The following is a 44171-nucleotide window of genomic DNA, read 5'->3' on the forward strand; positions in this document are numbered from 1 at the left end:
GCAGTTCGCGGGCGACCCCTTCACGCCGCCGCCCGCCGACCGGATCACCCGGTTCACCGACTGGCTGCGCGCGCACACGCCGGTCTGGGCGGGGCCGCTGGCGGCGCTGGCCTGCATCGGCGGCGCGCTGAGCTACACCCAGCTGGCCGACCCTGCCAACGTCGGGGCGGACGCGACGCCGACCTGCCTGGTCAAGATGCTCACCGGCTTCGACTGTCCGGGCTGCGGCGGCACCCGCGCCGCGTGGTACCTGATGCAGGGCGACCTGCCCGCGGCGGCGCGCCACCACATCATGTTCGTCTTCGCGGTGCCGTTCCTGATCTACATGTACGTGGCCTGGGCGGGCAACACCACGTTCAAGTGGAAGCTGCCCCAGCTCAAGATCGGCCCGAAGCACATCGCGTTCTTCCTGGCCGCATGGGGCGTCTTCATGGTGCTGCGCAACCTGCCCTGGGCCCCGTTCACGTACTTCTTCGTCTGACCGCAAACGGCCGTCCTCAGCGCGAAGATCACTGTTTCAGGTCGAGAACTGGGGTCAGACCGCAGTTTCCGACCCGAAGCAGTGATCTTTCCCGGAGGGGTCAGGCCGGGACCACCCGGCGCAGGGTGATGTCGCCGGATGCGGTGCGGACCTTGAGGGTGAAGGTGGCGGCGGGGGCCGGTGGGGTGGGGGTGGCGGGGGCGGTCATGTTCAGGTCGCTGCTGGTACGGCCGGAGGCTGTGCTCAGGTCGAGCCAGACCCCGGTGCCGGCGGCCACGCCGACCTTGATGTCGCCGCTAGCCGAGTTGAGCTTGGCCTCGCCGCCACGGGCCACGCCGATGGCGATGTCACCGGAGGCGGTGGTCACCCGGGTGTCCGTCTCCGTGCCGCCGATCTCGATGTCGCCGCTGGCCGAGTGCGCGGTGGCGGTGCGGCCGACGTGCCCCGTGTACACGTGACCGGAGGCGCTGTTCACGCGCAGGTGCCCGCCGACCGTGCCGAGGCGTACGTTGCCGCTGGCGGTGTGGACGGAGACGTCGTCGCTGACCGGACCGAGGGAGACGTCGCCGCTGGCGGTGTGGATCACGGCGTCGTGGTACGCGCCCTCGCACACCGCGTCGGCGGAGGCGACCCGCACCGACAGCGCGCTGCCGGTGGGCAGCTCGACGCGTACGAGCAGCCTGGCCCGGCGGAACAGCCGCCAGCCGCCGTGCTCGGGGGCCTGGACCAGCAGGTGCCGCCCGTCCTTGAAGTCGATCTTCGTCTCGCGTACCGCCTCGGCGCTGCCCTCGGTGGAGTCCATGGCCACCACGCTGACGGTGACGGTGTCGCGCTCGGAGGCGACCACCTCCAGGCGGCCCGCGGAGACCCGCAGGTCGGCGCGGATGGTGCCGGTGCAGGGGAAGGTCTGGTTCATGTCACTGCTCCTGTCAGGCCTGGGCGTAGCCGGTGACCCGGCGGCCGAGGTGGGAGGTCGGGGGAGGGGCGACCGGGCGCAGCGCGTTCGCGGTGGCGCGCACCAGCCAGGCGTTGACCGAGATGCCCTCGGCCGAGGCGGCGCGCTCGGCCGCCTCCTTGAGCTGCTCGGGCAGGCGCAGGGTGAGCCGGGCCTGATCGCCGCCCTCGATGGGCGGCGGAGCGGGCGCGACGGGCGCGGCCTCGTACGCCGGGGCGACCGGTGTGCTGACGACGAGGTCGGCCTCGCGGCCGCGGATGCGGACCTCGACGGTCGGGCCGTCGAGCTTGGTGGTGATCTCGGCGCTCGCGTCGGCCAGCACCTCGATGAGGCAGAGCCGGGCCGACGCGTCGAGGGCGAGGGTCAGCAGTTCGGCGGTGCGGGCGACGTCGTCGCCGGCGGGCGCGGCCGCCGCGGCGAGATCCCGCCGCAGCGACTCGAGATACGGGGACAGGTCCATGACACCACTATGACGTCAGAGGTGACGTCACGCAAGTGTCAATCTGACGTCTTGATGACGGCGACCTGATGTCACTATCGCCTTCCGGACAATGGCGGCTATAACCCACCAGCAGTCGAGACGGGAGGGGCCGCTAAGCTGGCGCGTGTGACTGAGATGGTGAAGCCCGCTGTGCAGCTGATCGCCTGGACGAACTTCCAGGCCCCGGTCGACGTGCCGTGGGACACCGACGCCGAGGGCGGCCAGGCGCTGGCGGAGTTCGCCGGCCGGGCCTGCTACCAGTCCTGGTCCAAGCCGAACCCGGCCACCGCGACCAACGCCGGTTACCTGCGCCACATCCTCGAGGTGGGCCACTTGTCGGTGCTGGAGCACGGCACCGCGACGTTCTACTTCACGGGCGTTTCACGTTCTTTCACGCACGAACTGATCCGCCACCGGCACTTCTCGTACTCCCAGCTGTCCCAGCGCTACGTTCCCGAGCGCGACGCGGCCATGGTCGAGCCCGAGGTGATCGCGGCCAACCCGGAGCTGCACAAGAAGTTCGTCGAGGCCAGCGAGGCCGCGGTGCGGGCGTACAACGAGCTGCTGGAGGGGCTGGAGGCGACCTTCGCCGACGTGCCCAACGCCACGCTGCGCCGCAAGCAGGCCCGCCAGGCGGCCCGCGCGGTGCTCCCGAACGCCACCGAGACCCGGATCGTGGTCACCGGCAACTACCGCGCGTGGCGACACTTCATCGCGATGCGGGCGACCGAGCACGCCGACGTGGAGATCCGCGAGTTGGCCATCGCCACCCTTCGGGAGCTGCAGAAACTCGCACCGAGCGTGTTCAGTGACTTCACCATCAGCGCCCTTCCGGACGGCTCGGAGATCGCCTCCAGCGTCTACACCTGGGAGTCCTGAGGGCCGCGATGGCGTCCACCGTATTCGGCTAGGTTGTGTGCATGACGAACAACGCTCAACGGCCATTCGGCCGCCTGCTCACCGCGATGGTCACGCCATTCGGTGCGGACGGGGCCGTCGACGCCGACGGTGCCGCACGCCTCGCGGCGTACCTCGTGGACGAGCAGCGCAACGACGCGTTGGTCGTCAACGGCACCACCGGTGAGTCGCCCACCACGACCGACGCCGAGAAAGAGGCTGTGATCAGGGCCGTCGTCGAGGCCGTCGGAGACCGGGCGCAGGTGGTGGCCGGGGTGGGCACGTTCAGCACGCACCACACCGTCGAGCTGGCCCGCTCGGCCGAGAAGGCGGGCGCGCACGGCCTGCTCGTCGTCTCGCCCTACTACAACAAGCCGCCGCAGGCCGGGCTGGTCAAGCACTTCACGATGGTCGCCGACGCGGTCGACCTGCCGGTCCTGCTGTACGACATCCCGCACCGCACCGGCGTCGCGATCTCCACCGAGACCATGGTCAACCTGGCCGGGCACCCGCGCATCGTGGGCGTCAAGGACGCCAAGGGCGACCTGGCCGCCGCGTCCTGGGTCATGCGGCGAGCCGAGTTCGCGTACTACAGCGGCGACGACGCGGCCACCCTCCCGCTGCTGTCCATCGGGGGCGTCGGCGTCGTCGGCACCTCCACCCACTTCACCGGGGCGGCCACCAAGGACCTGATCGAGGCGTACGGGCGCGGTGACGTCACCGAGGCGCGGCGCCTGCACCTGGCCCTGCTGCCGCTGTACACCGGAATCTTCCGCACCCAGGGCACCATCCTGGTCAAGGCGGGCCTGGCCGCCCGCGGCCTGCCCGCCGGGTCGGTCCGCCCGCCACTGGTCGACGCGACCGAGGCCGAGCTGGCGCAACTGCGCATCGACTGCGCGGACGCCGGCCTGCCGCTCTAGACGCCAACGGGGCGCGAAGCCCCAGCACGACGGCGTGCCGTGTGCCGCAGCCCTGAAACGGCGGCACCCGCGCCGGAGAACATAAGGAGTGATGTTCATTGACCGGGCCACAATTGGAGACTGGGCGTAGCGCCAACCTGGGCGCGCCCCCGCCGCTGCCCGAGGGCGGCCTGCGGATCATCCCGCTGGGCGGGCTGGGAGCCATCGGCCGCAACATGACCGTGTTCGAGTTCGGCGGCAAGCTGCTGATCGTCGACTGCGGTGTGCTGTTTCCGGACACCGCCGACCAACCCGGCGTCGACCTGATCCTGCCGGACTTCGCACCGATCCTGGACCGCCTCGGCGACGTCCAGGCCATCGTGCTCACGCACGGCCACGAGGACCACATCGGCGCGGTGCCGTACCTGCTCGCCCACAAGAACGACATCCCGCTGGTCGGCTCCCAGTTCACGCTGGCGCTGATCGAGGCGAAGCTGGCCGAGCGGCGCATCACGCCGTACACGCTGACCGTCGCCGAGGGGCAGCGGGAGCGGCTGGGGCCGTTCGAGCTGGAGTTCTTCGCGGTCAACCACTCGATCCCGGACGCGCTGGCGGTCGCCATCCGCACCGACGCCGGGCTGGTGCTGCACACCGGCGACTTCAAGATGGACCAGCTGCCGCTGGACGGGCGCATCACCGACCTGGCCGGGTTCGCCCGGCTCGGCATGGAGGGCGTCGACCTGCTGCTGTCGGACTCCACCAACGCGGAGATCCCCGGCTTCGTCTCGCCGGAGAAGCAGATCGGCCCCGTGCTCGGCTCGATCTTCGGCAAGGCGACCGGGCGCATCATCGTGGCCTCGTTCGCCTCGCACGTGCACCGGGTGCAGCAGGTGTTCGACGCCGCCGAGGAGCACGGCCGCAAGGTCGCCCTGATCGGCCGGTCCATGGTCCGCAACATGGGCATCGCCCGCGACCTCGGCCTGCTGAAGGTCAAGGCCGGTCTGATCGTCAACATGGAGGAGGCGGCGAACCTGCCGCCGAACGAGATCGTGCTGATGTCGACCGGTTCGCAGGGCGAGCCGATGAGTGCGCTGGGCCGGATGGCCAACGGCGACCACCGCCACATCGTGGTCGGCCCGAACGACACGGTGGTGCTGGCGAGCTCCCTGGTCCCCGGCAACGAGACCAGCGTGTACCGGGTGATCAACCAGCTGGCCCGCCTCGGCGCGAACGTCATCCACAAGGACGTGGCCAAGGTGCACGTCAGCGGGCACGCCCCCGCGGGCGAGCTGCTGTACCTGCTCAACGTGGTCAAGCCCAGCAACCTGATGCCGGTGCACGGCGAGTGGCGGCACCTGCGTGCCCACGCCCAGCTCGGCGTCGACTCCGGCGTCGACCCGTCGCGGGTGGTGCTGTGCGAGGACGGCGACGTCGTCGACCTCGTCGAGGGCCACGCCAAACTGGTCGGCCACGTCAAGAGCCGGTACGTCTATGTGGACGGTCTGGCCATCGGCGACGTCGGCGAGAGCCTGCTGACCGAGCGCCGGGTGCTGGGTGACGGCGGCTTCATCGCGGTGACCGTGGTCGTCGACTCGGTCACCGGCAAGGTCGTCGGCGGCCCGCTGCTGTCGGCGAAGGGCTTCTCCGAGGACCCGACCGCCTTCGATCCGGCCCTGCCGCTGGTCACCGAGGCCCTGGACCGCGCCGCCCTGGACGGGGTGACCGACTCCCACCAGCTCCAGCAGATCGTCCGCCGGGTCGTCGGCCGCTGGGTCAACGAGGCCTACCGCCGCCGCCCGATGATCGTCCCGAACGTGCTGGAGGTCTGATCCCCACTGTCCGCCGTGGAACTCCACCACGTTGATCATGAGCTTAGGGATGTCGACACGCCGTCGAACACGTCCATAAGTTCATGATCAACGTGGAGGGGTTACGGTGTGGACATGGCGGGCCGTAGTTCCTCATCGGGCAGTCGTCGAGCTGCCACGCCGACGAAGGCCGCTACGGCGCGTACCCGACAGACCGGGCGTGCGCCGGCTCGCCGGGCGCCGGCGCGGCGGCCTGCCGCGCGCAGCCGGAGCCGGGTCACCGTCAATCCGGCGGCGCTGTTCGGGCGGCTGTTCGGCGGGCTGTGGATGGCCATCGCGCACGGTCTGGGCTGGATGGTGCGCGCCGTCGGCTCGCAGGCCGCCAAGGCGCGCGATCTCGATCCTGAACACCGCCGTGACGGGTTGGGGCTGCTGCTGATGGCGCTGGCCATCCTGTTCGGCGTCGCCGTGTGGGGGTCCGGGCAGGGCAGCGGGGGAAAGTTCGGCACGTGGCTGGCTGATACGACCCGGTTCTTCATCGGGGCGACCGCCGCCGCGCTGCCGCTCCTGCTGGCCGTCAGCGGCATCCGGGCCATGCGCGCCGAACCGGACCCCGCCCAGCGGGGGCGCGGCATCGTCGGCTGGACGGCGCTCACGCTCGCCTCGACCGCGCTGCTGCACATCACCCTCGCGCCGGTCGACGTGCAGCAGCTGGAGCAGGCCGGTGGGCTGCTCGGCAAGCTCGTCGGCGGCGGGCTGGGCAGTGTGGTGTCGAATTTCGTCGCGGGGCTGCTGTTCATCCTGCTGCTCACCTTCGGCGTGCTGGTGATCACCGCGACGCCGGTGAACAAGATCCCGGAGCGGCTGGCGAACCTGCGCGACAGCTTCCTCGGCGTCGCCACGCCGGAACGCACCGACGACGACGTCGACGAGGAGCAGGAGGTGCCCGCCCCGCGCCGCCGCAAGCGGCTCACCCCGCCCGCCGCGTTCCAGGGCCCCGACCCCGACGACGACTTCGACGACGCGGCGTACGAGCGCATCCTCGCCGAGCAGGAGACGGTCGCCATCGAGCGGCCCGCCAAGCGGCGCAAGCCCGACCCGCCGCAGCACACCCCGCCGCCCACCAAGACCGAGCAGCTGCTGCTGCCCAGCCTCGGCGGCGACTACACGCTGCCGCCCGTCAGCCTGCTCAAGCCCGGTGAGGCCGCCAAGACCCGGTCCAAGGCCAACGACGAGGTCATCGCCGCGCTGGCGCACGTGTTCGACCAGTTCGACGTGGACGCCGCCGTCACCGGGTTCACCCGCGGCCCGACGGTCACCCGCTACGAGGTGGAGCTCGGGCTCGGCGTCAAGGTGGAGCGCATCACCGCCCTGTCGCGCAACATCGCGTACGCGGTGAAGAGCCCCGATGTGCGTATCCTCAGCCCGATCCCGGGCAAGAGCGCGGTCGGCGTGGAGATCCCCAACACCGACCGCGAGGACGTGGCCCTGGGCGACGTGCTGCGCTCCCGGGTGGCCACCTCCGAGACGCACCCGATGGTGGTCGCGCTCGGCAAGGACATCGAGGGCGGCTACGTGGTGGCCAACCTCGCCAAGATGCCGCACATCCTCATCGCGGGCGCGACCGGCGCGGGCAAGTCGTCGTGCCTGAACTCGCTGCTGGTGTCGATCCTGGCGCGGGCCACCCCGGACCAGGTCCGGCTGCTGCTGATCGACCCCAAGCGCGTCGAGATGACCAACTACGAGGGCATCCCGCACCTGGTCACCCCGATCGTCACGAACCCGAAGAAGGCCGCCGACGCGCTGGAGTGGGTCGTCCGCGAGATGGACATGCGCTACGACGACCTCGCCGCCTCCGGGGTGCGCCACGTCGACGACTACAACCGCAAACTGCGGGCGGGGCAGATCAAGCCGCCGCCGGGCTCCGAGCGGGTGCTCAAGCCGTACCCGTACCTGCTGGTGGTCGTCGACGAGCTGGCCGACCTGATGATGGTCGCGCCACGCGACGTCGAGGACTCGATCGTGCGCATCACCCAGCTCGCCCGCGCCGCGGGCATCCACCTGGTGCTGGCCACCCAGCGCCCGTCGGTGGACGTGGTGACCGGTCTGATCAAGGCGAACGTGCCGTCCCGACTGGCGTTCGCGACCAGCTCGCTGGCCGACTCCCGGGTCATCCTGGACCAGCCCGGCGCGGAGAAGCTGATCGGCCGCGGCGACGCGCTGTTCCTGCCCATGGGTGCCAGCAAGCCGCAGCGTATCCAGGGTTCCTGGGTCTCCGAGAACGAGATGAACGAGATCGTCGCGTTCTGCAAGCGCCAGCGCGAGCCCGAGTTCCGCCCCGAGGTGCTGGCCCCGGTGCAGGACACGAAGAAGAAGGTCGACGAGGAGATCGGCGACGACCTGACGCTGCTCATCCAGGCCATCGAGCTCGTCGTGGTCTCCCAGCTCGGCTCGACCAGCATGCTCCAGCGCAAACTCCGCGTCGGCTTCGCCAAGGCGGGCCGCCTGATGGACCTCATGGAGACCCGCGGCATCGTCGGCCCCTCCGAAGGCTCCAAGGCCCGTGAGGTCCTCATCAAGCCCGACGAACTGGCCGAGGTCATGGCCTCCCTCGGCGTCGAGGACTGACCCGCCCCGATCTTGGAAGGGTGCACTTTCGGGGAAACCCACCCCCGCGCCGTGGAATGGGTGCGGTTTCCCCGAAAGCGCAGAGCCCTCGCGGGGTCAGGCGGGGTCGGGGGTGCTGGGTGTACGGAGGACGGCGATGAGGGAGGCTGCGCTGACGGCGGACCACACGCCTTCGAGCAGGAGGAAGCCCCAGTCGCGGCTGGTCCAGGCGAGCCAGGCGAGCACGCCCGCGCCGAGGGTGTTCGCGGTCAGATAGCCGATCGAGCGGGGCGTGGTCCAGCGGAGCTGGGTGGCCACGTACCCGGCCAGCACGGTGAGCGCGCCGATGATCTGCAGAACGTCGTGATTCATGATCGTGTGTTCTGCGCGCCGTCTTGTCGTGCCGGGTACGGCGAGCTCTCGTCCGGGGCGGGCACCGGAGGGCGCGGCCGGGGTCAAGGTTAGCCCAAAGGGGTTAGCAAGGGCACCTTTTGCGACGTATAGCGGTGGGAAGGTGCCCTTCCTTACATGGAAGGCAGTGCTCGGTCTGTCGTCGCGGGCCGGTAGCCTGGTCGGGTGCCAGTCAACTCTTTCCATGATCTTCCCGTGCCCGAGAACGGGCAGCGGCGGGTCGCGCTGCTGACCCTGGGCTGCGCCCGCAACGAGGTCGACTCCGAGGAGCTGGCCGCCCGCCTTGCGGCCGACGGCTGGCAGGTCAGCACCGACGGCGAGGGCGCGGACGTGGTCCTCGTCAACACCTGCGGCTTCGTCGAGAAGGCCAAGCAGGACTCGATCGACACCCTGCTGGCCGCCGCCGACACCGGCGCGAAGGTGGTCGCCGCGGGCTGCATGGCCGAGCGGTACGGCAACCAGCTCGCCGAGAGCCTGCCCGAGGCGGACGCGGTGCTGGGCTTCGACGACTACCCGTCGATCTCCGCCGCGCTAGGCTCGGTGCTGCGCGGCGACAAGCACGACGCGCACACCCCGCGCGACCGCCGCGAGCTGCTGCCGATCGCCCCGGCCAAGCGCCGCGAGACCGGCGTGATCGTGCCCGGCCACGCGGCCTTCACCAACGACGAGCACACCCCGGCGCACCTGCGGCCCGTGCTGCGGCACCGGCTCGACAGCAGCCCGGTGGCCTCGCTCAAGCTGGCCAGCGGCTGCGACCGCCGGTGCTCGTTCTGCGCCATCCCGGCGTTCCGCGGCTCGTTCGTCAGCCGCACCCCCGACGAGCTGCTGGCCGAGGCCGAGTGGCTGGCCGGCACGGGCGTGCGCGAGCTGGTGCTGGTCAGCGAGAACTCCACGTCGTACGGCAAGGACCTGGGTGACCCGCGGGCGCTGGAGAAGCTGCTGCCGCAGCTCGCCGCGATCCGGGGGCTGGTCCGGGTGCGGGTCAGCTACCTGCAGCCCGCCGAGACCCGGCCCGGCCTGGTCGAGGCGATCGCCACCACGCCGGGCGTCGCACCGTACTTCGACCTGTCCTTCCAGCACTCGTCCGAGCCGGTGCTGCGCCGGATGCGGCGCTTCGGTTCCACGGAGCGTTTCCTGGAGCTGCTGGACAGCGCCCGCAAGCTCGCGCCCGAGGCGGGCGCGCGCAGCAACTTCATCGTCGGCTTCCCGGGTGAGACCCGCGCCGACTACGAGGAGCTGGTGCGCTTCGTCAGCGAGGCGCGGCTCGACGCGATCGGCGTGTTCGACTACAGCGACGAGGACGGCACCGAGGCCGCGACCATGGACGGCAAGGTCGGCGCGAAGACGATCCGCGGCCGGTACGACCGGATGCTGGGCCTGGTCGAGGAGCTGTGCGGCCAGCGGGCCGAGGAGCGCCTGGGCAGCCTGGTGGACGTGCTCGTGGACACGGTGGACGGAAATGGGGTCGAGGGGCGCGCGGCGCACCAGGCACCGGAGGTCGACGGCTCGACGATGCTGGTCGCCGGGGCCGACGGGGTCGACCTGGGCGCGCTGCACCCGGGTGACCTGGTGCGGGCCCGGGTGACGGGCACCGAGGGCGTGGACCTGGTCGCCGTACCCGTCGAAATGATCGACGCGGCTCCCGCCGGTCGCCCCGCACTGGCCGTGGTGGCTGGTTAGCGTGTCTGCCGTGCAGGAACGTTCACGCCGGGTGCCGCCGCTGCTCAACGCCGCCAACGTCCTCACGGTCGTGCGCATCGTTCTCGTGCCGGTATTCGTGGCACTGGTGATCGTTTCTGGGATGACCGACAACCGCTGGCGGATCGCGGCCGCGATCACCTTCGGCGTCGCGTCGTTCACCGACTACGTCGACGGCTGGATCGCCCGGCGCTTCGAGCTGGTCACCTCCTTCGGCAAGGTCGCCGACCCGATCGCGGACAAGGCTCTGACCGGCACCGCGCTCGTCCTGCTGAGCTGGTACGACCTGCTCCCGTGGTGGGTCACCCTGGTGGTCCTGGTCCGGGAGTGGGGCATCACGCTGATGCGCTTCTGGGTCATCCGGTACGGCGTGATCGCGGCCAGCCGCGGCGGCAAGCTCAAGACGGTGCTGCAGATCGCCGCCATCGCCTGGTACCTGTGGCCGTTCCCGGCCCCGTGGTCGGCCGTCGGCCCGTGGCTGATGGGCGCGGCGCTGCTGGTGACCGTGGTGACCGGGGTCGACTACGTGATCGCGGCGGTCCGGCTGCGGCGCGGCGCACCGGCGTCGTGATCGAGGACTACCTGCGCCTGCTCGGGGTGCCGCGCCGGGCGCCCTCGGCGGCGTACCTGCGTGTACTGCACCGGGCACAGGTGACACGGGTGCCGTACACCAACGCGGAGATCCTGCTCGGGCGGCCGGGCACCGTCGCCGCCGACGCGTCACTGCGCCGGGTGGTCGGCGGCCGTGGCGGTTACTGCTTCCACCTCAACGGGGCGTTCAGCGAACTGCTGCGCGGGCTGGGCTTCACGGTCACCCTGCACCGCGCCTACGTGGTCCACGCCCACCACGTCGTCGACACCGAACTCAACCATCTGGCGCTGCTGGTGCACGACCTGCCGGACCCGGCGAACCCGGGCGGGCGCTGGCTGGCCGACGCCGGGCTCGGCGACGCGCTGTACGGCCCGCTGCCGCTGGTCGACGGGGAGCACGAGCAGGGCCCTTTCGCGTACGCCCTGACGGCATCGCCACGGCCGGAGACCGGCTGGCGGCTGCGGCACGACCCCGCGGGGTCCTTCGCGGCCTGCGACATCGTCGCCGCTCCGGCGGTGCTCGACGACTTCGCGGGCGCGCACGAGCGCCTGTCGACCTCGGCCGACTCGCCGTTCACCGGGTTCCTCACGGCGCAGCGGCGCACCGCCGCCGGAGTCGACATCCTGCGCGGCTGCACGCTGCTCGCGATCGACGCCACGGGGCGGCGCGAGGAGCACGTGGCCACCCGCGAACGATGGCGGGAGGTGCTCGCCGAACTCTTCGGCCTGACCGGCGACGACCTCGACGCGCTGTGGCCCGGCGCGCTGGCCGCGCACGAGGAGTGGCTGGCGCGCCGTCGTGGCAAGGCCGCGACCGTGACCGGGAACGCCGAGGACGCACCGAACGGGCGGGAGGCAGCCGCCGATGGTGCGGTGCGGGGGACCGGCATCGCGGCTGGCGACAATCTGGCGGCGGCGACCGGCGCATGATCGATGTTCGGGAACTGGTCGGCACCCTTGTCGAGCGGCGGCAGACCGTCGCCGCGGCGGAGTCGCTGACCGGTGGGCTGCTCACCGCGACCATGGTCACCGTGCCCGGGGTGAGCCGGGTGTTGCGCGGCGGGCTGGTGGTGTACGCCACCGATCTCAAGCACAGCCTGGCCGGAGTGGACGCGGCGCTGCTGGCAGAGCGCGGCCCCGTCGATCCGGATGTGGCGCTCGCACTGGCCCGGGGCGCCCGCGAACGCTGCGGAGCGGACTGGGGACTGTCCACGACCGGGGTCGCCGGACCCGGCCCGCAGGACGGCGTTCCCGCCGGGACCGTGTACGTCGCCCTGGCCGGTCCGGACGGGCACGCCGAGGTCCGTGAGCTGCACGTGGACGGTGAGCGCCAGCACGTACGCGAGGCCGCCGTGGCCGCCGCGCTGAGCCTGCTCCACGCCGCCGTGACCGATTCGTAAGGTGTGATCTCTTCGTGACCTGAGCGAGGTTTGGCCGGACTGTCGTACTGTGTATGAAAGTGGCGTCGGCCGCCGAGTGAGTTCGCCGATCCGCCCGGCGGGGCGGGATGTCGAACTGGCATGAAGAGAGTACGGTTCTTCTCAGCCGTCGGTGACAACCGGCGGCTGACGGCATATCGGCCGACAGCGTCGTGACGGGGAACAGTTCAGGGGGTGCGAACATGGTGCTTCTGCGTCGAGTGATCGGTGATGCCCTCCGTGCCCGCCGGCAGGGCCAGCACCGCACCCTGCGTGAGGTCTCCACAGCTGCCAACGTGAGTCTCGGCTACCTGTCCGAGATCGAACGGGGCCAGAAAGAGGCGTCCAGCGAGCTGCTGACCTCGATCTGCGACGCGCTGGGCGCGCGCCTGTCCGAGGTCCTGCGCGAGGTCAGCGACACCATGGCCGTCGCCGAGCAGGTCGAGGGCGTGCTCACGCCGCTGCCGCGCGGTGACCAGAAGGTCGAGGTCGGGCACCGGCCGCGTACCGAGGTGGCCACCGACGGCCAGGTCTCGGTCACGGTCCGCCGCGACAACCCGCTGCGCACCACCCTGCGGACCACCCGCAACATGCGTCCCGGCAACGCCGGCAACGCCCGCGGCCGCGAGGTAGTCGGCGTCTGAGGACGCCAGGCCACTCCCGGCAGCCCTAGCGCCTGCTACGGCCCCGCCACGCCCGCGCGTCTGCACGCCCCCGCCGTGCCCGCGCGGGCAGCGCCACGCCCCCGCTTTTCATAGACGTTGGCCTATCCGGATGAAGATGATCACAGAATTGTCATCCGGATAGGCCAACGTCTATTCGGGGCGCGGGGCGCGGGGCGCGGGGCGCGGGGCGCGGGGCGCGGGGCGGGGGCGCGGGTGGTCAGGAGATGCGGACTAGGTCGCCGGGGGTTACGGCGAGCATGACCACGGCGCGGCCGCCGTTGACGGCGATGGCGACGCGGTCGGCGGAGTCGGCGTAGACGACCAGGCCGCCGGAGGGGGCGTCGGCGAAGGTGGTGCCGCGGGTGGCGCGGCAGCCGCCGACGGTGAGCCGGTCGGGGAGCAGTTCTAGGGCGGAGCCGGGGGCGGCCAGCTGTACGTTGCCGAAGCGGTCGACGGTCAGCACCTCGGCCTCCAGCCAGCCGTCGCCCCAGGCCACCACCGGCTCAGGGAGCTGGACGAGGCTGTCGGGCACCACGGCGGGGCCCGCGTCGGCGGGGTTCGCGCCCCGGGCCAGCCGCGCCGCGACCGGGGCGAACACGTCGCGGCCGTGGAAGGTGCGGGACACGCTCGGGGCGAACCAGTCCTCGCTGGCCAGTTCGTACGCCGCGGACGGGCCGCCGAGTGCCTGGGCCGCCCAGACGAGCAGCCCGTTGTCGGGGCCGACGAGCAGCCCGCGCGGGGTCTGTACGACGACCGCGCGGCGCGGGGTGCCGACGCCAGGGTCGACGACCGCGAGGTGGACCGCGTCGGGCAGGTACGGCACGGTCTGGGCCAGCACGGCCGCGCCACGGGTGACGTCACCGGGCGCGATCAGGTGCGTGACGTCGATGACGCGGGCGGCCGGGGCGGTGCGGGCGATCGTGCCGTGGCAGGCGGCGACGAAGCCGTCCGACAGCCCGTAGTCGGTCGTGAACGAGATGTAGTCGTATCCGGGCATGCCTATGAAGGTAGACCGATCCGGCTCGTTGTCCACTATGGCCGCTGCGGCGAGCCGATCTCCTCCGCTACGTCCGCACCGCCCCGATCGGCGTCAGCGGTGCCCTCAGCCGTGCCACGCTCACCGAGGTCGGCCGCGGTCGCCGAGGCGTGCTCAGCGGGGCCGTCGGACGCCTGGCCCCGCTGGGCGGGGACGGCTACCGGCGTGGTGGCCGCCTTGCTCGCCGCGCCCCGTTGCTGGATCCTGCGGAACAGCAGCAGGACGGGAATCGTGCAGATCAGCGGGCCGATGATGGCCAGTGGCCGGGTCAGCCACCAGCCCAGGTCGACGTCGGCGGGCTTGTCCATGTCGTAGCGCAGCCACAGCCAGGTCAGGAACAGGAACAGCGCCATGCCGGTGGTGTGCACCAGGTACAGCGGCAATGAGAACTCGTTGATCAGTTCGTTGAGGCGCTTCCAGCGTGGTCGTTCCAGCAGTATCTGCATCCGTGGCCGGAGCAGTTCGGCGAACCCGATCTGGAACAGCAGCAGCGCCACGATGACGAACGTCGGCGGGGCCATGTTCGAGAAGCGCTCACCCGGCACGCCGACCATGGAGCCTGGATACAGCCCCGAGCCGACGAGCCCGACCAGGCCGAACAGGCCCGCCCAGAGCAGCGCCCAGTCGTTGCGCCGGGGCGAGTCGACGACGTTCTGGTAAAAGAAGCCCGCCTGGTGGGCCAGGCCCCACACCAGCACCATGTTGAGCCAGCCGATGTCCTCCATGCCCTTGCCGAAGCGGGCCACGTCGACCACCATCGCCGCGCCGGCCAGCCATACCAGCGCCAGCAGCCCGGCCTTGCGGTGCAGCCACAGGCCGATCGGCAGCAGGGCGATGAGCATCAGGTACACCGCGAGGAACCACAGCGGGCTGACCACCAGCTTCACCGCCCGGCCGACGCCGGTGAGGTTGAAGTAGCTGCCGATCAGGCCCCCGGCCGCGATCCACAGCAGCAGCACGATGCCCGCCGGGATCAGCAGCTGGCGCATGCGCCGCCAGACGAACGCGCCCATGCTGACGCCGCGCGCCTGGGCGCGTTCCCAGCTGCGGATGTGCACGAAACCGCCGATGAAGAAGAACAGCGGCATCACCTGGAACAGCCAGGTCGCCAGCCACAGCCCGCGGGTGAAGCCGAGCGGGCTGGTGGCGTGCGGGCCGTCGGCGCGCCAGTCGAGGATCGTGAACGCCCAATGCCAGACCACGACCACGATCAGGCTCAACGCCCGAAGGAAGTCCACATAGGTGTCTCGGCGCGCGGGGGCAGCGGCGATGGTCATGAACCGCAGCATGCCACCGGCGCGGCGCGACCCGCCAGCGCGAATCCGACAACGGTTTCCCTGGTCTTTCCCTGATAGCCGCCTGGCCGGACCGCGCTCAGCCGCGTAACCGCAGGCCACGGGGAGTGATCCGGAACCCGGCCGCCTCCAGCGCCGCGCCGAGCGGGCTGCCGGTGACGGACTCGCCGTCGGCTTTCTCCACGGTCAGCGGCCCGAGCGCCCCGCTGGTCACCGCCTCGGTCAGCGACGCCGCGGCGGCCGCCATGACGGTCTCGTCGTCACTGAAGGACAGCAGGGTCCGCCCGCCGCGCTCGACGTACAGGGCGAGGGCTCCGTCGACGAGGACGACCAGCGCGCCTGCCTTGCGGCCGGGGCGGTGGCCCTCGGTGTTGTGCGGCCAGGGCAGCGCCGCGCCGTACGGATTCGCGGGGTCGGTGGCGGCCAGCACCAGCGCACGGTGCGTGCCGTCGCGCAGGTCGGCGTAGCCGCGCAGCCGGTCGACGGCCCCCGGCAGCGCGAACTGGGCGGCGCCCAGGCCCTCCACGAAGTAGCCGCGCCGGGCCGCGCCCCGGTCCTCCAGCGCGGACAGCACCGGGTAGACCGCGGCGAACCCGCCGGGCTGGTTCTCGGCGGCGACCGCGCCCCGGATCACCACGCCGTAGCGCTCCAGCAGCGCGTCGGCCAGGGCGGCGGCACGCGCGGTGGGGTCGGTGTCGCGCTCGCCGAGCGCGTGCCAGCGCCCCGCCGCGGCGGGCAGGTGCGCCGGGCCGCGAGCGGCGGACAGCGAGCGCCCTCCGGTGAGGCTGGGCCGCCGGTAGCGGGCCCGGCCCGGCGCGGGCTTGGCCCGGTGTGCCCCGCCGCCGGACAGCCGGGCCCGGATCGGGGCGAGCGTGTCGTTGCCGACCAGCCCCGCCCAGACCAGGTCCCACAGCGCGGAGAGCAGGTCGTCGTGCTCGGCCTCGACCTGGTCGGCGAGCTGCCGGAAGAACAGCGCGCCGCCGCCCAGCGCGGCCAGCAGCGCCTCGTGTACGCCGGTCTGGGCGAGTTCGGTGGGCGGCGGCAGCAGCAGGGGAGCGGCGTCGGCGAAGGCCAGCACGACCCAGCCGTCGTTGCCGCCGATCTGCCCCGCGCCCGCCCAGACGACCTCCCCGGTGGCGCACAGCTCGTCCAGGTAGGAAGGCCGGTAGTCGGCGACCCGGGCGGGCAGCACCAGCCGCTCCAGCGCGGAGGCGGGCACCGGCACGCCCTGGATCTGGTCGATGGCGGCGGCGACCGCGTCGACGCCCTCGCTGCGCCGCCCGATGTGCTGCCAGGCGGGCAGGAAGCGGCCCAGCACCTCCGGCGGCACCGGCTCGATCTCCTTGCGCAGCGCGGCCAGGCTGCGCCGCCGCAGCGTACGCAGCACCTCCGCGTCGCACCACTCGATGAACCCGCCGTCCGAGGACGCCGTGAACTCGCCCTGCACCAGCCGCCCCGACGCGGAAAGCCGCCGCAGCGTGTGCTCGACGACCGCCACGCCCAGCCCGAACCGGATCGCCGTGTCGTCGGCCCGGAACGGGCCGTGGGTGCGGGCGTACCGGCTGATCAGGTCCAGCAGCGGGTCGGCGACGGCGGCGGTGTACGCGGCGGGCAGCCCCGGCGGCAGGGCCACGCCGAGCGCGTCCCGGTAGCGGCCCGCGTCCTCGGCGATGATGTAGCGCTCCTGCCCGGCGACCCGGACCGCCAGGACGCGGCCGGTGCGGGCCAGCTCGTCCAGCCAGCCGGGCTCCACGCCGCGCTCGGCCAGCTCGTCCGGGGCCAGGTCGCCGAGCTGCCGCAGCATCTCGACGGTGTCCTCGGCGTCGCGCACCCGCCGGTCGGTCCAGCGCAGGCGCAGCGCCGTCGCCTCGATGACCTCCGGGTCGAGCAGTTCGCGCAGCTCCACCCGGCCCAGCAGCTCGCCGAGCAGCGTCGGGTCCAGGGCCAGCGCGGCGGCGCGGCGCTCGGCCAGCGGGGTGTCCTCGCCGTACAGGAACGCGCCGACGTAGCCGAACAGCAGCGAGCGGGCGAACGGGGACGGCTGCGGGGTCGACACCTCGATCATGCGGATCTTGCGGGAGGCGATGTCGCGCATCATCGCGGCCAGCGACGGCAGGTCGAACACGTCGCGCAGGCACTCCCGCGCAGCCTCCAGGGTCACCGGGAAGTCCGGATACTCGCGGGCGACGTCGAGCAGCTGGGCGGCGCGCTGGCGCTGCTGCCACAGCGGCTGGCGGCGGCCCGGGTCGCGCCGGGGCAGCAGCAGCGAGCGGGCCGCGCACTCGCGGAACCGGGACGCGAACAGCGCCGAGCCGCCGACCGTCTCGGCGACCAGCGGCTCGATCTCGTCGGCGTCGAAGGCGAACAGGTCCGCGCCCGGCGGCTCCTCGGCGGTCTCCGGCAGCCGGACCACGATGCCGTCGTCAGCGGCGTGCACCTGCGCGTCCACGCCGTACCGCTCGCGCAGCCGCTGCCCGATGGCCAGCGCCCACGGCGCGTTGACCGGCGCCCCGAGCACGTTGTGCAGCACGATGCGCCAGTCGCCGAGCTCGTCGCGGAAGCGCTCGACCAGCACGGTCCGGTCGTCGGGCAGGTGCCGGGTCGCCGCCCGCTGCTCCTCCAGGTATGCCGTCAGGTTCGCGACGGCGGCCGGGTCGAGGTTCTCCATGCCGGTCGGGTTGCGCAGGAACGCCCCCAGCGCCTTGCCGAGCGCGACGGGCCGACCGGCCTGGTCGCCCTTCCAGAACGGCAGCCGCGCGGGCTGGCCGGGCGCGGGGGAGACCAGCACCCGGTCGGGCGTGATGTCCTCGATGCGCCACGAGCTGGTGCCGAGCGCGAACACGTCGCCGACGCGGGACTCGTACACCATCTCCTCGTCCAGCTCGCCGACCCGCGAGGCCTTCTCGGACCCGGCCAGGAACACGCCGAACAGGCCCCGGTCGGGGATGGTGCCGCCGGAGGTGACGGCCAGGCGCTGGTTGCCGGGGCGGCCGGTGAGCTTGTCGGCGGCGCGGTCCCAGACGATGCGCGGGCGCAGCTCGGCGAAGGCCGTCGACGGGTAGCGCCCGGCCAGCATGTCCAGCACCGCGTGCAGCGCCGACTCGGGCAGCGCCGCGAACGGCGCGGCCCGGCGCACCAGCGTGGACAGCTCGGCGACGGTCCACTCGTCCAGCGCCGTCATCGCCACGATGTGCTGCGCCAGCACGTCCAGGGGGCTGGTCGGGAAGGCCAGCGGCTCCAGCCGGCCCGCACTCATCCGGGTCGCGACCACCGCACAGGACAGCAGGTCGCCACGGTGCGTCGGGAACACCACCCCGCGCGAGACCGCGCCGACCTGGTGCCCGGCCCGGCCGACCCGCTGCAGCCCCGAGGCCACGCTCGGCGGTGCGCCGACCTGCACGACCAGGTCGACCGCGCCCATGTCGATGCCGAGTTCGAGGCTGGAGGTGGCCACCACGGCGGGCAGCCGCCCGGACTTGAGCTCCTCCTCGATCTGCTTGCGCTCCTCCTTTGAGACCGAACCGTGGTGTGCGCGGGCGATCTGCGGGGCCGCGCCGTACGCCGCGCCGGACTGGGCCATGATCTGCGCGGGTGGCGGCACCGCCGTGACCAGCCGCTCGGCCGCCAGCTCGTTGAGCCGGGCACACAGGCGCTCCGCGCCGCGGCGGGAGTTGGTGAACACGATCGTGCTGCGGTGCTCGCCGATCAGCTCGAACACCCGCTCCTCGACGGCGGGCCAGATCGAGGCCCGGCGCGGGCCCTCGTCGTCGGGCCGCCCCTCGTCGAGCGCGGTCATGTCCTCGACCGGGACCTCGACGCTGACCTCGATGGTCTTGGCGGACTTCGGCTGCACCACCCGCACCGGTGCGGCCCCGCCGAGGAACTGCGCCGCAGCCTCCACGGGTTCGACGGTCGCGGACAGGCCGATGCGCTGCGCGGGCTTGGCCAGCAGCGCGTCCAGGCGCTCCAGCGACAGGGCCAGGTGCGCGCCGCGTTTGGTGCCGGTGACCGCGTGCACCTCGTCGACGATCACCGTCTCCACGCCCCGCAGTGACTCCCGTGCCTGCGAGGTGAGCAGCAGGAACAGCGACTCGGGCGTGGTGATCAGGATGTCGGGCGGGCGGCGGTTGAAGGTGCGTCGTTCGTCCGCCGGGGTGTCACCCGTACGCATGCCGACCGTGATGTCCGGTTCTTTGAGGCCGAGCCGCGTCGCCGCGTGGCGGATGCCGGTGAGCGGGGTGCGCAGGTTGCGTTCCACGTCGACGGCCAGGGCCTTGAGCGGGCTGACGTACAGCACGCGGCAGCGCCGGGTGGGGTCCTCGGGCAGCGGCTCGTGGGCGAGGCGGTCCAGCGCCCACAGGAACGCGGCGAGGGTCTTTCCGGAGCCGGTCGGGGCCACCACCAGGGCGTGGTCGCCCGCGCTGACGGCTCTCCACGCGCCCGCCTGGGCCGGGGTGGGGGCGGCGAAGGCCGCGTCGAACCAGGCCTGCGTGGCAGGGCCGAACGGGGCGGCGGGCGTGTTCATCAACGCCCATCCTGCCCCTCACCACCGACAATCGCCTGGCACACGTACGCGGTCTCGTACGGGTGATGGCGCAGGTGAGGCGTTAACCACACTCCCCGCAGGGGTAGGTCCGGTGGATGAGACGGTTTCGTGGGGAGTCTTGCCCGGATGCGCCCGAATCGCGTACGGTCTTGCTCACGATGAGTAGTCCATCGAACACGGTGTGCGGAGGGTAGGCATGACCGAACGACAGACCACACCGGCAGTCGACAGGAAGAACAGCCGCCACGAATCGGACGTCCTGCTGCGGCAGCTCGACGGGCACCTCGCCCGGCTGCAGGCAGGCCAGTCCCCGACGACGCAGCACTCCGGCCACGAACTGGCCCTGGCCGAGCGCATCGCGGCGCACCTGCGCCAGCTGATCCGCGACACGGTGCGCGCCAGCGCCGTCGACCGGGCCCGCGTACGGGCCGCCGTGCACTACTTCGTGGTCCGCAACCGCGACGCCCGGCACCCGCACACCCACGCCCGCCCCGCGCACGTGGACGTGTGGGTGGTCAACGACATCATCCGCGACCTCGGCCGCCACGACCTGCTCATCCCGGAGCCGGCCGTCGCCTGACGCCATCCCGACCCGCCGACGCGCGACCGGCCACCCGCCGACCGCCGTTTTTTATGACCGTCGACCCCGGCCTTCTCATAGACGTTGGCCTATCTGGATGAGTTCGATCACCGAATTTTCATCCCGATAGGCCAACGTCTTTTTTGGGGTATGCGGCGCGAGCGGCCCGCCGCACGAGTGGTGGGCGGGGTCAGCTCAGCGAGGAGGTGGCCAGTTTGATGCCGAAGCCGACGAACAGGGCGCCGATGGCGCTGGAGCCCGCCGCGGCGAGCTTGCGCCGGGTGCGGAACGCGGCGGCCAGCCGGTTGCCGCTGAAGATCAGCGCGCTGAGGTAGAGCGCGCTGCAGATCTGCACGATGATCGCCAGCAGCAGGAACGACACGGCGGGGTACGCGTACCCCGGGTCGACGAACTGGATGAAGAACGACAGGAAGAACAGGATCGCCTTCGGGTTCATCAGGCTGATCGTGAACGCCCGCCGGAACGCGTCCTCGGTCCTGGGCGCGGGTTCGGGCGTACTCGCCGCGACCCGGCCCGACGACCGGTCCCGCCAGGCGCGGATCGCGCCGACCAGCATCTTCACGCCGACGAAGCCCAGGTAGGCGGCACCGGCGTACTTGACGACCATGAACAGCGCGGGCACGGCTCGCAGCAGGGACGCCATACCCGCCGCGGACACCAGCATGAGCACGCCGTCGCCGCAGAAGACGCCCATCGCCCCGCGGTAGCCCTGACGCACCCCGCGCCGGGCCGCGACGGCGAGCACGTACAGCGAGTTCGGGCCGGGCAGGAGCACGATCGCGATCGTGCCGAGGACGAAGGTGTACAGGTCCGTAACGCCGAGCATGCCTTACATCTTCGCCCGCCGGACCTGCCCGCTGCCTCAGCCGACAGGACACCGCGAACGTGCCCTGCGTCACGGCCCGGCCGCTACGTCACCGGGTGTCCCCGTGAGGTCAGGCGGGTGCGGGCGGCGGGCCACTCGGCGGCGAGCATGGAGAAGGTGACGGTGTCGCGCCACTGGCCGTCGTGGTGCATGCGGTGGTGGCGGGTCAGGCCCTCGCGGACGGCGCCGAGGCGGGCGATGGCGGCCTGGGAGCGGTGGTTCTTGCTGTGGGTGTGCCATTCGACGCGTTCGGCGCCGAGGACGTCGAAGGCGCGGGTCAGCAGGAGCAGCTTGGACTCGCTGTTCACGCCGGTGCGCCAGGCCTGGCGGCCCAGGAAGGTGTGGCCGATGCCGAGCTGGCGCTGCACGGTGTCGATGGCGTAGTACGACGTGGTGCCGAGGATCTCGCCGGTGGCGGTGGCGCGCTGCACCCACGGGACCCGCTCGCCGCGGGCCTGCATGGCCAGGGCGTCCGAGACGACGGCGGCCATCTCCGCACGGCTGCGCGGAGCGGGCTTGTACAGCCAGCGCCACACCTCCTCGTCGTTGCCGGCGGCGGCGTACAGGCCGTCGACGTGGGACATGTCCAGCGGCTCCAGGGTGACCACCGCGCCGCGCAGCACCACCGGCTCGTGCCACGGGGTGCGGTCGGTGCGCAGGTAGGCGGGTGCGGGCACGGTGACGCCGGGCGCGGGTTCGGCCGCGCCGGCGGTGACCCGCAACGGCAGCACGCCCGCCCAGTACGGCAGGGACAGGTCCTCCTCGTCGTCGCCCGCGGTGCCGGTGCGGGCGCGCACGGACACCTCGTCGAGGGGGAGTGCGAGCAGCGCCGTCTGGGCCAGCTCCTTGGCCGACGGCGGGCGGGTGCGGGCGGCGTGGCCCTCGCCGATCTTCTCGGCCAGCGCGGTGAACACGCGCAGCTTCTCCTGCTCGTCGGTGACCAGGGTGGCGGTGCCGTGGGCGATGACCGAGCGGTAGTTGGCGCTGTGGTGGAACTGCGAGCGAGCCAGCACCAGGCCGTCCAGGTGGGTCACACAGGCGGCCACGCGCAGCCCGGTGCGCGCCTGCAGGCCCATCCGGCCGCCGCTGGAGCCGTGCAGGTAGAGCGTGTCGCCCACGCGTACGTGCAGGGTGGGCAGGGCGCGGGGCTCGCCGTCGAGCACGAAGGACAGGGTGCAGTGCCAGGCTTCGTCGAGGATCGCGTGCGCGGCGTCGCGCTCGTAGGACATGCGCTCGCGCATCCGCAGCGCGGTGGTGCGCGGGGTCTGCGGGTAGGTGGTCACGCCCGCCTCCTTGACTCGAATAATGTACTAGTACATACTTGGCTTTGTGACAGTACGATATCCGATCACCGGGGGCACGGCAACGGCGATCGCGACCTGCGTGGAGGAGGGCGTACGCCGCGGCGCGCTCGCGCCCGGCGACGCGCTGCCCAGCGTGCGGGCCCTGGCCGAGGAACTGTCCGTCAGCCCGGCCACCGTCGCGGCCGCCTACCAGCGGCTACGTGACCGGGGCATCGTGCTCACGGCGGGCCGCCACGGCACCCGCGTGCGCCCCGTCACGCCGATCGCGACCGGCCCGGCGGCCCGCGCCGTGCCGCTGCCTGCGGGCATCCGGGACCTGTCCGACGGCGAGCCGAACCCGGCCCTGCTACCCGACCTCGCCCCGGTGCTGCGGCAGGTCGCCGACGCGATCGACGCGGGCGCGGCCCCGTTGCGGTATGCCGACGCCGGGCCGCTGCCCGAACTGATCGAGCACGCCCGGACCCGGCTGCCCGCGCTGCCGGACGGTGCGGCGTACACCGTGGTGGGTGGGGCTTTGGACGGTATCGACCGGCTGCTCGGGGCGCGGTTGCGGGCCGGGGACCGGGTGGCGGTCGAGGATCCGGGGTGGGGTGCGCTGCTGCACCTGATCGCGGCGCTCGGGCTGGTGCCGGTCTCGATGCCGGTCGACGAGCAGGGGCCGCTGCCGGAGGGGGTGCGGGCGGCCGTGGCGGCGGGCGTACGAGCGGCGGTGATCACGACGCGGGCGCAGAACCCGACGGGCGCGGCGGTCGGCGAGCAGCGGGCACGGGAGCTGCGGCCACTGCTGCGGGACGTGTTCGTGATCGAGGACGACCACGCGGGTGAGCTGGCCGCGGTGCCGTCCCATCCGGTGGCGGGCGGGGAGCACTGGGCGTTCGTGCGCAGCGCGAGCAAGCCGTACGGGCCCGACCTGCGGTGCGCGGTGATCGCGGGCGACCCGGAGACGGTGTCGCGGGTGGCGGGGCGGGCGCGGCTCGGGCCGGGGTGGGTTTCCGGGCTGCTCCAGCGGACGCTGCTCGGGCTGTGGCGGGACCCGGCGGCGGAGCGGGCGGTGGCCGAGGCCGGGCGGGTGTACGACGATCGTCGCGACGGACTGGTCGAGGCGCTGCGGCGGCGGGGGGTCGCCGCGCGGGGGCGGACCGGGATCAACGTGTGGGTGCCGGTGCCCGACGAGACAGGGGCGGTGACCGCGCTGCGCGACGCGGGGTACGCGGTGGTGCCGGGGCACGTCTACCGGACCGCGACGGGACCGGGGATCCGGATCACCATCGCGTCGCTGAGCGCCGACGAGGTCGAGCCGCTGGCTGAGGCGGTGGCCGCCGCTGTACTGCCGTCAACGGGGGCGGTGCTGCGCTGAGCCGGTGCGGGGCGAGCGAAGCGGAACGGGTCAAGGCGGCGTTGGCCGGGTTCGGGTCCGTTTTGCATAGACGCTGGCCTATTACATCGAGTTTGATCTACGAATAATCGATGTAATAGGCCAGCGTCTATGGGATGTGAGGCGGGAGTCGGGGTGGGCGAGCGGGCCGGGGTGGCCCGCTCGCGGGTGGGTCAGCCGAAGAGGTCCTCGAAGAAGGACTCGTTGTGCTTCTTGTGCTTCTTGTGGTGGCCGTGGTCGTCGTAGTGGCGCTGGTCGTGGCGGGCGTACGACGGGTCGGGGTAGCCGTGCTGCTGCGGGGGAGGCGGGGCGGAGTGCTGCTGGCCGCTGGGCTGCTGGCCGCCGTGCCAGGCGTTCTCCGCCGCGGTCAGCCGCTCCAGCTCGCCACGGTCGAGGAAGATGCCGCGGCACTCGGTGCACTGGTCGACGGTGACGCCGTTGCGCTCGTACTGCCGCATCTGTCCATGGCATTTCGGGCATGTCATCTGCATGGGCCCGAGCCTAGCCAGTCGCGTCCATAGTCGATCATGGGTAATCCACGAGCCGGGAGGCGGAGCGGGCCGTACGGTGACGGCATGACGACGTTGCACGGCGAACGGGTCACGCTGCGGCCGGCCGGTCCGGAGGATGTGGACGGCCTCGCCGCGATCCGGGCCACGCCGGAGGTCCGCGTCCGGTGGCAGGGCGAGGACCTCGCCGCGGAGATCAAGGACGACCTGGCCGATCCCGATCTCGAACTGCTCACCATCGAGCACGAGGGCCGGGTCGTCGGCGCCATCCAGTGGCACGAGGAGACCGACGCCATGTACCGCCACGCGGGTATGGACCTCTACCTCGACCCCGTGGTGCACGGGCGCGGCCTGGGCTCGGACGCGGTACGCACGCTGTCCCGGCACCTGATCCACGAGATGGGGCACCACCGGCTCGTCATCGACCCCGCGGCGGACAACACCGCGGCCATCGCCTGCTACGCCAAGGTCGGCTTCCAGCCGGTGGGCGTGATGCGCCGCTACGAACTGGGCCCCGACGGCACCTGGCACGACGGCCTCCTCATGGACCTCCTGCCCGAAGACCTCCGCTGACCCCGGGCTCACGGGCAAGGTCGGCGTTTGGGGTCAGAGGATGTGGTCAGACCCGAGTTTCTGACCCCAAACGGCGATCTTGGGATGGCCGGGGCGGCGCTGGGCGGGGGGATCGGGCAAGGTAGGGGAAGCGTGTACGCCCCTTACGCCCACGGGAGCCCCTCATGACGTCTGCTGTCGCTGTGCGCAGTGCGGTGCAGGTCAGGACCATTCGGCTGCTCATGGTGGTCGAGGTCGTCAGTGGCCTGGGCGTGGCCATGGGCATCTCGGTCGGCGCACTGCTCACGCGGGCGATGGCGGGCACGGCCCTGTCCGGGGTGGCGCAGAGCGCGGCGGTCGTCGGCGGCGGGGTGCTGGCCGTGCCCGCCGCGACGCTGATGAGCCGGTACGGCAGGCGTCCCGGCCTGGCCCTGTGTTACCTCGTCGGCGCGGTGGGCGCGGTGGCGGTGCTGGCCTCGGCGCTGCTCGACTCGATCCCGCTGCTGTTCGTCGGCTTCTTCCTGTTCGGCGCGGGCAGCACGGCCAAACTGCAGTCCCGGTACGCCGCCACCGACCTGGCCGAGCCGCACCGCCGCGGCCGCCAGCTGTCGCTGGTGGTGTGGTCGACCACCTTCGGCGCGGTGATCGGCCCCAACCTCGCCGCCCCGCTGGGCTCGGTGCTGTCGCCGCTCGGCGTTCCGGACCTGGCCGGCCCGTTCGCCTTCGCGGCCGCGTCCTTCCTGATCAGCGCCCTGCTGCTCACCGTCTTCCTGCGCCCCGACCCGCTGCTGACAGCCCAGTCCCTGCCCCCAGCCCCCGACCCGCACCCGGCCCTCGTCCCAAACCGGGACTCGACCCTCGACCCGAACCCGGACTCGACGAAGACAGGCCGAAGGTCGACGTCGGTCACCGGACAGCCGGTCACCGGACAGCCGGTCCCTGGACAGCTGGTCGCTGAGCAGCGGGTCCCCGGACAGCCGGTCAGCGCACAGCGGATCAACGAGCAGGTAGACAAGGCGCAGGCGGGTGGCTCGGTGTCCCTGGCCGGCGCACCCGCTGTCGGGGTGATCACGGAGACGGTGGTCACGGAGACGGTGGTCACGACTGCCGTCGACAGGGACGGTGCTGCGCCTGATGCGCCCCCCGCGGCTGAGCGGCAGACGCTGGGGTCGGCGGCGCGGGCGGTGCTGGCCTCGCCCGCCGCGCGACTGGGCATGGCCTCGATGGCGCTGGGCCACCTGGTCATGGTCGCCGTGATGGCGATGACGCCGGTGCACATCGGGGAGACCCACAGCGCCCCGGACACGCTGCGCATCGTCGGGTTCGTGCTGAGCATGCACGTGGCCGGGATGTACGGGCTGTCGCCGGTGGTGGGGTGGCTCACCGACCGGGTGGGCCGGGTGCAGGTGATCCTCGGCGGGGTGGGGCTGCTGGTCATCGCGTGTGCGGTCGCCGCGACCGCGGGCCACGACACGGCGCTGCTCACCGCGGCGCTGCTGATGCTGGGGCTGGGCTGGTCGGGCACCATGGTCGCCGGGTCGACGCTGTTCACCGCGTCACTGCCCGCCGCCGTCAAGCCCCGTGCGCAGGGCCTGTCGGACCTGGTCACCGGGTTGGCCGGGGCGAGTGCGGGGGTGCTGTCGGGGATCGTGGTGGAGCTGTCCGGATACGCCGTGCTGGCTCTGCTCGCGGGGTTGGCCACGGTCCCGCTGGTCGCGCTGGCGCTGCGGCCGTCGACGCTGGCAGCGGTGAAGGTGGCAGACTAGCCCGATGCGACGGACCGACTTCTACGAGCGGCTGACCGAGGTCTTCGGCCCGGCGTACGCCGCGAGCGTCGCCGCCGACCAGGTGCTCCCGCAGCTGGGCGGGCGGACGATCGACACCGCCCTGGCCGACGGCGAGGAGGTGCACGTGATCTGGCGTGCCGTGTGCGACCAGTACGCCGAACGGGTGCCCGGCCGCCTGCGCTGACGGGTTTGCGTGTGCGAGCACACCTACGGCGTGGCAGGATGGCGCTCGTACACGTGTTCGGCTATCGTCCACAACCAGTGCTTGCGCATGCCGTGGTTGTCCACAGGCCCGGCGTGCCCGTATCGCCTTTGTCGGACCCAGCGCCTAGCGTGTCGGCGTGACCGTGACGAAGAAGGCTGCGAAGACTGACAGTGCCCTAAAAGAGGTGGCGACGAAGATGGCGGCTAACCCCGATAAGAGCAAGGCTCTCGACCTGGCGCTCGCTCAGATCGACAAGCAGTTCGGCAAGGGCTCGGTGATGCGTCTCGGCGAGCGGCCGCAGGTGCAGATGGCGATCATCCCCACCGGCTCCATCGCCCTGGACGTGGCGCTGGGCATCGGCGGCCTGCCGCGCGGGCGCATCGTCGAGATCTACGGCCCGGAGTCCAGCGGTAAGACCTCGCTGGCCCTGCACGCGATCGCGAACGTGCAGCGCAACGGCGGCATCGCGGCGATCATCGACGCCGAGCACGCGCTCGACCCGGAGTACGCGAAGAACCTCGGCGTCGACACCGACGCCCTGCTGGTCTCGCAGCCCGACACCGGTGAGCAGGCGCTGGAGATCGCGGACATGCTGGTTCGCTCCGGCGCGCTGGACCTGATCGTGATCGACTCGGTGGCGGCGCTGGTGCCCCGCGCCGAGATCGAGGGTGAGATGGGCGACAGCCACGTCGGTCTCCAGGCCCGCCTGATGAGCCAGGCGCTGCGCAAGATGACCGGTGGTCTGCACAGCTCCAACACCACCGCGATCTTCATCAACCAGCTGCGCGAGAAGATCGGCGTCATGTTCGGCAGCCCGGAGACCACCACCGGTGGTAAGGCGCTGAAGTTCTACGCCTCGGTGCGCCTGGACATCCGCCGCATCGAGAGCCTGAAGGACGGCACCGAGGTCGTGGGTAACCGCACCCGCGTCAAGGTGGTCAAGAACAAGGTCGCCTCGCCGTTCAAGCAGGCCGAGTTCGACATCATGTACGGCAAGGGCATCTCGCGTGAGGGTTCGCTGATCGACGTCGGCGTCGAGCAGAACATCATCCGCAAGGCGGGCGCCTGGTACACGTACGAGGGCGACCAGCTGGGCCAGGGCAAGGAGAAGGCGCGCGAGTTCCTGAAGGAGAACCCGGACGTCGCGGCCGAGATCGAGAAGAAGATCCTGGAGAAGCTGGGCGTCGGCCAGTCGAGCGTCTCGGACGCCGCTGGTGGCCCGGCGCTGCCGCCGGTCGACTTCTGATCGACGCCTGAGTAGCCGACACGTCATGGTGGGACGCCGCCGGGGTGCGCGCACCGGCCGGGGATGGGACGCGAAGCCGTCCGCCCCGGCCCGGCCCGCGCGCCCCGGCGACGACCCCGAAGGCTGGTCGGGGCCGCCGGAGGACGAGATGCCGAGCGCCCGCCGTCCGGCGGGGCGGTTCGGGTCCGCTTCAGGTGACGGCCCGGCGGGCGACGACGGGTCGCCGAGGGCCGAGCGGGCCGCGAAGCGGCAGGCCCAGCGGGACCCGCACGAGGTGGCGCGGGAGATCTGCCTGCGCCAGCTCGCCGTGCGTCCGCGTACCCGGGCGGAGCTGGCCGCCGCGATGCGGGCCAAGGACGTGGCCGACGAGGTCGCCGAGGCGGTGCTGGACCGCTACGACGAGGTCGGCATGATCGACGATGCGGCGTTCTCCCGGGCCTGGGTGTCCAGCCGCCATCACGGCAAGGGGCTGGCCTCCCGCGCGCTGGGCCAGGAGCTGCGGCGGCGCGGCGTCGACGCCGAGGTCATCACCGAGGCGCTGGCCGAGCTGGACGACGAGACCCAGGCCCAGACGGCGTACGAGCTGGCGGTGCGCAAGCTGCGTACGACGCGCGGCGAGCCGGACGCGGTGTTCCGCCGCGTGGTGGGCGCGCTGGCGCGCAAGGGCTACCCGGGCGGGGTGGCGGTGCGTGCCGTGAAGGACGCCCTGGCCGCTCGCAGCGCCGAGGACGCGGAGCTGGCGGAGCTGCTCGACCCGGATCTGTTCGACACGCCGGAGCAGTGATTTTCTCGGCCTTCGGTCGGGTTCGCGACAGACCGGGCAGAACGCCGGTTCGCCGGTCAGGTCACGGTTCGGCATCGACCGCCTGCCCGACAACCGGACACAATGGGCGATGCGTCCGTCTTGGTGTCCGATCATGAGTTCTTGACCGGACCGCCATCGGCAACCTAGCCTCGCAGGAGAGGTATCACCAACCAGTTCGTGTTAAACCACACAACATAGAACGCGTAACAGTACGACAACAGTTTTGCCTGGTAGGACACGCGCAGCCGCCGTACCCCTGCGGCTGCTTACATGTAGTCGCAGCTCGGAGCCGTTGAAGCGGTTCGCGGGCTCTGGCGCGCTGGTCGCGCCCGCGTTTACGGCGGGTGTCGCCGGGCCGTGCCGTGCGCATCGTGTGGCGGGTCCGCACGCCTGGTCGGGTTGCCTCCGCGCCGTCACCACCGTGTCGGCGGTTCGGAACGTCAGGAGGCGGCCATGACCGAGTTCGACGGGCGAGTGGCATGACCACGATGGAAGGGCTGCTACTCGCGGCGATCGTCCTCCTCGCGCTGATGGTGGCGGGGATGCTGGCGGTCGGCGTGCGCCTGGTACGCCGGCTGGCCGCCCCCACCGCCCCGACCGGTCAGCCGCTGAGCGTGATCGTGGACGACCCCGAGGCCGTCGCCGAGCGCGAGCGCCAGCGCCAGACCCTGGTCGAGCTGCAGAACTCCGTCTCCGACGCGCAGACCGCACTGGAGACCGAGCGCCGTTCGGTGGCCTCCGTCCGCGCCGAGGCCACCGCCGTCCGCGCCGAGAACGCCGCCGCGAAGGCCGAGGTGGCCACCGCCCGCGCCGAGGCACAGCGGGTGCTGGACGCCGCGCACGCCGAGGCCGACACGGTCCTGCAGCGGGCGCACCGCCAGGCCGAGGAGGACGCCGAGCAGGTCCGCTCGACCGCCCGGCGCACCGGCGAGCGTGAGATCGCGATGCTCACCTCGACCGCCAAGGACCAGGCCGCCGAGGCCGAGCGCCGCCTGCAGCGCCTGGACGAGCGCGAGCGGCTGCACGCGGCCGAGGCCGAGCGGCTGGCCGAACGCGAGCGCCAGAACGTGGAGGAGGCCGAGCGCCTCGCCGAGCGCGACCGCCGTATCGCCGCCGCCGAAGCCGAGCTGGCCAAGTGGGATCTGGGCCTGCAGGCCAAGGAGCAGGAGCTGGCCCAGGCGCAGGAGCAGCGCCGCAAGGAGCTGGAGCGGGTCGCCGGGCTGACCGCCGACGCCGCCAAGGGCGAGCTGGTCGAGACCATCGAGAATCAGGCCAAGCGCGAGGCCGCGCTGCTGGTGCGCGACATCGAGGCCGACGCCCGGTCGACCGGTGAGTCCCGGGCCCGCCACATCGTGGTCGACGCGATCCAGCGGGTGGCCAGCGAGCAGACCGCCGAGAGCGTGGTCAGCGTGCTGCACCTGCCCAGCGACGAGATGAAGGGCCGGATCATCGGCCGGGAGGGCCGCAACATCCGGGCCTTCGAGACCGTCACCGGGGTCAACCTGATCATCGACGACACCCCCGAGGCGGTGCTGCTGAGCTGCTTCGACCCGGTGCGCCGGGAGGTCGGCCGGCTCACCCTGGAGAAGCTGGTCCTCGACGGGCGGATCCATCCGCACCGCATCGAGGAGGTGTACGACGTCGCCCGGTTCGAGGTCGAGCGGATGTGCCAGCGCGCTGCGGAGGACGCACTGGTCGAGGTCGGCATCACCGACATCCACCCGGAACTGGTCACCCTGCTGGGGCGGCTGCGCTACCGGACGTCGTACGGGCAGAACGTGCTCAAGCACCTGGTCGAGACCGCGCACATCGCCGGGATCATGGCCTCGGAGCTGAAGCTCGACCCGGAGCTGATCAAGCGCTCGGCGTTCCTGCACGACATCGGCAAGGCGCTCACCCACGAGGTCGAGGGCTCGCACGCGCTGATCGGCGCGGACGTGGCCCGGCGCTTCGGGGAGAGCGACGAGGTCGTGCACGCGATCGAGGCGCACCACAACGAGGTGCAGCCGCAGACCATCGAGGCCGTCCTCACCCAGGCGTCGGACGCCTGTTCGGGCGGTCGGCCGGGGGCGCGGCGGGAGTCGCTGGAGGCGTACGTCAAGCGGCTGGAGCGCATCGAGGAGATCGCCGGGGCCAAGAGCGGCGTCGACAAGGTCTTCGCGATGCAGGCCGGCCGGGAGATCCGGGTCATGGTCCGCCCCGAGGAGGTCGACGAGATCGGTGCCGCCGTCCTGGCCCGCGACGTCGCCAAGCAGATCGAGGAAGAACTGACCTACCCCGGCCAGATCCGCATCACCGTCGTCCGCGAGTCCCGCACCACCGAGATCGCCCGCTGACCGTCCCCGCGGAACAAGGAAGATCGCTGTTTCGGGTCAGAACCTACGGTCTCACCCGAGGTTCTGACCCGAAACAGCGATCTTGACGCAGGAAGCGGACCACCGGAAGCGGACCGCCGGCGGCGGAGCGGTCAGGCGCCGCCTCCGGTGCTCAGGCCGGTGGTGGTCGTGGCGGCGGCCGCCTTGGTGGCGGGGGTGGTGACGCCGAGGCGGTTGGCGCGGCGTTCGAGCAGGTGGGCGACCAGGGTCAGCAGGCCGTTGATCACGATGTAGATCAGCGCCAGCACCATGAAGGTCGGCACCGCGTTGGTGAACACGGCGTAGCCCTTGCTGCCCTCGAGCATCAGCTCCGGGTAGGAGACGATGTAGCCGAGCGCGGTGTCCTTGAGCACGACGACGAGCTGGCTGACGATCACCGGCAGCATGCTGCGCGCCGCCTGCGGGATCAGGATCATGCGCATGACCTGGCCCTTGGTCAGGCCGAGGCTGTATGCCGCCTCCGACTGCCCCCTCGGCACGGCCCGGATCCCGGCCCGGAAGGCCTCGGCCAGCACCGACCCGTTGTAAAGGGTCAGGCCGATGACGACCGACCAGAACGGCGGGATCAGCGTGCCGAAGACCCAGAACCCGCCGAACGACAGGAAGAAGATCATCAGCAGTACGGGCACGGCGCGGAAGAACTCCACGACCACACCCGCGGGCACCCGGATCCAGCGGTGCTCGGACAGCCGTGCGACGCTGAACACCAGGCCGAACGCCAGCGCCAGCAGCATCGCGGTGGCCGCCGCCTGCAGCGTGCCGAGCAGTCCGGGCCAGGCGTAGTCGGTCCAGAAGTTGGCGGTCTGGCCGTTGACGGTGACCGTCTCGAAGAACGGCTGCCACTTCTGCCAGGTCCACTGCTGGGTGCTGTCGAACGCGCGGTAGATCCCGTACAGCCCGGCGACCAGCAGCAGGCCGAACACGACGCTGAGCACGCGGTTGCGGATCCGGGCGCGCGGGCCGGGGTGGTCGTAGAGCACGCTCGCGCTCATCACGCCTCCTGGAAAACGTAGCGGCGGGACGGGGTGCGGCTCATCGGCGCACCACCAGGCGGTTGGCCAGGGCGCTGAACGCGTAGCCGACCGGCACCAGCAGGGCCACGAAGGTCAGCGCGAACACCGCGAAGATCGCGATGGTCTGGTCGCCGTTGCTCTCGATGAGCGCCTTCATCGCGCTGGACGCCTCGGCGACGCCGATGACTCCGGCGATGGTGGCGTTCTTGGTGAGCGCGATCAGGATGCTGCCCAGCGGCGCGACGACCGAGCGCAGGGCCTGCGGCAGGATGATCAGGCGCAGGTTCTGGCTGAACGACAGCCCCAGCGCGCGGGCCGCCTCGGCCTGTCCGACCGGCACGGTGTTGATGCCGGAGCGGATCGCCTCGCAGACGAACGCGGCGGTGTACGCCGACAGGCCCGTCACCGCCAGCCAGTAGTTGTTGACGTGGATGTCCTCGGAGAACTCCACGCCGACCGCGCTGTAGAGGCCGAAGAAGCAGAACAGGATGATCAGCGTCAGCGGGGTGTTGCGGAACAGGTGCACCCAGCCCGCGCCCAGCGCGCGCAGCACCGGCACCGGCGACACCCGGCACGCCGCCAGCAGCACGCCGAGCAGCAGTGCCAGCAGCGCGGACGCCCCGGTCAGCTTCAGGATCGTCAGGAAGCCTTCGAGGTACGCCTGCCGGTTCGCCGGATCGAGGAAGACGTCCATCCCGCTCCTCCAGAAAGTTCGGACTCATGAAAACGGGTGGGACGGGCGTGTGCCCGTCCCACCCGGGGTGTGTCAGGCGGGGCAGTTGGTCAGCTTGGAGACGTCCAGCGTCGGTGCGGCGGTGCCGCTCTTGCCGAGCGTGGCGTCCCAGGCGGCCTTGTACGAGCCGTCGGTGACCGATGCCTTCAGGATCTCGTTGATCTTGTTGCAGCCGGCCTTGTCCTCGAGCTTGAGGCCGATGCCGTAGGGCTCCGAGGAGAACGGCTTGCCGACGACCTTGAACTTGCCGGCGTACTGCGACTGCGCCGCGTAGCCCGCGAGGATGATGTCGTCGGTGGTCACCGCGTCGACGGTGCCCGTGTTCAGCGCCTCGACGCACTTGGAGTACGCGTCGAACTCCTGCAGCTGCGCCTTCGGGAACTGCTCCTTGATCCGCTTGGCCGGGGTCGAGCCGGTCACCGAGCAGACCTTCTTGCCGTCGATGCCGTCCGTGCCGGTGATCGTGGAGTCGGCCTTGACCAGCAGGTCCTGACCGGCGGTGTAGTACGGACCGGCGAAGTTGACCTTCTTCTTGCGGTCGTCGTTGATGGTGTACGTCGCCACGACGATGTCCACCTGACCCGTCTGGATGAAGGGCTCACGGTTGGCCGACACCGTGGTCACGTAGGTGTTCTTGGCGGCGTCGCCGCCCAGGCCCTTCGCGATGATCTTCGCGATCTCGATGTCGAAGCCCTCGTACGCGCTTCCGGCCTGCAGGCCGAGGCCCGGCTGGTCGGCCTTGACGCCGAACTTGAGCTGCCCGGCCTTCGCCTTCGCGACCAGCGGGCTCTCGCCCGACGGGGTGGCCGGGGTGTCGCTGTCGCTGCCGCAGGCGGCGGCCCCGAACGCGAGCACGGCGACGGCCGCGATGGCGGCAAGACGCTTGATGCGCATTGGTGTCCCTCCCTATGAGCCCGCGCGCCGCGTGAGCGACGTCAGGCGTTCCATGCCGCCGCCTGGTGAGGCGGCGGAGTCTGTCAGTGCTGCAGGACCTTGGACAGGAAGTCGCGCGCCCGCTCGCTCTTCGGGTTGGCGAAGAACTCCGCCGGCGGCGCCTGCTCGACCAGCTGGCCGTCGGCCATGAACGCGACCCGGTCGGCCGCGGCCCGCGCGAAGCCCATCTCGTGGGTCACCACGATCATGGTCATGCCCTCCTTGGCCAGCGAGGTCATGACCTCCAGCACCTCGCCGACCATCTCCGGGTCCAGCGCGCTGGTGGGCTCGTCGAACAGCATGGCCTTGGGCTGCATGGCCAGCGCGCGGGCGATCGCCGCCCGCTGCTGCTGGCCGCCGGACAGCTGCACCGGCAGCTTGTCGGCCTGGTTGGCGATGCCCACCCGGTCGAGCAGCGCCAGCGCCCGCTCACGGGCCACGGCCTTGCTCTCGCCGCGCACCTTGACCGGGCCGAGCATCACGTTGTCGAGGATGCTCATGTGGGCGAAGAGGTTGAACGACTGGAAGACCATGCCGACCTCGCTGCGCAGCTTCGCCAGCGCGCGGCCCTCGGCGGGCAGGTCCTTGCCGTCGAACCGGATCGAGCCCGAGTTGATCGTCTCCAGCCGGTTGACGGCGCGGCACAGCGTGGACTTGCCGGAGCCGGACGGGCCGATCACCACGACCACCTCGCCGCGGTCCACGGTGAGACTCACGTCGCGCAGCACGTGCAGGTCTCCGAACCATTTGTTCACCGAGTCCAGCACAATGAGCGGTTCGTGGGACATGCCACCGTCCTTTCGGCGTGCGTACATCGTCGTCCCGTCGACCTTAGAGGGGCTGCGGCGACGGAACCGGTGCTGGGAGGTCACGACCGGGTAACTTCCCCGGATTCCGTACCCGTGCCGGTGACCGGATACCCTGGTCGGTTGAGATGACTAGCCAGCCTGAAACCCAGAGCGCACCCGCCCGCACCTACGAGGTGCGCACGTACGGGTGCCAGATGAACGTGCACGACTCCGAGCGCATCTCGGGTCTGCTCGACGGAGCGGGATACGTGCGCCTGGACCCGGCCGCCGAGCCGGGCCGCACCCCGGACGTCGTCGTGTTCAACACCTGCGCGGTGCGCGAGAACGCCGACAACCGCCTCTACGGCAACCTCGGCCACCTGCGCCCGGTCAAGGACAAGCATCCGGGCATGCAGATCGCGGTCGGCGGCTGCCTCGCGCAGAAGGACCAGGGCGACATCGTCAAGAAGGCGCCCTGGGTCGACGTGGTGTTCGGCACCCACAACATCGGCTCGCTGCCGGTGCTGCTGGAGCGGGCCCGCCACAACGAGCAGGCGCAGGTCGAGCTGCTGGAGTCGCTGGAGGTGTTCCCGTCGACGCTGCCGACCCGGCGCGAGTCGACGTACTCCGGCTGGGTGTCGATCTCGGTCGGCTGCAACAACACCTGCACCTTCTGCATCGTGCCCGCCCTGCGCGGCAAGGAGAAGGACCGCCGCCCCGGCGACGTGCTCGCCGAGGTCGAGGCGCTGGTCGCCGAGGGCGTGCTGGAGGTGACCCTGCTCGGCCAGAACGTCAACACGTACGGCGTCGAGTTCGGCGACCGGCTGGCCTTCGGCAAGCTGCTGCGGGCCACCGGGCAGCTGCGCGACAAGGGGCTGGAGCGGGTGCGTTTCACCAGCCCGCACCCGGCGGCGTTCACCGACGACGTGATCGAGGCGATGGCCGAGACGGACAACGTCTGCCACTCGCTGCACATGCCGCTGCAGTCGGGCTCCGACGCGGTGCTCAAGGCGATGAAGCGCTCGTACCGGTCGGACCGGTACCTGTCGATCATCGAGAAGGTGCGCGCGGCGATGCCCGACGCGGCGATCACCACCGACATCATCGTGGGCTTCCCCGGGGAGACCGAGGAGGACTTCGCCGAGACACTGCGGGTCGTGCGCGAGTCGCGGTTCTCCAGTGCGTTCACGTTCCAGTACTCGATCCGGCCGGGCACGCCCGCGGCGACGATGGAGAACCAGGTGCCGAAGGCGGTGGTGCAGGAGCGGTACGAGCGGCTCGTGGCCACCCTGGAGGAGATCACCTGGGCGGAGAACAAGAAGCTGGTCGGGCGCGAGGTCGAGGTGCTCGTCGCGGTCGGCGAGGGCCGCAAGGACCAGGCCACCGGGCGGATGTCCGGCCGCGCCCGCGACGGCCGCCTGGTGCACTTCGCGGTGTCCCCGGAGCAGGTCCCGCTGGTCCGGCCGGGCGACATCGTGCACACCGTCGTCGACTACGCCGCCCCGCACCACCTGAACTGCGACGGAGCGCTGGTCTCGCACCGGCGCACCCGCGCCGGCGACGCCTACGAGGCGGGCCGCGTCGCCCGTACCGCCGGCGTCATGCTCGGCCTGCCCACCATCGGCAAGCCCCCCACCCAGCCCACCCCGGCCGCCTCCGCCTGCGCCGCCTCCTGACGGCTGGCCCCGTCCGGCTGATGATCGCTGTTTCGGGTCACTTCCTGGGGTCAGGCCGCAGATCTTGACACGAAACGGCGATCTTCGCCCGCGACCGGAGCGCTGACCGGGGCTACGAGGTTAAGAAGGGCACCTTCCATATCGCTTTGCGATGGGAAGGTGCCTTTCCTTCGTACGAAACGCGGGAGTGAGCTGCGACGATGATTCGCGAAACGCCGGTACGTCCGAATCCGGGTAGTCTCGGCGAAATCAAGTAATCTGTCTTGGTTTCTCCTCCATCTCCCCGGGAGACCGCATGCGAACAGGTGTTTGGCTGGTCGGCGGGCGGGGGTCGGTCGCCGTCACCAGCATGGTCGGAGCCGTCGCGCTGCGCGCGGGGCTCACCGAGCCCACCGGTTGCGTCACGGAACTGCCGCAGTTGCGGCATCCGCAGTTGCCCCAGTTCGCCGACCTGGTGTTCGGCGGGCACGACGTGATCGCGACCCCGATCCTCAAGAAGGCCGACGCGCTCGCCGACGCGGGCGTGCTGCCCGGCCGCCTCGTCACGGCCCTGCAGCCGGAACTGGCCGCGCTCGACGCCGAGGTGCGGCCCGCGCCGCGCGGCGCGACGCAGGCCGAGACCGCCGCGCTCGTCGCGGCCGACCTCGACGACTTCCGCCGCCGGCACGAGCTGGGGCGGGTGGTCGTCGTGAACGTGTCGTCGACCGAGCCCGCCGCCGAGCCGCACGAGGCGCACGCCGCGCTCGACGTGCTGCGCGAGGCCCTGCGCGGGCCGGTGCCGGTGCTACCGGCCAGCTCGCTGTACGCGTACGCGGCCTTCACCGCCGGGTGCTCGTACGTCGACTTCACCCCGTCCACCGGAGCCCGGCTGCCCGCGCTGTCGCAGCTGGCCTACGAGCGCGGGGTGCCGTACGCCGGGCACGACGGCAAGACGGGGGAGACCCTGGTCAAGTCGGTGCTCGCGCCGATGTTCGCGATGCGGGCGCTGGACGTGCGCAGCTGGTCGGGGGCGAACCTGCTCGGCGGCGGTGACGGGGCCAACCTGTCCCAGCCCGCGCCGAACGCCGCCAAGGCGGCCAGCAAGCAGCGGGTCCTCGCCGAGACGCTCGGCTACCACCCGCAGGGCGACACGCGCATCGAGTACGTCGAGGACCTGGGCGAGTTCAAGACCGCCTGGGACCTGATCACGTTCCGCGGGTTCCTCGGCACCGCGATGCGGATGGAGTTCAGCTGGCACGGCTGCGACTCGGCGCTGGCCGCCCCGCTGGTCCTGGACCTGGTCCGGCTCACCGCCGCCGCGCACCGCGCCGGGCGCAGCGGCCCGCTGCCGGAGCTGGCGTTCTTCTTCAAGGACCCGCTCGGCGACGTCGAGCACGGGCTGACCGCCCAGTTCGACGCGCTGGCCCGGATGGTCGAGGGCCTGGCGTGACCGCGCCGACCGCCATGCTGACCGAGGCGCAGCGCGCCGCGGCCCTGCCCGCCGCCCGCGCCCTGCGCGCCGCCCAGGGCCGCCGGGTGACCGCCCGGCGTCCGCGAGAAGTGAATCTGGTGCGGTCGAGGTCGTTCGAACGACCCGCATCGCACGCGGCCGATCCGGCACGCGGGTCCGGCACGGCGGCGCGGAACACGGGTGCGGCAACCGTCGGTGGGGACGCTCGCGGCCGGTGGGCGGCGAGACTGCGCACCCTTGCCGAGCTGGTACGTGCGCCCGCGGCGCTGTCGGTGCCGGGCGACGTGATCGCCGGTGCCGCCGCTGCCGGGACGCTGGACCGGCGCACGCCGGGGCTGGCCGCGGCGTCGGTGTGCCTGTACTGGGCGGGCATGGCGGCCAACGACTGGGCCGACCGGGAGCTCGACGCCGTCGAGCGGCCCGAGCGGCCGATCCCCAGCGGGCGGGTGTCGCCCCGGACCGCGCTGGGCCTGGCCGCCGGGCTCACCGCGGTCGGGGTGGGGCTCGCCGCGTGGGCGGGCGGCCGCCGCGGCCTGGCCACGGCCGTGCCGCTGGCCGCGACCGTGTGGGCGTACGACGTGAAAGCCAAGAACACCGCGGCGGGCCCGGCGGTCATGGCCGCCTGCCGGGGCCTGGACGTGCTGCTGGGCGCGTCGACCGGCCGGGCGGCGAAAGCGGTGCCCGCGGCACTGACCGTCGCCGCGCACACGTACACCGTCACGGCGCTGTCGCGGCGCGAGGTGTCCGGCGCGGACGTGAAACTGCCGGTGGCGACGCTGGCGGGCACGGTCGCCGTCGCCGCGACCGCCGCCGGGGCGACCCGGGCCAAGGGCTGGCGGGCGGTGCTGCCCGTGGCGCTGGCCGGGTGGTACCTGACGCACTACGGCCGGGCGCAGGCGCGGGCCGCCGCGTCGCCCGACGCGGCCCGTATCCGCACCGCCGTCGGCTCGGGCATCACCGGGCTGCCGACGTTGCAGGGAACGCTGGCCGCCCGCACCGGGGCAGGCGGCACGGGGCTGGCCCTGGCCGCGCTCGCGCCGCTGGCCAGGCGCCTGGTCCGGAAGATCTCGGCCACATGAACCTGCGTTTCGGGTACGGCACCAACGGCTTCGCCAACCACCGGCTCGGCGACGCGCTGTCCGTGCTCGCCGACCTCGGCTACGACGGCGTCGCGCTGACGCTGGACCACCACCACCTCGACCCGTACGCCCCGGGACTGGCCCGCCGGGTCTCCGGCCTGGCCACCAGGCTGATGGAGTTGGGGCTGTCCGTGGTGATCGAGACGGGGGCGCGCTACCTGCTGGACCCGCGCCGCAAGCACGCGCCCACGCTGCTGCACGACGAGCGCGAGGTGCGGCTGGACTTCCTGCTGCGCGCCGTGTCCATCGCGGCCGACCTGGGCGCGGAGGCCGTGTCGTGCTGGTCGGGGGTGCGCCCCCCGGCGGTCGATCCGCAGCTGGCCTGGGACCGGCTGGTCGACGGCTGCGCACGGCTCACCGAGGCGGCGTCCAAGGCGGGCGTGCCGGTCGGCTTCGAACCCGAGCCGGGCATGTTCGTGCAGGACCTTGCCGGGTGGCGGACGCTGCACCGGGCGCTGGGCATGCCGCGCGCGTTCGGGCTGACCCTCGACCTCGGGCACTGCCGGTGCCTGGAGCCCGAGCCGGTCGCCGACTGCGTCGTTGCCGCCGCGCCGTGGCTGGTCAACGTGCAGATCGAGGACATGCGCCGGGGCGTGCACGAGCACCTGGAGTTCGGCGAGGGCGAGATCGAGTTCCCGCCGGTGCTGCGGGCGCTGGCCGACACCGGATACCGCGGGCTGGTCGGGGTGGAACTGCCCCGGCACTCGCACGCCGCGCCGGACGTGGCACGGCGCTCGCTGTCGTTCCTGCGCGCCGCCGCCGGGCAGTCCGGCGGCGCGGCCGACCGGGCTCCCGCGCAGGGGCAGCGCGCCCCGGGCCAGCGCCGCCCGGCCGGGGCGGTGCCCGCGCCGGACGTGCTGCGCGCCGCGCTGGCGGCCGTGGACGACGGCGGCTGGCTGGACGAGGCGCTGCGCCGGGTCGCCGCCGACCCGTCCGTGATCAGCCGCCTGTTCCCGGCCGCGGCACGGCGCTGCGGTCGCGGCGAGATCCTGCCCGGCTGGACCGCCGACGAGGCGGCCCGCGCGGTGCTGCTGGCCACGCTGCCCGCCGAGCGGGCCGTGGCACATGCCCGCGAGCTCTACCGGCACGGCGACGCGGCCGAGAAGCGGGCCGTGCTGCGCGCGCTGCCGCTGCTGCCGATCGGGCCGAGCGCCGTCGAGTTGCTGCACGACGCGATCCGCACCAACGACACCCGGCTGGTCGCCGCGGCCCTGGGACCGTACGCGGCGCACCTGGACGCCGCCGCGTGGCGGCAGGCCGTCGTCAAGTGCGTGTTCATGGGCATCCCGCTGACCTGCGTGGACGATCTGGACCACCGGGCCGACAGCGAGCTGGCCGCGATGCTGGCCGGGGTCGCCGACGAGCGCCACGCGGCCGGGCGCGAGCTGCCCGACGACGCGGCGGCGCTGCTGGCCCACCTCAAAGCCGAGAAGGGGATCTGATGCGCATCTTCGACCCGCACGTGCACATGACCTCACGCACCACCGACGACTACGAGGCGATGGCGGCCGCCGGGGTGCGCGCCGTGGTGGAGCCGTCGTTCTGGCTCGGCCAGCCGCGCACCAGCCCCGGCTCGTTCGCCGACTACTTCGACGCGCTGATCGGCTGGGAGCCGTTCCGGGCCGGGCAGTTCGGCATCCGTCACTTCGCCACCATCGCGCTGAACCCGAAGGAGGCCAACGACCCGCGCTGCCGCGAGGTGCTCGAACTGGTCCCGCGCTACCTGGACAAGGACGCGGTCGTCGCGGTCGGCGAGATCGGGTACGACGCGATGACGCCACAGGAGGACCACGCGTTCGCCGCGCAGCTCGCGCTGGCCGTCGAGTTCGACCTGCCCGCACTGGTGCACACGCCGCACCGGGACAAGGTACGCGGCACCCAGCGCAGCCTGGACGTGGTCAAGGAGTCCGGCATCGACCCGGGCCGCGTCGTGATCGACCACCTGAACGAGGTGACCGTCGAGCTGGTCCGCGACACCGGCTGCTGGCTGGGCTTCTCGATCTACCCGGACACCAAGATGTCGCCGCCGCGCATGGTCGAGCTGCTGCGCCGCTACGGCACCGAGCGCATGCTGGTCAACTCCGCCGCCGACTGGGGCCGCTCCGACCCGCTGCTCACCCTGCGTACCGGCGAGGCCATGCTCGCGGCCGGGTTCGGACAGGACGAGGTCGACCGGGTGCTGTGGCGCAACCCGGCCGCGTTCTACGGCCAGTCCGGGCGGCTGGACCTGTCCGACACGGACGCGCCCGCCGACTTCGCCGGGAACTCGATCAAGCGGGGCGGGGCCTGATGCGGCTGGCACACCCCGACGGGCAGACGGTGCACCTGAGCTACTGCACCAACGTGCACCCGGCCGAGGACCTCGACGGCATCGTGGCGCAGCTCGACACGTACGGCACGGCGATCCGCCGCGAACTCGACGCCGAGGTGCTGGGCCTGGGCCTGTGGCTGGCCGCCCCGGCGGCGTCCGCGCTGGCCGCCGAGCCGCACCTGCGCCGCCGCCTGCGCCGGGAGCTGGACCTGCGCGGCCTGGAGGTGGTCACCCTCAACGGCTTCCCGTACCAGTCGTTCCAGGCCGAGGTCGTCAAGCACGCCGTGTACCACCCGGACTGGACCACCCCGGAACGCCTGCGCTACACCCTGGACCTGGCCGTGGTGCTCGCCGACCTGCTGCCCGACGACGCGGTGCGCGGGTCGATCTCGACGCTGCCGCTGGCCTGGCGCGAGCCGTGGGGCCCCGAGCGGGCGGGGACGGCCGGGCGGGTGCTGGACGAGCTGGCCGACGGCCTGGCCGCCATCGCCGGGCGCACCGGCCGCACCGTGCAGGTCGGTTTCGAGCCCGAACCCGGCTGCGTCGTGGAGACCACCGAGCAGGCCGCCCGGCTGTGGACCGGCATGGACCCCGACTGGCTGGGCGTATGCCTCGACCTCGCGCACCTGGCCTGCGCCTGGGAGGAACCCGCCGAGGCGCTGTCCCGGCTCGCCCGCGCCGGGCTGCCCGTGATGAAGGTGCAGGTCTCCGCAGCGCTGACCGCCGACGACCCGGTCGCCGCGCAGGCCGTGCTGCGCGGCTACGACGAGCCGCGTTTCCTGCACCAGACCCGGGGTTCACGCGGCGAGGCCGCCGACGACCTCGGCGAGGCCCTGGACCGGCTGCTGCCGCGCCCGCGCCGCACCCCGCAGCCGTGGCGGGTGCACTACCACGTGCCGCTGCACGCCGAACCGGCCCCGCCGCTCGGCAGCACCCTGCCCGAGCTGCGCGTCGCGCTCAAGGAGCTGTTCGGCGGCGCGACCGCGGGCTGCGACCACGTGGACGTCGAGACGTACACCTGGAACGTGCTTCCCCCGGCGCAACGGCCGGTCACGCCCGCGCAGCTGGCCTCCGGCCTCGCCGCCGAGCTGGCGTTCGCCCGCGACGAGCTGACCGCGCTCGGGCTGACCCCGAGCGGCCCCGCCGCCCCGCTGAGCACCATGGAACTGCAGGAGGTCCGCCCGTGGACACCGTGACCCCCGTGGTCGTGCTCGACGTCGTCGGGCTGACCCCGTCCCTGCTGGAGCACATGCCCCGGCTGCGCGCGCTGGCCGACACCGGCTTCGCCGCGCCGCTGGGCACGGTGCTGCCCGCGGTCACCTGCTCGGCCCAGTCGACCCTGCTGACCGGCGTCATGCCGGCCGAGCACGGCATCGTCGGCAACGGCTGGTACTTCCGCGACCTCGGCGAGGTGCTGCTGTGGCGGCAGCACCACGCGCTGGTCGGCGGCGAGAAGGTGTGGCAGGCCGCCCGCAAGACCCGGCCCGGCTACACGGTGGCCAACGTCTGCTGGTGGTACGCCATGGGCGCCGACGTGGACTGGACGGTCACGCCCCGGCCTGTGTACCGGGCCGACGGGCGCAAGGAGCCCGACTGCTACACCGACCCGCCGCAGCTGCACGACGCGCTGACCGCCGAACTGGGCACGTTCCCGCTGTTCCAGTTCTGGGGGCCGGGGGCGGGCATCGCCTCGACCCGCTGGATCGCGGGCGCGGCCCGGTACATCATGGCCGCCCACTCACCCGACCTGACCCTGGTCTACCTGCCGCACCTCGACTACGACCTGCAGCGCTTCGGCCCGTACGGCCCCGAGGCCGCCGCCGCCGCCCGCGAGCTCGACGACGTGCTCGGCCCGCTGCTCGACGCGTGTACGGCACGCGGCGCGACGGTCGTGGCCCTGTCGGAGTACGGCATCACGCCGGTGAGCAGGCCCGTGGACGTCAACCGGGCCCTGCGCGCCGAGGGCCTGCTGCGCGTGCACACCCAGGCGGGCATGGAATACCTGGATCCGTGGACGTCGCGCGCCTTCGCGGTCGCCGACCACCAGATCGCGCACGTCTACGTCGCCGACCCGGCCGACCGCGCCGTCGTCGCCAAGATCTGCGCGAACCTGCCCGGCGTCGCCGAGGTCCTCGACGAGTCCGGCAAGGCCGCCCACGGCCTCGACCACCCGCGCTCCGGCGAACTGGTCCTGGTCGCCGAGCCCGACGCCTGGTTCACGTACTACTACTGGCTCGACGACGACAAGGCCCCCGACTTCGCCCGCCTCGTCGAGATCCACCGCAAGCCCGGCTACGACCCCGCCGAACTCTTCTTCGACCCGGCCGCCCCCGCCGCCGCCAAACGCCGCGCCGCCACCGCCCTGCTCCGCAAGAAGACCGGCATGCGCTACCTCATGAACGTCGTCGGCCTCGACGCCGGCGCCCGCGCCGTCCGCGGCTCGCACGGCCGCCTCCCCACCACCCCCGCCGACGCCCCCCTGCTCATCTGCTCCGACCCCACCCAGTCCCGCGAAACCTTCGCCGCCACCGACGTCAAACCCCTCCTCCTCCGCCTAGCCGGCCTCACCCCCTGACCCACCCCACCGCCCCCCACCTGCCGCAACTCTTAAAGAGTCGCGGCCTCGGGAGGGCTTCGAAGGCGCAACTCTTTAAGAGTTGCGCATGGGGGTGGGGGCCGGGCGGGGCGGCGGGGTGGGTGGGGGAGGAACTCGCCG

The 44171-nt window shown here is 72.2% G+C and carries 38 protein-coding genes and 1 riboswitch (1 of these 39 running past the window's edge); of the genes, 25 read left to right on the forward strand and 13 right to left on the reverse strand.

Going from position 1 to position 44171, the window contains the following annotated elements:
* Positions 1 to 481, forward strand: the 3' portion of a protein-coding gene (locus HAV40_RS29415) for a DUF2752 domain-containing protein (protein ID WP_166386928.1). The gene continues 32 nt to the left of window position 1, outside the view; the window shows 481 of its 513 coding nt (coding positions 33-513); the start codon falls outside the window, past its left edge; it ends in the stop codon at positions 479 to 481.
* A 100-nt stretch (positions 482 to 581) separates the two neighbouring features.
* Here the strand turns inward: HAV40_RS29415 and HAV40_RS29420 are convergent, their stop codons facing one another.
* Positions 582 to 1397: a DUF4097 family beta strand repeat-containing protein gene (locus HAV40_RS29420; RefSeq protein WP_166386930.1), complete on the reverse strand. Its 816-nt coding sequence runs from the start codon at positions 1395 to 1397 to the stop codon at positions 582 to 584.
* Positions 1398 to 1410: 13 nt separating this feature from the next.
* Positions 1411 to 1896, reverse strand: coding sequence for a toxin-antitoxin system HicB family antitoxin (locus HAV40_RS29425; RefSeq protein ID WP_166386932.1), 486 nt, complete (start codon positions 1894 to 1896; stop codon positions 1411 to 1413).
* Positions 1897 to 2052: 156 nt separating this feature from the next.
* Between HAV40_RS29425 and thyX the strand changes: the two genes are divergently transcribed.
* From thyX to HAV40_RS29445, 4 genes are all read left to right on the forward strand, one after another.
* Positions 2053 to 2796: an FAD-dependent thymidylate synthase gene (gene thyX / locus HAV40_RS29430; protein ID WP_166387018.1), complete on the forward strand. Its 744-nt coding sequence runs from the start codon at positions 2053 to 2055 to the stop codon at positions 2794 to 2796.
* Positions 2797 to 2837: 41 nt separating this feature from the next.
* Positions 2838 to 3734: a 4-hydroxy-tetrahydrodipicolinate synthase gene (gene dapA / locus HAV40_RS29435; RefSeq protein WP_166386934.1), complete on the forward strand. Its 897-nt coding sequence runs from the start codon at positions 2838 to 2840 to the stop codon at positions 3732 to 3734.
* Positions 3735 to 3847: 113 nt separating this feature from the next.
* Complete coding sequence (locus HAV40_RS29440; RefSeq protein WP_203671878.1) at positions 3848 to 5542, forward strand: ribonuclease J; 1695 nt, start codon at positions 3848 to 3850, stop codon at positions 5540 to 5542.
* A gap of 114 nt (positions 5543 to 5656) precedes the next feature.
* Positions 5657 to 8149, forward strand: coding sequence for a DNA translocase FtsK (locus tag HAV40_RS29445; protein WP_166386936.1), 2493 nt, complete (start codon positions 5657 to 5659; stop codon positions 8147 to 8149).
* Between the two features lie 96 nt (positions 8150 to 8245).
* On the opposite strand, the gene HAV40_RS29450 is transcribed toward HAV40_RS29445, so the two are convergent.
* Complete coding sequence (locus HAV40_RS29450; RefSeq protein ID WP_166386938.1) at positions 8246 to 8500, reverse strand: CBU_0592 family membrane protein; 255 nt, start codon at positions 8498 to 8500, stop codon at positions 8246 to 8248.
* Positions 8501 to 8512: 12 nt separating this feature from the next.
* A riboswitch (guanidine-III (ykkC-III) riboswitch) is annotated at positions 8513 to 8572 on the reverse strand.
* Between the two features lie 162 nt (positions 8573 to 8734).
* On the opposite strand from HAV40_RS29450, the gene rimO reads away from it, so the two are divergent.
* The 5 genes from rimO (at position 8735) to HAV40_RS29475 (ending at position 12890) form a co-directional block, all read left to right on the forward strand.
* A complete protein-coding gene (gene rimO, locus HAV40_RS29455) occupies positions 8735 to 10219 on the forward strand; it encodes a 30S ribosomal protein S12 methylthiotransferase RimO (RefSeq protein ID WP_166387022.1) in 1485 nt (494 codons plus the stop codon).
* Positions 10220 to 10229: 10 nt separating this feature from the next.
* A complete protein-coding gene (pgsA, locus tag HAV40_RS29460; RefSeq protein WP_203671881.1) occupies positions 10230 to 10808 on the forward strand; it encodes a CDP-diacylglycerol--glycerol-3-phosphate 3-phosphatidyltransferase in 579 nt (192 codons plus the stop codon).
* Positions 10805 to 11758, forward strand: a complete 954-nt coding sequence (locus tag HAV40_RS29465; RefSeq protein WP_166386942.1) for an arylamine N-acetyltransferase family protein — start codon at positions 10805 to 10807, stop codon at positions 11756 to 11758. The genes pgsA and HAV40_RS29465 overlap by 4 nt, the downstream gene beginning before the upstream one ends.
* Entirely contained in the window at positions 11755 to 12228 is a 474-nt protein-coding gene (locus tag HAV40_RS29470) for a CinA family protein (RefSeq protein ID WP_166386944.1), read from the forward strand. Before HAV40_RS29465 ends, HAV40_RS29470 begins: the two co-directional genes overlap by 4 nt.
* Positions 12229 to 12449: 221 nt before the next feature.
* On the forward strand, positions 12450 to 12890 hold the full coding sequence (locus HAV40_RS29475; RefSeq protein ID WP_166386946.1) for a helix-turn-helix domain-containing protein: 441 nt from the start codon (positions 12450 to 12452) through the stop codon (positions 12888 to 12890).
* Between the two features lie 238 nt (positions 12891 to 13128).
* Here HAV40_RS29475 and HAV40_RS29480 read toward each other — a convergent pair whose 3' ends face one another.
* The 3 genes from HAV40_RS29480 to HAV40_RS29490 all read right to left on the reverse strand — a co-directional run bounded on the left by HAV40_RS29480 (position 13129) and on the right by HAV40_RS29490 (position 19767).
* Positions 13129 to 13908 carry an SAM hydrolase/SAM-dependent halogenase family protein gene (locus HAV40_RS29480; protein WP_166386948.1) on the reverse strand — a complete coding sequence of 260 codons (780 nt, stop codon included), beginning with the start codon at positions 13906 to 13908 and terminating at the stop codon, positions 13129 to 13131.
* Positions 13909 to 13943: 35 nt separating this feature from the next.
* Complete coding sequence (locus HAV40_RS29485; protein ID WP_166386950.1) at positions 13944 to 15224, reverse strand: acyltransferase family protein; 1281 nt, start codon at positions 15222 to 15224, stop codon at positions 13944 to 13946.
* A gap of 97 nt (positions 15225 to 15321) precedes the next feature.
* The gene (locus HAV40_RS29490) at positions 15322 to 19767 is read right to left on the reverse strand and encodes an ATP-dependent helicase (RefSeq protein ID WP_166386952.1); all 4446 of its coding nucleotides are present in this window, start codon (positions 19765 to 19767) and stop codon (positions 15322 to 15324) included.
* A 217-nt stretch (positions 19768 to 19984) separates the two neighbouring features.
* Between HAV40_RS29490 and HAV40_RS29495 the strand changes: the two genes are divergently transcribed.
* A complete protein-coding gene (locus tag HAV40_RS29495) occupies positions 19985 to 20368 on the forward strand; it encodes a hypothetical protein (protein WP_166386954.1) in 384 nt (127 codons plus the stop codon).
* 190 nt (positions 20369 to 20558) lie between these two features.
* Here the strand turns inward: HAV40_RS29495 and leuE are convergent, their stop codons facing one another.
* Together leuE and HAV40_RS29505 are read right to left on the reverse strand one after the other, a co-directional pair.
* Positions 20559 to 21215: a leucine efflux protein LeuE gene (gene leuE / locus HAV40_RS29500; protein ID WP_166386956.1), complete on the reverse strand. Its 657-nt coding sequence runs from the start codon at positions 21213 to 21215 to the stop codon at positions 20559 to 20561.
* 83 nt (positions 21216 to 21298) lie between these two features.
* Positions 21299 to 22495 carry a bifunctional pyridoxamine 5'-phosphate oxidase family protein/GNAT family N-acetyltransferase gene (locus tag HAV40_RS29505; protein WP_166387024.1) on the reverse strand — a complete coding sequence of 399 codons (1197 nt, stop codon included), beginning with the start codon at positions 22493 to 22495 and terminating at the stop codon, positions 21299 to 21301.
* A gap of 88 nt (positions 22496 to 22583) precedes the next feature.
* On the opposite strand from HAV40_RS29505, the gene HAV40_RS29510 reads away from it, so the two are divergent.
* Complete coding sequence (locus HAV40_RS29510; RefSeq protein WP_166386958.1) at positions 22584 to 23915, forward strand: aminotransferase class I/II-fold pyridoxal phosphate-dependent enzyme; 1332 nt, start codon at positions 22584 to 22586, stop codon at positions 23913 to 23915.
* Positions 23916 to 24106: 191 nt separating this feature from the next.
* Here the strand turns inward: HAV40_RS29510 and HAV40_RS29515 are convergent, their stop codons facing one another.
* On the reverse strand, positions 24107 to 24424 hold the full coding sequence (locus HAV40_RS29515; RefSeq protein WP_166386960.1) for a TFIIB-type zinc ribbon-containing protein: 318 nt from the start codon (positions 24422 to 24424) through the stop codon (positions 24107 to 24109).
* A gap of 84 nt (positions 24425 to 24508) precedes the next feature.
* Here HAV40_RS29515 and HAV40_RS29520 point away from each other — a divergent pair, with 84 nt between their 5' ends.
* The 6 genes from HAV40_RS29520 to rny all read left to right on the forward strand — a co-directional run bounded on the left by HAV40_RS29520 (position 24509) and on the right by rny (position 31373).
* Complete coding sequence (locus HAV40_RS29520) at positions 24509 to 25015, forward strand: GNAT family N-acetyltransferase (RefSeq protein ID WP_166386962.1); 507 nt, start codon at positions 24509 to 24511, stop codon at positions 25013 to 25015.
* Positions 25016 to 25179: 164 nt separating this feature from the next.
* Complete coding sequence (locus tag HAV40_RS29525; protein ID WP_166386964.1) at positions 25180 to 26760, forward strand: MFS transporter; 1581 nt, start codon at positions 25180 to 25182, stop codon at positions 26758 to 26760.
* A 4-nt stretch (positions 26761 to 26764) separates the two neighbouring features.
* Entirely contained in the window at positions 26765 to 26965 is a 201-nt protein-coding gene (locus tag HAV40_RS29530; RefSeq protein ID WP_120318595.1) for a DUF3046 domain-containing protein, read from the forward strand.
* A gap of 217 nt (positions 26966 to 27182) precedes the next feature.
* Positions 27183 to 28232, forward strand: coding sequence for a recombinase RecA (gene recA, locus HAV40_RS29535; protein ID WP_120321744.1), 1050 nt, complete (start codon positions 27183 to 27185; stop codon positions 28230 to 28232).
* A 25-nt stretch (positions 28233 to 28257) separates the two neighbouring features.
* On the forward strand, positions 28258 to 29016 hold the full coding sequence (locus tag HAV40_RS29540) for a regulatory protein RecX (RefSeq protein WP_166386966.1): 759 nt from the start codon (positions 28258 to 28260) through the stop codon (positions 29014 to 29016).
* Between the two features lie 500 nt (positions 29017 to 29516).
* Positions 29517 to 31373 (forward strand): ribonuclease Y, encoded by a 1857-nt coding sequence (gene rny, locus HAV40_RS29545; protein WP_166386968.1) that lies wholly within the window; start codon positions 29517 to 29519, stop codon positions 31371 to 31373.
* A gap of 131 nt (positions 31374 to 31504) precedes the next feature.
* Here rny and HAV40_RS29550 read toward each other — a convergent pair whose 3' ends face one another.
* From HAV40_RS29550 to HAV40_RS29565, 4 genes are all read right to left on the reverse strand, one after another.
* Positions 31505 to 32407 (reverse strand): amino acid ABC transporter permease, encoded by a 903-nt coding sequence (locus HAV40_RS29550; protein ID WP_166386970.1) that lies wholly within the window; start codon positions 32405 to 32407, stop codon positions 31505 to 31507.
* Between the two features lie 37 nt (positions 32408 to 32444).
* Complete coding sequence (locus tag HAV40_RS29555; RefSeq protein WP_166386972.1) at positions 32445 to 33119, reverse strand: amino acid ABC transporter permease; 675 nt, start codon at positions 33117 to 33119, stop codon at positions 32445 to 32447.
* A 72-nt stretch (positions 33120 to 33191) separates the two neighbouring features.
* On the reverse strand, positions 33192 to 34052 hold the full coding sequence (locus HAV40_RS29560) for a glutamate ABC transporter substrate-binding protein (RefSeq protein WP_166386974.1): 861 nt from the start codon (positions 34050 to 34052) through the stop codon (positions 33192 to 33194).
* Positions 34053 to 34135: 83 nt separating this feature from the next.
* Positions 34136 to 34879: an amino acid ABC transporter ATP-binding protein gene (locus HAV40_RS29565; RefSeq protein ID WP_166386976.1), complete on the reverse strand. Its 744-nt coding sequence runs from the start codon at positions 34877 to 34879 to the stop codon at positions 34136 to 34138.
* 146 nt (positions 34880 to 35025) lie between these two features.
* Between HAV40_RS29565 and miaB the strand changes: the two genes are divergently transcribed.
* From miaB to HAV40_RS29600, 7 genes are all read left to right on the forward strand, one after another.
* Positions 35026 to 36555 (forward strand): tRNA (N6-isopentenyl adenosine(37)-C2)-methylthiotransferase MiaB, encoded by a 1530-nt coding sequence (miaB, locus tag HAV40_RS29570; RefSeq protein ID WP_166386978.1) that lies wholly within the window; start codon positions 35026 to 35028, stop codon positions 36553 to 36555.
* A gap of 295 nt (positions 36556 to 36850) precedes the next feature.
* Positions 36851 to 37984, forward strand: coding sequence for an inositol-3-phosphate synthase (locus tag HAV40_RS29575; protein ID WP_166386980.1), 1134 nt, complete (start codon positions 36851 to 36853; stop codon positions 37982 to 37984).
* Between the two features lie 248 nt (positions 37985 to 38232).
* Positions 38233 to 39084, forward strand: a complete 852-nt coding sequence (locus HAV40_RS29580) for an SCO3242 family prenyltransferase (RefSeq protein WP_409365011.1) — start codon at positions 38233 to 38235, stop codon at positions 39082 to 39084.
* Positions 39081 to 40586 carry an EboA domain-containing protein gene (locus HAV40_RS39130; RefSeq protein WP_166386982.1) on the forward strand — a complete coding sequence of 502 codons (1506 nt, stop codon included), beginning with the start codon at positions 39081 to 39083 and terminating at the stop codon, positions 40584 to 40586. The genes HAV40_RS29580 and HAV40_RS39130 overlap by 4 nt, the downstream gene beginning before the upstream one ends.
* A complete protein-coding gene (locus HAV40_RS29590) occupies positions 40586 to 41434 on the forward strand; it encodes a TatD family hydrolase (protein WP_166386984.1) in 849 nt (282 codons plus the stop codon). Before HAV40_RS39130 ends, HAV40_RS29590 begins: the two co-directional genes overlap by 1 nt.
* Complete coding sequence (gene eboE, locus HAV40_RS29595; RefSeq protein WP_166386986.1) at positions 41434 to 42651, forward strand: metabolite traffic protein EboE; 1218 nt, start codon at positions 41434 to 41436, stop codon at positions 42649 to 42651. The genes HAV40_RS29590 and eboE overlap by 1 nt, the downstream gene beginning before the upstream one ends.
* Positions 42639 to 44030: an alkaline phosphatase family protein gene (locus tag HAV40_RS29600; protein ID WP_275413523.1), complete on the forward strand. Its 1392-nt coding sequence runs from the start codon at positions 42639 to 42641 to the stop codon at positions 44028 to 44030. Before eboE ends, HAV40_RS29600 begins: the two co-directional genes overlap by 13 nt.
* The last annotated feature ends 141 nt before the right edge of the window (positions 44031 to 44171 follow it).

The sequence above is a fragment of the Catellatospora methionotrophica genome (assembly GCF_011297335.1).
In the GTDB taxonomy this organism is placed as follows: domain Bacteria; phylum Actinomycetota; class Actinomycetes; order Mycobacteriales; family Micromonosporaceae; genus Catellatospora; species Catellatospora methionotrophica.

Excerpts from the sequence above, each read along its gene's own strand:
- HAV40_RS29565 (WP_166386976.1), bottom strand. The coding sequence starts at position 34,879 with ATGTCCCACGAACCGCTCATTGTGCTGGACTCGGTGAACAAATGGTTC.
- HAV40_RS29540 (WP_166386966.1), top strand. The coding sequence starts at position 28,258 with ATGGTGGGACGCCGCCGGGGTGCGCGCACCGGCCGGGGATGGGACGCG.
- HAV40_RS29505 (WP_166387024.1), bottom strand. The coding sequence starts at position 22,495 with ATGCGCGAGCGCATGTCCTACGAGCGCGACGCCGCGCACGCGATCCTC.
- HAV40_RS29560 (WP_166386974.1), bottom strand. The coding sequence starts at position 34,052 with ATGCGCATCAAGCGTCTTGCCGCCATCGCGGCCGTCGCCGTGCTCGCG.
- leuE (WP_166386956.1), bottom strand. The coding sequence starts at position 21,215 with ATGCTCGGCGTTACGGACCTGTACACCTTCGTCCTCGGCACGATCGCG.
- HAV40_RS29450 (WP_166386938.1), bottom strand. The coding sequence starts at position 8,500 with ATGAATCACGACGTTCTGCAGATCATCGGCGCGCTCACCGTGCTGGCC.
- HAV40_RS29525 (WP_166386964.1), top strand. The coding sequence starts at position 25,180 with ATGACGTCTGCTGTCGCTGTGCGCAGTGCGGTGCAGGTCAGGACCATT.
- HAV40_RS29475 (WP_166386946.1), top strand. The coding sequence starts at position 12,450 with ATGGTGCTTCTGCGTCGAGTGATCGGTGATGCCCTCCGTGCCCGCCGG.
- HAV40_RS29530 (WP_120318595.1), top strand. The coding sequence starts at position 26,765 with ATGCGACGGACCGACTTCTACGAGCGGCTGACCGAGGTCTTCGGCCCG.
- recA (WP_120321744.1), top strand. The coding sequence starts at position 27,183 with ATGGCGGCTAACCCCGATAAGAGCAAGGCTCTCGACCTGGCGCTCGCT.
- HAV40_RS29590 (WP_166386984.1), top strand. The coding sequence starts at position 40,586 with ATGCGCATCTTCGACCCGCACGTGCACATGACCTCACGCACCACCGAC.
- HAV40_RS29555 (WP_166386972.1), bottom strand. The coding sequence starts at position 33,119 with ATGGACGTCTTCCTCGATCCGGCGAACCGGCAGGCGTACCTCGAAGGC.
- HAV40_RS29495 (WP_166386954.1), top strand. The coding sequence starts at position 19,985 with ATGACCGAACGACAGACCACACCGGCAGTCGACAGGAAGAACAGCCGC.
- HAV40_RS29515 (WP_166386960.1), bottom strand. The coding sequence starts at position 24,424 with ATGCAGATGACATGCCCGAAATGCCATGGACAGATGCGGCAGTACGAG.
- HAV40_RS29425 (WP_166386932.1), bottom strand. The coding sequence starts at position 1,896 with ATGGACCTGTCCCCGTATCTCGAGTCGCTGCGGCGGGATCTCGCCGCG.
- HAV40_RS29420 (WP_166386930.1), bottom strand. The coding sequence starts at position 1,397 with ATGAACCAGACCTTCCCCTGCACCGGCACCATCCGCGCCGACCTGCGG.
- HAV40_RS29520 (WP_166386962.1), top strand. The coding sequence starts at position 24,509 with ATGACGACGTTGCACGGCGAACGGGTCACGCTGCGGCCGGCCGGTCCG.
- HAV40_RS29575 (WP_166386980.1), top strand. The coding sequence starts at position 36,851 with ATGCGAACAGGTGTTTGGCTGGTCGGCGGGCGGGGGTCGGTCGCCGTC.
- rny (WP_166386968.1), top strand. The coding sequence starts at position 29,517 with ATGACCACGATGGAAGGGCTGCTACTCGCGGCGATCGTCCTCCTCGCG.
- HAV40_RS29470 (WP_166386944.1), top strand. The coding sequence starts at position 11,755 with ATGATCGATGTTCGGGAACTGGTCGGCACCCTTGTCGAGCGGCGGCAG.
- HAV40_RS29485 (WP_166386950.1), bottom strand. The coding sequence starts at position 15,224 with ATGACCATCGCCGCTGCCCCCGCGCGCCGAGACACCTATGTGGACTTC.
- miaB (WP_166386978.1), top strand. The coding sequence starts at position 35,026 with ATGACTAGCCAGCCTGAAACCCAGAGCGCACCCGCCCGCACCTACGAG.
- thyX (WP_166387018.1), top strand. The coding sequence starts at position 2,053 with ATGGTGAAGCCCGCTGTGCAGCTGATCGCCTGGACGAACTTCCAGGCC.
- HAV40_RS29480 (WP_166386948.1), bottom strand. The coding sequence starts at position 13,908 with ATGCCCGGATACGACTACATCTCGTTCACGACCGACTACGGGCTGTCG.
- dapA (WP_166386934.1), top strand. The coding sequence starts at position 2,838 with ATGACGAACAACGCTCAACGGCCATTCGGCCGCCTGCTCACCGCGATG.
- HAV40_RS29445 (WP_166386936.1), top strand. The coding sequence starts at position 5,657 with ATGGCGGGCCGTAGTTCCTCATCGGGCAGTCGTCGAGCTGCCACGCCG.
- HAV40_RS29490 (WP_166386952.1), bottom strand. The coding sequence starts at position 19,767 with ATGAACACGCCCGCCGCCCCGTTCGGCCCTGCCACGCAGGCCTGGTTC.
- eboE (WP_166386986.1), top strand. The coding sequence starts at position 41,434 with ATGCGGCTGGCACACCCCGACGGGCAGACGGTGCACCTGAGCTACTGC.
- HAV40_RS39130 (WP_166386982.1), top strand. The coding sequence starts at position 39,081 with ATGAACCTGCGTTTCGGGTACGGCACCAACGGCTTCGCCAACCACCGG.